Source organism: Natrinema pallidum DSM 3751 (assembly GCF_000337615.1).
GTDB classification, from domain to species: Archaea; Halobacteriota; Halobacteria; order Halobacteriales; family Natrialbaceae; genus Natrinema; species Natrinema pallidum.
The window spans coordinates 1-54452 of sequence record NZ_AOII01000037.1; the positions used below are offsets into that span (position 1 = coordinate 1).

A 54452-nucleotide genomic window follows, 5' to 3' on the forward strand; every position below is an offset into this window, starting at 1 on the left:
ATGTGTATAAGAGACAGGTCCTCGAGAATCCGGTCGAACTCGCGTAGCGTCATCTCGACGCCGTCCCGGAGGCTCTCGGCGTCGCCGCTGTCCTCCTCGAGAGCGCGTTTGAGGTTGTCGCGGACGCCGATGAGTCGCTCGACGAGGTCCTCGGCGGCGCGGTCTTTGATCTGTTGTTGGCGCTTTTTCGCGCGTTTCTTGTAATTCTGGAAATCCGCCTGCTTGCGCTTGAGCCGACTTTCGAGGTCCTCGATCTCCTCGCTGTACTCCTCGAGTCGCTCGTCGCGCTCGTTGACGGCCTGCTCGTACTCGTCCAGTTCGTCCTGAAGGTCGCCGATGGTTTCGGCCTGTGACTCGATGCGCTCCGTGAGGTCCTCGAGTTCCTCGCGCTGGTCGTTGACGGTCCCGTTGAGATTACGGGCCTCCTCGACGATGGAGCCGACCTTGCGGGCGAGTTCGTCGTCGTACTCCGTGACCCGATCGAGCACGTGCTGGATGTCATCGCTCGTTTCGGGCGCGTCGTCGGCCTCTCCAGCCGTCTCGGTATCCTGTTCCGCGTCGACCGTTCCGTCGGGCGTATCGGCGTCCGCGCTCGTGGCTGCCGATTCCGAGTCGGCCGCCTCGGGAGTCGGTTCCGATTCCCCATCCGTCGACGCCGCGGGACCCACGTCGGTCGGCTCGCCGTCGTCGGAGTCCGTCGCGGACGGGACACCCTGGGCTGACGTGTCCGTGCCCTCGTCTTCGCTCATATGCCAGTCAACGAACAGCGGTAATAAAAGGGTTGAGGTACCCGGATCACGGTGGCCGAGCGAGAACACGGCGTTGCCGTGCGGGGATGGTAACCGCGATCACCGGTTCGACGGTCGATACTGATAGGGCGCTGCGTCGACGGAAAACATCATAACCATTGTGTCCGTTCTAGGAGTATGAGTCAAGATGACAGGGAAATCGTCGCAGACGTAATGTCAACGCCGCTGGAGACGATTTCGGGAGATGAGACGGTAATGGAGGCGACGAAACGGATGCGCGAGACGGAGATCAACGCGTTGGTCGTTCGAACCTCGCCGCGGGCGATCATCAGCAGTACGGATGTCCTCGACGCCGTCGCTGCCGGCCGAGACGTTTCGGAGTTGACCGTGTCCGACGTGATGACGACCGACGTCGAGACCGCCACCCCGGACCTCTACATGGAAGAGGTCGCCGCGATGATGACCACCTACGGTATCAAACACCTCCCGGTCGTCGACGACGACTACGTCGGGATGGTCTCCTCGACCGACGTCACCGCCCATCTTTCGTAAGGTCGAGCGCGGAGGCAGTTCGCTGCTCTCGATATCACTGACACCGGACAGTATTTGTACGCCCTGCCCCGACTGTGGCCCGTGACGAGGGCAGCGAGCGGCACCGGGACCGTGATCGAACTCCGGTACGAGGACGGGACGATCCGCATCGACGGCCTCGAGGAGTCGTCGGTCTCGCCGTCGACGCTCCGACCGTCGGTCCCCGCCCTCGAGGCGGACTCACGAACGGACGGCTGGCGGGTTCCCGCCGGCAGCTACGCCGATTTACGGGCCGCCATAGCGGAGACGGCCCTCGCGGTCGACGATCGCGTCCTCGACCTCGCGTCCGTTCCGGCGCTCCGGTCGGCGTACGAACTCCGCGACTATCAGACGACGGCGCTCGAGACCTGGCTTGCGACCGACCGCTGGGCCGACGGCCCCGCTCTCGAGTCCGTCGGGCGAGCGCCCGCCGGCGTCCTCGAACTCCCGACCGGCAGCGGGAAGACGGTCATCGCGCTGCAGGCGATCGAACGGCTCTCGGTCCCGACGCTCGTCGTCGTCCCGACGATTGACCTCCTCGAGCAGTGGGAACGCGAACTCGACCGCGAGTTCGACGTTCCGATCGGTCGCTTCGGCGGCGGGGAACAGCGCCTCGAACCGATCACCGTCTCGACGTACGATTCGGCGTATCTCAAGGCGGATTCGGTCGGCGACCGGTTCGGTTGCGTCGTCTTCGACGAGGTCCACCACCTCGGCGGCGAGGGGTATCGCGAAATCCCCCGGCTGCTCGCCGCGCCGGCACGGCTCGGGCTGACCGCGACGTTCGAGCGGCCCGACGGTGCCCACGAGGTGATCGAAGAGATCGTCGGCCCGCTGGTCCATCGGGTCGACGTGGACGAACTCGCGGGGGACCACCTCGCGAACTACGACGTCAAGCGACTCGCGGTCTCGCTCACCCCTGCAGAGCGCGCGGAGTACGACCGGATGCAGGGGATTTTCACGGAGTACCTCGCGAAGTCGGGTATCGACATGCGGAGCGGATCGGACTATCAGGAACTCGTCAAGCGCTCCGGCACCGATCCCGAGGCTCGCGAGGCGCTGCTCGCTCGCCAGCGCGCGCGGGAACTCATGCTCGGGAGCGAGAACAAACTCGAGACGCTGGCGGGGATTCTCGACGACCACCGCAGCGAGCGGACGATCGTCTTTACCGCCCACAACGACCTCGCATACGACGTCAGCGAGCGGTTTCTGATCCCGACGATCACCCACCAGACCGGTGCCGCGGAGCGCCGGGAGATCTTGGAGCGCTTTCGCGAGGGGACCTATACCCGGATCGCGACCTCGAACGTGCTCGACGAGGGCGTCGACGTGCCCGATGCAACCGTCGCTGTCGTGCTCTCCGGCAGCGGCAGCGAGCGCGAGTTCACGCAGCGACTCGGGCGAATCCTGCGACCGACCGCCGACGGCGGACGCGCGCTGCTCTACGAGGTCGTCAGCGAGGAGACCGGGGAGGAGCGCGTCGCCGATAGACGCCGGTAACGATTTCCCTCCCGGGCTTCCGGTAGCCGTTCGGTTGACGGTTCGGTCGGCATCGATCTCCGTCGACGCGGCCGGTCGTCCCGCGACCGACGCGGCGCTGCTCGCATCGCTGGACACCGACCGCACTCGAGACGGCGTCGCTGACGGCGATGGGAGCGACACGCGAACGGGTATCCGTAGTCGTCCGTTCGGCGTCTCAGTCCGAGATCGGCTGCACCTCGACTTGATCGGAGCGGGAGGCAACGTAGCGGGCGACTTCGATGTGGGTATGGGTTTCGACGAGGTGACCCTCGAGCGTCCGGTCGAGTTCGAGTACGTCGCGGCAGATCGGACACTCGACCGGCGGTTTGAATACCATCTGTTCGTCACTCTCCGCCCGGTCGAGGGAAATCGATACAGCATGCATATGCCCGCGGATCCGTAATCGGGGTCGGCCGGGACGGACTCGAGCATCCCCGCGGTCGACGCGTCGCGGGCGTCCTGCTGCCGAAACGTCAATCACTAGTGTCCGCTGGACGGGCAGATGCACAGCACTGAGACGGCGCGAAACGCCGACCGCCGGGACGGCGGTGTTTCGGCCAGGACGGGAGGAGACGCAGCGAAAAGGCGTTTCCTCGAGCGGGGCGTATTCCGACGGGATGACCGAAGACCCGCCGACCGACTGGCAATTCGAGACGGTGTTTGCAGACGCGCTCGAGGCGGTTCCGGACGAGCAGTTCGACCGCGACCGATTCGTTCCGGGTGTCGGGCCGCTGTCGGCGGCCGTCGCGCTCGTTGGTGAGGCACCGGGGAAGCAGGAGGTCACGCAGGGCGAACCCTTCGTCGGGCAGGCGGGGCAGCAACTGGACCGCGCGCTCGAGGCGATCGGCTCCGACCGGCGGGACCTGTACGTGACCAACCTAGTGAAGGTGCGGCCGCCGGCGAACCGCGACCCCCACGTCGACGAGATCGAGGCCTGGCGGCCGGTGCTCGAAGCCGAACTCGAGCGCGTCGATCCGGCCGTGCTCGTCCCGCTGGGGAGTTTCGCGACGGCCGAACTCCTCGGGACCGATGCGACGATCACCGACCTGCACGGGCGAGCGTTCGAGCGCGGGGGGCGGACCGTTGTCCCGGCGTTTCACCCGGCCGCGGCGCTGTACGATCGCAGCAAGGTCGACGCCGTCGAATCGGATCTCGAGACCGCTCTCGAGGCGGTGTAGTGTCCCGGCGTTCGGTTCACCGGTGGTGGTGCGCTTTCGTCCCTGCAGCAGCACCGCACCGGTTCGCTCGTTACGTCCATTGATGGCGTTCCCGCACGTACTGTCCCCCGATGACCGATGCGTAAGTCCCATATCGCGGTTCTCGACCGTCTCGTCGACGGCGAGACGGCCGTCCTGCTGCTCGAGGCCGAGGGGGACGTGGTCGACGAGCGAACCGTCGCCGTCGAGACGCTGCCCGAAACCGGCCGACACGAGGGTGCCGTCTTCGAGGTGACCGTCGCGGAGGACGCGCTGCTCGAGGCCACGTACCGGGCGGATATCGAACGCGAGCGCCGGGAATCGACGCGGGAGCGGTTCGATCGGCTATCGGAACGGCTGTCGGACGCCGATCGCGGCGAGGAGTAGCACCACTCGGCCGGACGCGGAATCGAACGGGAGGAGGCCGAACCGGGATGGTTCGGGGGGATGACAGACGGCGACTGCCGTCCGTGTGGACCGCAGTGTGCCGCCAGCGCCATCTTTCACGGGGGGTGCATTAGCAATGGTGCCAAACTGTATCGGTGGGGAGACTCGTTCGTCTCCGTTCGGTGCGTGCCCTCCTTCGCTCGACCGAGATACGGATCCGCCGGATGCGATCGGAACGGATCCGATGGGTAGCTTCAAGACGGTTCTCGAGACAGGAACGGCTATGTTACGATCGTTCGACGGGACGGAACCGCAGGTAGCCGACTCCGCATACGTCGATGACGCCGCGGTCGTCATCGGCGATGTCGTCATCGAGGCGGATGCCAGCGTCTGGCCGAACACGACGCTGCGCGGCGATCACGGGACGATCGTCGTCGGCGAGGGGGCCAACGTTCAGGACAACGCCGTCCTCCACGAGACGGCCGAACTCGCACCCTACTCGACGGTCGGCCACAGTGCGATCGTCCACGACGCAACCGTCGCCGAGCGCGCGCTGGTCGGCATGAACGCGGTCGTCCTCGACGGTGCACACGTCGGCGAGGGAGCCGTCGTCGCCGCCGGCAGCGTCGTCACCGAAGGCACCGAGATCCCGGCATCGACGCTCGTCGCCGGGTCGCCCGCGGAACCGAAAACGGAGATCGAGGACGCCCACCTGCAGGCGACGGCCGACCGGTACGTCGACCTCTCGACGGAGCACGCGGAGACGTCCGAACGACTCGACTGACAGCGGCTGAAGCCGGCGTTAGCGTGTGGCCTCGTCGTCCACACCGAAGATGACCTCGCGAACGTCGTCGACGCCAGCCCGGCGAACCACGGCCCGGACCGGATCGCGCGCGCCGGCGAGGTTGTCCGAGTCACCGTCGAGGACCAGCAAGCGGGCCTCCCGTCCGGGTTCGACCAGCCCGTACTCGAGACCGGCGATCTCGGCCCCGTTGATCGTCGCCATCCGGAGGATTTCGGCGGCCGGCAGTGCGGAAAGCTTCGCCAGGAACTCCATCTCGCGGAACATCGACGGCGAGTTGAGCATCACGTTGTCCGTCCCCAGCGCGAGCGTCGTCCGCTCGTGTAGCTCCGCGTAGGGCGACAGCCCCACGTCGGTCACGAGGTTCGAGCGCGGGCAGACGACGATCGGTATCTCGCTGTCCGCGATCCGCTCCAGATGCACCCGTTCGGGGTGAACCATGTGTACCAGGAAGTCAGGATCGAGATCCAGCGCCGGGTTGATGTCGCTCTCGTCGACTTCCCCGGCGTGGATGCCGAACGGCTTGCCCGCCTCGCGCGTCGCCGTCCGTTCCCGATCGAAGCTGTCGTCGTTGGCCCCGCTCGCGCCGAACCCGTCGCCGGCGTGCATCGCGTCGATCGACCCGCGTGCGAACGACAGCGCGTCGATCGCGAGGTCGCTCGCGGCGTCCTCGAGCATGCGGACGCCGTCGACGCCCCCCTCCCGGAAGTCCAGACAGGCGGCCGTCCCAGCATCCCGCATGCACCGCAGCGATCGTTCCATCGCGGTCACGAGTTCGTCCCGGTCGGCGTCCCGGAGCAGCCGGTGTTTCAGGCCGTCGGGCGGCGCGACCAGTTCCTCGAGCGAGAGCCCGCCGCCGGCCTCCTTGGCGATCGAGTCGCCGATGTGGGTGTGGGCGTTGACGAACGCTGGCAGGATGATATCGTCGCTCTCGACGGACTCCTCCTCGATAGCCTCGATGCGGCCGTCGTCATCGATGACGACCCGTCCCTCGACGGGTTCGAACTCGCGGCCGCGGAGGATCGTTCCCGTTCGTTCCATACGCGTCAGTTCTCGGTCAGCGCCTTCAACGGTTCGGGGTGGGATCGACGCGCGGACTCGTCTCTCGGTCTCGATCGATGCGGACGGGGTGGCGAGCGATTCGACCGGCCCCGAAGGGGGAGACGCGAGCCTGAATCGGCTCCCCTGCCGCCCCGTCAGGGACGGCGGCCGTCATAGCCGTCTGGTCCCGCTACTCGACGAACTGGTCCAGGGTCGCGTCCATCCCGTCCCGGACCTCGCTGACCAGCGCCCCGTCGATATCCAGTCCGAGTACGTCCACCGCTGCCCGACCGACTCGGTCGCGCAGATCGCTCGGCGAGTAGACCCCGAGTCGCCACTGGGAGAACTGGGCCGCCCGGAGCGCCTCCACGAGCGGCGACTGCTGGCCGAGTTGTCGGATCTCGCCGTTGACCATCACGCGGGTCGTCGATTCGGTCATCGATGGGCGACTCGGCACGTCGAGGATGACGCGTGCCGGATCGACCCCCGCCCGATCGCTGATCTCGCGCTCGAACTCGCGGATCGTTCCGTGATCCGACTCGATAATCCCTCCGGGGACGTCGTTCATCTCGGCCCACACCGCCCGCTTGAACAGGTCTCGCTGGTCCAATCGCCGGGAGAACTCGCTCGTCGCCGCACACGAGCGTAGGGCCGCGATCAGATCGTGATCGTCCATCCGCTGGAGGCTCTCGGCGTCGATGTCCGGCCCGGACGCCTCGAGCAGCCGTTCCGTCGCCCGGCGGAGCATCGCCTTGCTGATTCGGGCGACGCTGTGGCTGTAGACGGTCGGGTTCATCAGCGCCCGCGCGACCAGCAGGCTCTCGGCGGTCTGGACGTTGCCCTCGTCGAGGACGAGTTCGCCGTCGACGAAGGTTAGCTCCCGGACCAGTCGGCCGTGATCGATCGTCCCGTAGGGAACGCCGGTGTGATGCGCGTCGCGCACCAGGTAGTCCATCCGATCCACGTCGAGTTCGCCCGAGACGAGCTGGCCGAACCGGCCCTCGCCGGCGACCAATCCCGCGACCGCCTCGGGGTCGAGGTCGTGCTCCCGAAGCACGTCCCCGACGGCCCCGTCGGCGAGCAGGTCGTCGACGTCGTCGTGGTAGCGCCCCGTTCGGCGGTAGGTCAGCGACTCGAGGTTGTGACTGAACGGGCCATGACCGACGTCGTGGAGCAGGGCGGCGGCGTGAACTCGGCGGGCTTGTCGCCCTTCGATCCCGAGTCGCTCGAGGGCTTCGCAGGCGAGATGATAGACGCCGAGGCTGTGTTCGAAGCGAGTGTGGTTGGCCGAGGGGTAGACCAGGGAGACGGTGCCGAGTTGGCTGATGTGTCGCAGCCGCTGTACCGCCGGCGTATCCAGTAGATCACGGGCGACGCCGTCGACCTGGATGTGGTCGTGGACGCTATCCTTGATGATCTTCATTGGTTGCAGTTGGGCCCGTTCGTACAAAAACTGTCGTCTCCTAGTGTCGATCGCGTCGGCTGCGTTGCCGTCGTGTCCGACGGACCGATTACGGCGACACCCACTCCCCGCGGTCGTCGCTGCGCTCGATCGCGTCGAGTACTTGCTGCGCGGCGAGACCGTCGTCGAAGTTCGGTTCGAACGCGTGTCCGTTTGCGACCGCACTGAGGAACTCGTAGTTCTCGTGGACGAAGGTGTGTTCCCAGCCCAGCACGTGGCCCGGCGGCCACCAGTGGTCGACGTAGGGGTCGTTCTCGTCAGTGACCAGGATCGTCTCGTAGCCGCGGTCGCCCTCGCGGAGCACCTCGAGTTCGTTCAGGCGCTCGAGGGAGAACCGCAGGCTTCCGTTCGAGCCGTGGATCTCGATCGTGTGGTCGTTCTTGTGGCCCGTCGCGAACCGCGAGGCTTCGATCGTCCCCATCGCACCGTTTTCGAACTCGAGGTGCGCGGAGTAGGCGTCATCGACCGTCACCGGTCTCGTTTCACCGTCGTCGTCCTCGACCGGCCGCTCGTCGACGAACGTCTGCAGGTGACCGCTGACCCGTTCGATCCCGCCGGCGAGATCGTCCGAGCCGACGAGAAAGCGGAGCAGATCGACCGTATGCGCGCCGAGATCACCCAGCGCACCCGATCCCGCGAGTTCCGCGTCGTTGCGCCACGACCACGGGGCGTCGGGGTCGACCAGCCAGTCCTGCAGGTAGCGGCCGCGGACGTGACGGAGTTCGCCGAGGTCGCCGTCCTCGAGCAGCCGCTTTGCGTACCTGATCGCGGGCACGAACCGGTAATTGAACGCACAGCCGGCGGGCACGTCGTCGCCCGCCGCGCGCGCCGTCTCGGCCATCACGCCGGCCTCCTCGAGCGTCGGCGCGAGCGGCTTCTCGCAGAAGACCGGCGTTCCAGCCTCGAGCGCGGCGACCGACGGCTCGCGGTGGACGTGATTGGGGCCGAGATTGTAGAAGACGTCCACGTCGTCGACGACCTCGACCCAGTCCGTCGAGATCGATGCGAACCCGAGACGGGCGGCGGCCTCGGTAAGCGCGTCCTCGTCGCGACCGACGAGCACGCTGCGTTCGATCTCGGGCGCGTCCGGGAAGAACATCGGCAGTCGCGCCATCGCGTTCGCGTGTGCCTTGCCCATGAACCGATAGCCGAGCACGCCGACCTCGAGTGTCATGAGCGGTCGTTCATCGGCCCCGTAGTTAGCGCTTTGCCGTGTATCGACGGCACCGAGCCGTCGGTCGAGTCGATGACGTGCGCCCCGACGGGACCCATCGACGGCCGCCGCAACCGTACGTTCGGAGTGACGGGACCGAACGCGAGCGGGCGTGGCTTACTCGAAGCCGCCGCGGTGGAGCGTTTCGGCGAGCGGCTTGCGATCGCTCGGCTGCTCGCGTTCCTGTAACTCCTCCGGGAGCGTTTCGGGGGGTGCGCGATCGCCGATCGCGACCATCGCCTCGACCGCGTACTCGTCGGGGACGTCGAGCACGTCGGCCGCCTGCTCGTAATCGAACCCGGCCATCCCGTGGACTGCCAGCCCGCGGCGTGCGCCCTCGAGCGCGAGGTTCTCCCAGGCCGCACCGGTGTCGAAGGAGTGGACGGGGGCCGGTTCGCCGTTGTGGTCGAAGGTCGTCTTCGAGACGATGACCGCGAGGACGGCGGCGTCGCTCGCCCACGTTCGGTTGTTTTCCGAAAGGAGATCGAGGAACGTCTCCCACTCGTCGTCTTCGCGGCTCGCGTAGATGAACCGCCAGTGCTGGTTGTTGAACGCGGAGGGGGCCCAGCGGGCCGCCTCGAACAGCGGGAGGTACTCCGCCGCGTCGAGCGAGTCGCCGGTCATCGCGCGCGGCGACCAGCGGTTGACGAACAGCGGATCGATATCGTGGTCGGGTTCGCGGTGCTCGGCGACTTCGTCACTGAGTTCGCGTCCAGTCTCGAAAGAGTCTTGCATCGACCGTTTATTTGTGCCCCACCTATGTATATATTATCGGACAAACAGGTTACCAGGTAACACTCGTGTCCGGTTCATGATGTTTGGTTTACCAGTTCCGTCGCCGACACGGTGTGTGGTAACTCGAGAAAGTAGCGGCCCCGGCGACAATCTCGGCAGGCGAGCACCCGCCGGCCGAACGTAGTGAGGGGACGATCGGTCAGTCGTCGGCCGGTGTCGGCGCACCGCGCTCGATGTCGATCTCGCCTGCATCGAGATCGGCTTCGACGTTGCGGGCCGCCTGCACCATGTTCGCCATCTTGCCGTAGGCGACGTCGCGGGGCAGTAGTTTCACGCCGCAGTCCGGCGAGATGACCAGCTGCTCGGGGGGGACGACCTCCAGCCCCTTCTTGATGTTTTCCTCGATCCGCTCGACGGACTCGACCTCGGCGACGTGAGCGTCGCAGACGCCGAGGGCGAGGTCCTTGGAGAACGCGGGGTCTTTGAAGACGTCCAGCTGATCGTAGTCGCCGTTGGCGAGCTCGAGGTCGAACTCGTCGACCGGGAACTCCAGAATCTCGGGGTAGATCCGGGAGTAGTCGCCGTAACAGACGTGGAGCCCGATGCGGACGTCGTCGGGAATGTCCGCGACGATGTGCTCGAGCGCTTCGCCGACGATGGCGTGGTCGTCGGGCGTGGTCGCGAGCGCAGGCTCGTCGATCTGGATGTATCGCGCGCCGGCGTCGACGAGTTTCTCGATTTCCTCGTTGACGAGGTCGGCCAGCTCCAAGGTGAGTTCGTCGTCGTCCTCGTAGGCCTCGTTGAACGACCAGTTCGCGAGGGTGTACGGCCCCGTGATCGGGACTTTGACCGGGCGGTCGCTCGCGTCGGCGGTGAACTCGTACTCGTCGACCAGCCACGACTCGTCGTACTCGACCTCGCTGACGACGCTTGGTTTGTCGAAGTAGTTGTGGCCCCAGACCTTGACGGGGCCGTTGAACTCGTAGCCCTCGATGCGGTGGGCGAAGAACTCGACCATCTCGTTGCGCCGCATCTCGCCGTCGACGACGACGTCGAGGCCGGCGCGCTCGTGTTCGTCCGTAATCAGGCGGGCCGCGTCGTCTTTCGCTTCCTGCCAGTTGTCCTCGTCGAAGTCGCTGTCCTCGTCCTCGTACAGATCCTTCGCCCGATTGAGCCACTTGGGCTTGGGGTAGGAGCCGACGACGGTCGTCAGCAGGAAGTGGTCGTGCTCGTGGTCGGGCTGTCGGAACTGATCCTTGTTCTCGTTCGTGCTCATGCTGCTTTCACCTCCGCGAGGTCCGCGGCTTCGGCAAGGACCTCGAGTTTCGCCACGTACTTGCCGTAGGGCAGGTAGAACGTCTCGGTGTTCGTCGTCAAATACACCGTCTCGAACTCGGTGACGCCGAGTTGGCCTTCGACCCACTCGGTTCGGTCGCGGATCGCCTCGGGGTCCTCGACGAGGGTGTTCTGGCCGTCCGCGAGGCCGAGCGCGACGTCGTCCGTCGTGCCGTACTCCTGGATGTTGTAGAGGTTGTCGTCCTGGTTCGCGACGAAGTCGAAGCCGACCGCGTCGATGTCGGCATCGAGCAGGTGTGCGTAGACCTTCTCTTCGAGTGCGCCCCAGTAGGGCTGGACCACGACATCGGCGTCGGTCGCGTTCGCGACCCGATCGATCGCCTCGCTTGCACGCGCGTCTTCCCCGTCCGCGGGTGGGTTCTCGACCAGCGACGGCTCGAGCAGGAACAGCGTCTCGTGGGCCGGGAAGGCGTCGACCTCGGCTTCGAGAAACGCCGCGATCGCCGCGAGGAAGTCGCCGTCGTCGCCGTAGTACTCGTCAGTCGCGAGATCGTAAAGCGAGTACGGGCCGGGGAGGACGGCCTGGAGATCGTCGCTACCAACCCGCTCCACCGTCGCCTCGAGTTCCGATGCGATGTCACCGGTCGGCTCGAGGTCGTCGGTGACGACCGGCTCCCGATAGAAGTTGTTGTTGTCGTAGTAGCGGACGATGCCGCGGGTTTCGACGGCGTCGGCGACGGCCAGCGGGTGAGCGAGCATGTCGTCCCAGCGCAGTTGGCCCTCCACGATGCGGTCGAGGCCGGCGTCTTGCTGGACGCCGATCACTTCTTCGCGGGCCTCCTCGTAGGCGGCGGTGATTTCCTCGCCTTCGTCGCCGCTGACGAGGTCGTGTTTCTGGTGGCCCTTGAGATCGGAGAGGTCGTCTTTCGCCCAGTCCGGAAGCGGATACAGCCCCGGCGTGGTCGAAACGTACTCAGTCATCGTAGACTCGGATAGGATATACCGATGCTTAATATTTTTCATCCAGTCCAATAACTCTAAGTTATTTTAGTTGCGACGGGTTCCAGAGATCTTCCTACCGGACATCGGTGGCGAAAAACGGGCTGAACCGCTCGAAAATTCGTGATCGCTTACCGAAGCAACTCGAGCACCGTCAGCGTCTCGAAGGGGAACGACTCGTCGGCGACGGCCACGGCACTGAACCCGTGGTCGCCGGCCTCTTCGACCACCCCGTCGACCCCCGTCAGGCTACTCACGAGCAGGTAGACGACGCCGTCAGGTGTGAGCACGCGGCCGACACGCTCGAGGAAGGGATCGATGACGGCCCGACCGTCCTCGCCCCCCGAGAGCGCGTGCTCCATCCAGTCGTCCCACTCGTTTTCGGGATCGGTCGGCAGATACGGCGGATTGAATGCGACCGCGTCGAACGCCCCGTCTCGAAACGGCGAGACGAGATCCGCCCGGACCGTCTCGACGCCCTCGGTGCGAGCCTGGCGGACGGCGTGTGGGTTCAGGTCCGACGCGACGACCCGAGCGGCCGTCTCGTCGGCGATCCGTGCGGCGATATAGCCCGAACCGGTGCCCACCTCGAGCACCGTCTCGCTCCCCGCGAGGCGCTCGCAGGCTGCCTCGGCCAGCAGCTTGGAGTCCTCGGCGGGCTGGTAGACGTCCGGTTGGTCGTCGCGTCGTTCCTCGAGCGTCATTCGTTCTCCTCCAGTGTCGTCATACGGTGTTCTCGTCCTGTCTCGTCGCGTCCGTCGGATGCCGATCTCTCGTCTGCGATCCGGAACCCACCGCTCTCGGCTCGCCCGGAGAGTTCGCGCTGCGGGAACGGGATCTTGATGTCTTCGCCTTCGAAGGTCCGCTTGATCGCATCGATCGCGGCGGTTCGAGCCATCCAGTAGCGTCTGGCGCTCGGCTTGTCGATCCAGAACCGCACGCCGAGCACCACCGCGGAGTCACCGAAGGACTTCCCCACGACCTGCGGCGACGGCGCGGACAGCACCTCGTCTATGTCGGCGACCGCGTCCTCGGCGAGGTCGGCGGCCCGTTCCACGTCCGTCCCGTAGTCGACGCCGACCTCGACCTCGAGTCGCAGACGGCCCCGCTTCGAGCGATTCGTCACCATACTCGAGGCGATCACGTCGTTGGGGATCATGATGTACTCGCCGTCGAACGACCGGACGCGGGTGTTGACGATCGAGATGTCGGTGACGATCCCCTCGTCGTCTTCGATCTCGATCCAGTCACCGATCTCGAAGGGGCGAGCGAACATCAACACGAACCCCGCGAGCACGGTGCCGAGCGTCTGTCTGGCGGCCATCCCGAGGACGATCCCGAGGAAGCCGGCCCCGACGAGCAGGCTCCCGAGGTCTTCGATCCAGATGCCCAGGATCACGACGAGCGAGACCGACCAGATGATCACCTGCGAGAGGCGGTGGGTGACCTGTCGCTGGTGCTCGGTGACGGCCGCCGTCGAGTCCATTACCTCCTCGATCACCCGGCGGACGAACCGCGTCACGATGACCGTCAATACGAGCAAAATGAACGAAAAGACAGCACGCGGAACGGCGTCTCCGCCCGGATCGAGTTCCGTATAGAGCCGTTGGATTTCGTCGCCGCGACCCCACACGCCCGTGACGACGGCGGTGCTGACCGCACACGCGCTGATGAGCAGCGCCATCGCGACGATGTCGGCGTACAGCGGCCGCGCTCGCTCGGCCACCCACGCGTGAATCCGCTGATAGGCGAGCAACATGGCGACGACGAGGCCGACCGCTCCGACCGACACCGCGATTTTGAGGGTCGTCGTCGGAAACAGGTCCGACAACCAGTCGAACCCCGTCACTAATCCGAGCATGCGTTCGTCTCTCGAGTTCGTCGGCAGCGCAGCTTTGTGTATCCGTTGGTTGGTTCGTTCCGTTCACGGCCCCAACGAGCGGTCCCTCTCGGAGCCGCGGGAGACTTACTCGTCAGCGGGCTCGCCGACGTCTCTCGCGAGTTGGGCCAGCGCGGCGAACTCGGCGGGAGCCATCGCCCCGGCTCGCTTTCCCAACACGTCCTCGTCGGCCGCATCGACGACCGCCTCCGGCTCCGCGAGCCCGGAAATGTGTGCCGTGTTCCGGATGGCGTTGCGGATCGTCTTCCGTCGCTGGGTGAACAGCGCCTTGACGAACCGCAGGAAGAACGCCTCGTTTTCGACCGCGTAGTCGGGGTCGCGCGGAACCGCCCGAACCACCGCGCTCTGAACCGCCGGCGGCGGCGAGAACGCCTCCTTCGGGATCGACTCGACGAGTTCGACATCCGCGTAGTGCTGACTCGAGACCGAGAGCCGGCCGTACTCCGAGGTGCCCGGGTCGGCCACCATCCGCTCGGCGAATTCCTGTTGGAACATCATGACGAGCGGCTGCTTCTCGGGGAAGAGTCGAAACGCGATCTCGCTCGAGACGCCGTAGGGAAGGTTCGACACCGATGCGGTAAAGTCGGGCAGGTCGACCTCGAGGGCGTCACCCTCGATGACGGTCAGTTCCCCGGCGTCGATCTCCCCGGCGAACTCCTCGCGCAGAAAGGCGGCGAGGTCGCGGTCCCGCTCGACGACGGTGACCTCGTCGCCGATCGCGAGCAGTCGATCCGTCAGCGCGCCCGTTCCGCCGCCGATCTCGAGCAGGTGGCTCGTATCGGCGTCGGTTTCGTCGAGATAGGTCGGCAGGCGGTCCAGCACCCGGTCGTCGACGAGGAAGTGTTGATCGCGGTCCGGATCGCCGCGGACGCCGGCCCGGGCGATCAGTCCGTCTGGATCTCTCATTGCCGACGCTTCGGCCGGGCCCGGTGTAAACGCACCGTCTCAGACGTCTCGGTCCGTCAGGGCACCCGTGCCCGGCGGCTGTTCGAGTCGCCTGCGAAAGCCACGCTAACGGTTGCCGTCGGTTCCGGGCTCGTCCCGCTGCCGTTCCGCGGGCTTGGAATCGCGTTACTGATTCTGCTCCTGCTCGCGTCGCCCCACGAACGTCTGGTACTTCAGATCGTCGTCGCGAAGCTCCTCGAGAATGCGATCGACGAGGATCTCGTCGGGATCGTGCAGTCCCGAGACGCGCTCGGACAACTCGTCGAAACTCTCGAAGGGCTTGCGCTTTCGTTCGTCGAGGATGCCGTTGCGGAGTTTCTTCCCGATCCCTGGCAGCAGGTTCAGCTGGTGGAGTCGCAGCGTGATCGGTTGGGCGTCGTTGTAGAAGTCGACGAACCGCTCCTCGTTCTCCTCGACGAGGTCGGCGACGACGTACTCGAGTTCCGATTGGGCCCCCGACGAGAGGTCGTCGTACTCGACGCGGTGGCACTCGGTGACGACCCCCCGCTCGGCGGGCGGTTCGACGACGACTTCGCTACCGATCGTGAGCCGCTCGTCCTCGTCGAACGCGACCTGATAGAGCTGGAAGTCCTCGATCCCGACAGCGTAGCCCGCCGGTGACTTCGCGTACTGCGGTCGGCCATCGTCCGACAGCCCGTGTGCCAGATAGTCCAACACGACCGCGCGCCGAACGTCCGTCTCGTCGCCATCGGCTTCGCTCATTGGTTTACGCTACGGCGACGGCGTACTTAAAGAGTCGGCTCGCTTTCAGACGACCGAACATCGAAGGGTTCCGTCGCGTCCGCCCTCGAACCGTCGATCGGTTTCGACTGGCGGTCGTCTCAGGCGTATTTGGCGACGACGTTGAGAATCTCGTCGAGTTCCTCCCCCGACAGCGAGTACCGCTGCTGTGCGTACACCGATCGGAGCTCGTCCCGATCCCGCGGCAGCAGGTTGGCGATCTTGTAGGCCGTCGGTTCGTCGACCTTTTCGATGTCCTGCAGGTCGTCGACGAGCGCCTGGGCCTCCTCGGGCTCGAGGACGGCGAATCGGTTCGCGTGTTCGATCGCTCGCGCGAGCTCGTAGCGCAGCTCGCGATCCTCGTCCATCGCGCGTTCGGCTTCGATGTCGGCGAGCAGCTCCTTCGTTTCCGAGACCGTCAGGAACTCCTCGTCGACGATCTCTTTGAAGATCGTCATCCTGCGGTTAGATCCGGCTCTTTTCCTGGTTCTGTGCGCGCATGTGGGCGGCGGTCACGAGCAGCGTTTTCTCCTTCCCGCCGTCGACGATCTCGACCTTGAAGGCGTCGCCCTGTTTCCCGACGACCTCACCGGTGCGACCGTCGAATCGCGGGTGGAAGCGACCGTCCGGGGTGCTCGGATCGATCTTCAGGTGGACTTTCTCCCCTTCCTCGTACTCCTGAATCGCACGCTGTGGCGGCGAGGTACCGCGGTCTCGAGGATCGTTCGCGAGCTTTCTCCGGGTTCCCTGACGAGGGCCATTAGATTTCGGCATAGTCGTACGACCGCTTTGTCCGGTGACGGTTATAAAACACACGTATTCCACCCACCGGATTCCGTCGGGGGCTGGGCGTACGCCGCTCGCACGATATCGGGAGGGGCAGTCGGAGTATCGCCTCCTGAACGTCCGGGTCCGGGACGCTCACGCGTGGAGGAAACTCATCGCGTAGAACAGCGACCGCTCGTAGACATCCGGTTCGATCGAGAACCCCAGATGCGAGCCGATGTAGGCGTTGTTGAAGTGGGCGTGCCGCGGTCCCTTCAGGATTCGCAGCGTCAGCCGGGGGTCCATCTCCATCCGGACTCGTCGCCGATCGGTTCGCTCCGGGAGCCCGTCGGTGATTTCGTGCTCGCCGCCGTCGGCCGTAAACCGCAGGTAGCGGTCGTCGACCAGCGAGAGGACGACCTCGGTCTCCGACTCGAACCCGATCTCGCGGCGCTTCGCGTCGAAGTTCTCGTAGGCCGCGGGCACGTACTCCCGGAACTCCGCCGGCGTCGGCATCGGATCCGACTCGTAGGTGAACTCCCGGTCCGCCAGTTCGGTGTCGATGTACTCCCGGCGCGCGTCGGGATCGACGGGCTCGTAGGGGTCGGATTGCTCGCCGGCGGCGACATCGAACCAGTCGCCGCTGTTGAGGAGCACGCACTCGGCGTCGTCGTCGACCCGGTCCTCCTCCGCGAAGTAGTCCCGCGCCTGCGTTCGCGTCGACCGCGCGACGTACTCGTTCAGGTCCGCGAGGTCGCCCGCGAGCGTGTAACTCCCCGCGAAGGGCATGTAGTAGTCGGGCTCGAGCAGTTCGAGGAAGCCGACGGCGTTGTCCAGCGACTGGAGCCGGCGCTCCTCGCGTTCGGCGAGCAGTTTCTCGTGGGAGTAGTCGATCCGGCCCTGCGGATAGCCGCCGGCGAAGGTGTACTGCAGCATCGCGAGATCGATCTCGCCGTACTGCTGTTTCACGCGGCCGGCGGCGTGTCGGGACATCGGCCAGCGACAGTCGTTCAGATTGAGGACGGTGTGCTCGCCGTCGTCGAAGACCGCCATGGAGTCGATCTGCGTCGAGCCGTCGATCCCCTGCGTGCTCGCGTCCTCGGCCATCCACGGACAGGCAAAGTGGTTCCCACAAACCTCGGGGTCGCAGTCGTCCGACGCGAGCACGTTCACGTACAGGTCCCCGCCGAGGTGAACCCGCTCGTCGTGTGGGAGTTCGCGGACGCCGAACCCGGCCGCTTCGACGTTGTGTTTGAGGAAGTCCCAGTTGTAGTCGTGTATCAGAACCGGAATGTCGGAGTCGAGGCGCTCGAGCGTCGCCCGATGACAGTGATCCGGATGAATGTGCGAGATGTAGATGTAATCGACGTGATTGAGGTCTTCGGGGTCGAGTTCGACTGGCGGATAGTGTGCCCAGGCACCGTAGAACGCGCCGTCGACGATCCAGGGGTCACAGAGGACTGCCGTGTCTTCCGATTCGACGAGAACGGTTGACGATTTGATGTGCCGAACGCGCATATGGCTTGAAATGACAATCGGACGGATATACGCTCGCAGGAGCTACACAGTCTGAGAACGAATCCGCCGTCGAGAACGAACGGAGTCGAGCCGCCGGCGGGACCGTCGATGCCTCGGCCGAGAGAGCAAGAGTAACCCCGCTCGATTTCGTTGGGGTCGGTATGGACGACGACTCCGACCGACGAATCGAGACCAGATCGATCCACGCCGGCCAGAACCCGGACGAGGAAACCGGCGCGCTGATGACCCCGATCCACGCCAACTCGACCTATAAACAGGACGCCCCTGGCGCACATCGTGGCTACGAGTACTCCCGGACCGGCAACCCGACCCGAACGGACCTCGAGGCGAACCTCGCGAGCCTGGAACACGCCGAGTACGGCCGGGCGTTCGCCAGCGGGATGGCCGCGATCAACACCGTCCTCAATCTGCTCGAGGCCGGCGACCACGTCATCACCGGCAACGACGTCTACGGCGGCACCCACCGCATCTTCACACAGGTCTACGAGGACTACGATATCGAGTTCTCGTTCGTCGATATGACCGACCTCGACGAGATCGACGCGGCGTTTCGCGAGGAGACGGCACTGCTCTGGCTCGAGACGCCGACGAACCCGCTCATGTCGATCGTCGATATCGCGGGCGCGGCCGAGATCGCCCACGACAACGACGCGCTCTGTGCGATCGACAACACCTTCGCGACGCCGTATCTCCAGCGGCCGCTCGACCTCGGGGCGGACATCGTCTCCCACTCGCTGACCAAGTACCTCGGGGGCCACTCGGACGTGGTCGGCGGCGCGCTCCTGACGAACGACGAGGAGTTAGACGAACGGTTCGGCTTCTACCAGAATTCCGTCGGCGCGACGCCCGGCCCATTCGAATCCTTCCTCGTCCTCCGAGGCACCAAGACCCTGCCCGTCCGCATGGACCGCCACTGCGAGAACGCCCGCGCGATCGCCGAGTGGCTCGACGATCATCCCGACGTCGAGCGGGTCTACTACCCGGGCCTCGAGTCCCACCCCGGCCACGAGATCGCCGCCGAACAGATGGACGACTTCGGCGGCATGTTGAGTTTCGAACTCGACGCGACCCTTGAGGAAGCGAGCGAGGTCGTCTCGAACACCGAGGTGTTCACGCTCGCGGAGAGCCTCGGCGGGGTCGAGAGCCTGATCGAACAGCCCGCACCGATGACCCACGCCGCGATTCCCCGCGAGGAGCGCATCGAGGCCGGACTCACGGACAGCCTGATCCGTGCGAGCGTCGGCATCGAGCACGTCGACGACCTGATCGCCGACCTCGAAAGCGCGATCGACGCCGTTCTGGCGTAACCGAGCGACCGACGCCGGCCATCTCCGGGGTCCCGACGGCCGAAATCCAGCCGCGTGCCCGTCCAAACGGCCAGTGAACTTTACATGGTTGACCTTCGAGTTTATCCATGGTCCTCGGGACGGGAATCGACCTCATTCAGGCAATCTACGCGATCGTCGCCGTCAATAGCCTCGTGCTCGCCGCCGTCCTCTACCGACACCGCGAGCGGATCGGCGCGATCCCGTTACTCGTGAACGTCCTGGCGACGGGGCTGTGGGCCGCATCGCTGTTGGCCAGAACGGCCGTCGACCCGGAGAGCGCCCTCGCCCACGCACTGTTGGTGAGCCTCTTTCTCGGCGTCGGACTGTATCTGCTGACACTGCTCGTGTTCACGCTCGAGTATACCGGACGGGAACAGTTTGTCAGGCCGTCGACGATCGCGATACTCTCGATCGAGCCGCTACTGGTACTCGCCTTCATCGCCGTGAATCCCGGACAGCGGTTCTTCACCGTGGTCGACGGCACCGTCGAGTGGGGGATCGTGTTCTGGGCACACGTGGTCTACGCCTACGCGATTCTGACCGTCGCCACGGTGTTGATCGTCGGCCTCCTCTATCGTTCGCAGTCCCTCTACCGGGGCCAGACCGCCACGCTGGTCGTCGGGACGGTCGCGGCCTGGGCCGCGAACGCCCTCTACGTCTTCGGCCCCGTCGATGTCGAGGTCTCGCCGGTCGGGTTCCTCGTGACCGGGGCCCTGTACGCGGTCGCGATCACGCGCTACCGGCTGACCGATATCGTCCCGATCGCTCGCGACCGCGTGCTGGCGACCGTTTCGGACGCCGTCTTCGTCGTCGACGAGCAGGAACGGTTGATCGATCTGAACCCCGTCGGCCGGGACCTGCTCGAGGACATCGACTCGTCCCCGATCGGGGCGGACATCGACGCGCTGCTGGCCGATCGTCCCGAACTCAGGGAGGGCTACCGGGACCTGACCGCCACGCCGACGCGGGGCGACCGCGAGTTCGAACTCAGTGACGGGCACTATCACGTCCGGACGACGCCGATCGAGGACGGCCGCGACCGTCAGGTCGGCTGGCTCGTTATGATCCGAGACATTACGGACCGCAAGCGTCGGGAAGCACAACTCGAGCGACAGAACGAGCGCCTCGAGCAGTTCGCCGACCTGGTCTCCCACGATCTTCGCAATCCCTTGAACGTCGCGAACGGCTACCTCGACCTCGCTCGGGAAGCCGACGACGACGCGGCGTATCTGGCGGAAATCGAGCAGTCCCACGACCGGATGGAAACCATCATCGAGGACGTCCTCACGCTCGCTCGCGAGGGGGCAGACGTGACCGATCCGGAGCCGGTCGCGCTGGCTGCCATCGCCGGCCGGGCGTGGAGCGGCGTCGATACCGGCGCGACGTCGATCACGATCGACGCCGACGTCACGGTTCTTGCCGATCCCGAGCGGACCACGCGACTGCTCGAGAACCTGTTTCGCAATGCGATCGAGCACGGAAGCGAGCGTGGAGACAGTGCCGACCTCGAAATCACGGTGGGAACGCTCGCAGACGCGCCCGGCGGCTCGGTCACGGGGTTTTACGTCGCGGACGACGGCGTCGGGATTCCACCAGCCAAGCGCGAGCACGTCTTCGAGGGGGGCTACACGACCGACGAGGACGGAACGGGGCTCGGGCTCTCGATCGTCTCCGAGATCGCGACGGCCCACGAGTGGACCGCATCCGTCACCGAAAGCGAGACCGGCGGTGCCCGATTCGAGTTCCGCGGCGTCGAGACGACCGCGGACGCGCCGGCCTCGAACGGCGGTTCGGAACCCGACCTCGAGTCCGACTCGGTAGAGCCCTAACCGGTCGCGGACTCGCTGGATTCCTCACGAAGCGGAGTCGGTTCCGTCACTCGTCGCGGGTGCCACCGTCCAGATAGTACTGAATCCGGTCTCGGCTCGATTCGGCCACTTTCACGAACGCGACGACGCGCTCGTCGTCCTCGCGGCGGTCGAACCGACGGTCGATCGTCAGCGACTGGTCGTCTAGGTGCTCGAACAGCGCGTCGATCGCGTCGGGGTCGCCCCTGACGGTATGGCGTTCCCCGACCTGATCGCCGTCTCGAACGTCGCGAATGGTCGAGACCATCGGGTGGAGGATCGATTCGCCGAGGTCTCGCGCTCGCTCACGGAGTCGGTCGTCGGAGTCGCCCGATTCGACGGCCTGAAACGCGTCACGAACGATCCGGGAGAAGACGAAGTCCCGGCCGTGTTCGAAGGGGAGCGAGAACGCGTAGGCGAGTTCCGCGTGATGGTGGGACTCCGTCGTGTACTTGATCATCGACTCGCCGTCCGCCGATTTGACGACGACGCCCTCCCGTCCCGCCGCATCGAGTTCGTCGATGGCGTCTCGCACCGTCTCCACGGCGGCGGACGGCTCCGAGCGCCCGAACCACCGCGGCTGGCCGACGCTGTACTCCGCACAGAGGGTCCGTCGGTCGGCCACGGGAACGGGATCGCCGGACTCCCGGTCCCGAACGTCGAACACCCGAAACTCGTGGGAGTCGATGTCCTCGTAGTCGTGGCTCGTGTAGGGCGTCTCCGGCCCGATCAGCTCGGTACAGAGGACTTTCGTCGGATGCTCCGCGAAGAAAGCAGCCAACGGAAGCCGGTCGCGCGCTCGTGCCGTCGTATACGGACAGACGTAGCCGCCCCTAGTGAACGCAAGGGGAGCATCACCGTCGTCTCCGGCGACCGCGATGCGGACGTTGAACCCGTCCAATTTCTCCTCGATGGCGACGCTATCGGTCCCCTGGAAGAACGAGGGGATACCGGGCTCGAGCACGAGGACCCGCGGAATGCTTGGATAGCCGCGGACGACGGCGTCGCTCTCCTCGACGATGACCGTTCCGCGCTCGACGCCGTGGCGGGCGGCGGTCAGCACGTGGTGGGTCCGACCGCCCACCGACCGCTGCTCGAAGTGTTCGAAGAGGTCAGCGGGCTCGTCGGTGGTGGCCCCGAGCCGCTCGAGGTAGTCCTCGCGGTCCATGCGTCGTTCGACCACGTTCCCGGTAAAAAACACCGGGCCGGGTGTCGATCGGTTGCGGAGACGATCGGTCACACCGGCCGAGAGCCGGTCGCCGGGACGAGACCTATGTAGCGCCCCGTGCAACGTCCGACCATGCCCGGGGAACTGCCGCGCCAACAGTTCGTCCTCGACACGTCGCTGTTCATCACCGAGGAGATCCGGCGGGACGACGACTCGCTCGAGGACGCCGTCGTCCGGTTACTCGAACGTATCGCGACCGCGCGGCTCGAACTCAACATCTCCTGTTACGTGCCGCCGTCGATTCACGACGAACTCGCGACGATGTTACGCGAACGCGCCGTCGACGAGGCGGTGTTCTCGCGGCTCGACACGTGGGTCGTCCGCAAGAGCCCGGACCGGTACGGCGTCACGATCCCGGCGGACATCGTCTACGACTTCATCGACGAGATGAGCGATCGGGTCGACCGCGGTCTCCGCGTCTCGGAGAAGGCGATCCGCGAGGTCGAACAACTCGATCCCGAGGCGCTCGCCGGCGGGTCGAACGACGACGGCCGCGAGGAGTACATGACCGACGCCGACCGCATCCTCTCGGATATGCGTGACAAGTACCGCAGCGCGCTCCGCCAGGGCGTCCTCGACTCCCGTGAGGACTTCGACCTCCTGATCCTCGCTCGCGAACTCGACGCCGGCGTCGTCACTGAGGATCGGGGGATCATCTCCTGGGCCGACGAGTTCGGCCTGCGCTACGTCCGGGGCGGGCAGTTCCCGACGCTGCTCGAGGAGTACCTGCGCGCGGCCGGCGTCGAGGACGAGGCGTGAGTTATATTTCCACGAGCGACGACCCCGCGCCACGTGGCGGGTGCGGGCCGTCGTGGTCGGCCGGAACGCCTCGCTGTCCCCTCTCCGTCTTGACGCTCGAGGGTCGCTGCTGTCCCGATTCCCGGCCGTCGCCGACGCTGCCGTCCGCAGCGACAATATTGGGTAGGGGGTCGTTCCCTCTACGGGTAACTCAGCGGAGCAACCGACAGTCTTCGTGAGACCCGGCGATAAAAAGGCGCGATCAACTGGCTCGTCGCTGTTGCCGGCGAGCTACTCGAAGTGGTCGAGGCAGGTCTGGTACTCCTCTTCGGCCTTCTCCCAGTTGACGACGTCGAAGAAGGCGTCGATGAAGTCCCCGCGGTCCGGACCGTAATCGTAGTAGTAGGAGTGCTCCCAGACGTCCAGCGCGAGCACTGGATGTGCGCCCCAGAGCGCGCCCTGGTCGTGCTTGTCGACCGCGACGTTGCGAAGTTGCTTCGAAACCGGATCGTACACCAGCAGTGCCCAGCCACCGGCGGCACCGGCAGCGGCCTCGAACTCGCCCTTCCAGCCCTCGTAGGACCCGAAGTCCTCTTCGATGCGGTCGGCGAGGTCGCCGTCCGGCTCGCCGCCGCCGTTGGGGGACATGTTCTCCCAGAACAGCGTGTGGAGATAGTGACCACAGCCGTTGTGAGTGACGTTTTTGAGGGCTCCGGGCGTCGAGCCGAAGTCATTCTCCTCGCGGTTCTCCGCGAGCGTCTCCTCGGCGGCGTTGAGGCCGTTGACGTAGCCCTGGTGGTGCGTATCGTGATGCCAGGTCAGTACCTGTTCGGACAGTGCCGGTTCGAGCGCATCGTAATCGTACGGGAGTGGTGGAAGTTCGTGATCAGTCATAGTATGCACCTCACGTTCCGTATCGGTATCTCGCCTGTTAAGTTTTGAGGAGTGAGACGATATCACACCCCATAAATGCATGGCCGTCCTGTCTCGTGGGTTCCCGACACTTCAGTGAACCCACTACGAACTGCGTATTAAACCTTTCAGCAACGACCTCATACTGTGCTTCCGTCGCGCAAGCGTGCGTAACAGTTCCGTCCCCGACTCACTCGAACTCCTTGTGGTGGGCGTGCTCGAGCCACTCTTCCAGCGACGGTTGGGTCCAGTACCGAACCGTCTCGCTCCGTCGGTCGTGTTCGAGGACCCCCGCGTCCTCGAGTTTCGGCAGGTGGACGTGCTGGAGTTCCAGTTGCACTCCCGTTCGCTGATCCGTCGCATCCGAGTCGGCCGTCGAACCCGTGGTCGACTCCCCATCGGCGGTGTCACATGCCGTCGCCTCCTCGAGGGCGATGACGTTTTCGGTGAGGTTTTCGATCGTTGCGACGCCGTCCGGCCGGTCGTTGAGGTCGTAGAGGACGTATCGCCGCCGACTGTTCGAAAGCAAGTCGAAAACGAGGTCCAGCGACGGCGGTACGGCCGCCGTCAACGCGGTCGCTCCCTCCTGTTCACGCATCCACGAACCACCTACCGTGTGTTACCATTCGAAACCACCATGAGTGGTTTCAATAGCCGACACATTAGGCCTTACGTCTCCCTAGAAAAATACCTGTGTTCTATTCGTGCGCAATAGTTTAGATTATAACTCCCAGGTCGCTCCGCTCTCGTCTTCGAACGACCGGCGCTGAAGGCCGTTGCGGCGGTAATGCCCCGTTCGATTGGGGTTGTCGAGCCGTTGTTTCATCCGACCGCCGCACTGACGCGGCCCGGAACGCCGGCATCCGACCGGCCGTTCGCAGATGGCGCTGCGGCTCCGAACGCGAGACGAGCGCAGACACCCGACCGAGAGAGGCGACTGTACGTTCTGTTGGCACTCTCGAAGTGAGTCGATAAAGACGGACCGATAAACCGACTCGGCCTCGTCGTCCCGCGGGCGGGTTGCCGCTCGAGCGGGGAGGCCGCTACTGCGGCGGCGTTACTCGTAGAGCCACTCGGCGTCGTGCTGCTCGTAGTCGATCAGCTCGTCGTCGTCGAAGTGGATCGCGATTTCGCGTTCGTTCGCGCCCTCGTCCTCGTGGTCGGCCGCGTGCACGACGTTCCGGCCGAGATCGAGCGCGTAATCGCCCCGGATCGTTCCGGGGGCAGCCTCGAGCGGGTCGGTCTCGCCGATCATCTGGCGGACCTGGCGGGTCGCGTCCTGACCCTCCCAGACCATCGGGACGACTGGTCCCGAGGTGATGAAGTCCACGAGGTCGTCGTAAAACGGCTTGTCCTCGTGTTCGCCGTAGTGTTCTTCCGCCCGTTCCCGGGGCATGTTCTCGACTTTGATGCCGACGAGCTTGAGCCCGCGGTCCTCGAGTCGAGAGACGACTTCGCCCACGAGTCCGCGCGCGAAGGCGTCGGGCTTGACCATCACGAAGGTGCGTTCGTGATCGCTCATGCCTCTTCAGCCTCGGTTTCGGCGTCTTCGGTTTCGTCGGTCTCGTCGACCGTCTCGTCACCGGCGGGCGTCTCTTCCTCGTCGTCGGCCGCGTCGGCCTCCGTCTCGAGGTCCTCGTCCTCGTCGGCAGGCGTGTCCGCCTGTGCGGGACCCTTGCCGCGACGACCCTCTTCGGTCCACTCGAGATCGCGCGGTTCGCGCCCGAGCTTGTAGTTTTTCTCCGCTTTGGAGTCGACGAAGTGGAGCACGGTGCCGTCGTTTTTGACGTACATGATGCCCGTGCCGGGTTCGATCTCTTCGCCCGTGTAGTCGCAGGTTCGTTTCTCGACCATTATTGTCCTCCGATGGAGTCGGCCTCGCGGGCGGTCTCGCGAAGTTGGAGTACGTCCCCTTCGCGGACCGGCCCGAGGCAGTTACGGGTAATGATGCGTCCCTGGTTCTCGCCCTCCTTGATTCGGCATTTGACCTGCATGGCTTCGCCGTGCATGCCGGTCTTGCCGACGACCTCGATGACCTCGGCGGGCGTAGAGCCGCTTTCTTCCTCTTCAGCACTCATCTCTGATCACCTCAGTCGAGATCCTCGACCTTGTCGGCGATGTCCTCGACGTCGTCTGCTGCCTCACCGGCGTCGACGACCGCCGCGGCGGCCGAGCCGACCTCGAGGCCGGCGGCGTGGCCGACGTCGTCCTGGGTCTCGATGAAAACGACGGGAATGCCTTTCTCCTCGGCGAGTTCGGGGAGATGCATGACGATCTCCTCGGGGGAGACGTCCTCGGCGACGTAGACGAGCTCGGCGTTGCCGCGCTCGATCGCCTTCGTGGTTTCGTTCGTTCCTTTCTTTACTCGTCCGGTGTCTCGTGCGACCTCGAGCGCCTCAAGCGCGTCGTCGGCGAGGTCGGCTGGGATGTCGGTGGTTACGTAAACTGACATTGGTTGTTCACCTCTCCTACACGTGGGCTCGCGCTCCCCTGCCGTCCGGGCACTGGGTACCCGTGCCGGGCCGATCCCGGCGGAAGTCCTGTGAAGCTAGGAGCATCATCAACCCCGCGTAGGGTGTACACTCGAATAGCGCTGCCCCCCTTAAAAGCGTGTTCAAACGGCTGGCGAAGTGAGAGACATCCGCACGGACAGGACCCGTTCGGATCGGCGTACTGTTCCGGGAACTGACAGGATTCGGTCGGTCGTGTTCGATCGATCCAGCCGAAACGGTTCCGCGCCGACGACGCTGCCGGCGAGCGATCGGCCTGCAGTGACTATCTGAACGCGGCTTTCGCGGCTTCGACGAGGACGTCGGGTTCGTACTGATGCGTGCTCACCGGCGGAACCTTCCGGTCGACGTCCAGCAGGTCGTAGACGGCAGTCATCGCGGACCGCACCGAATACTCGACGGTGAACACCACGTCCCGGGGCTGCTCGGCGAACTGGCCGATAAACGCCAGGTTGTTCGATCCCGGCGGGACGACGTCCGGCCGGTCGCCGGCGGTCCGCGGCATGAACTGGCTCGTAATAAACGGCATATTGCAGGGGATACAGTTCGCGTCCTCGAGAACGGACGGGAGTTCGTCGAGGTAGCCGAGGTGATAACAGAGTTCCTCGAGTATCTCCTCGCCGGTACAGTGCTCCATCTTTTTCTCGACGTGATTCCCTTTCTCCTCGGGGAACAGTCCGTAGCCCCAGAAGACCTTCACGTCGTCGGGCTGGTCCGCGAAGTGGGGCTGGGCCGCGACGACGATGGACATCAACCAGTTCGACTCGGTGAAGGTGATCAATCCGTTTCCGGGCGCTTCGCCGGTGACCTCGACGATGTGCTCGAGCAGGTCGGGCTCGTGGAGCGTGACGGTATACGACGGCCACTTCGTCTCCGGAACGTTGTCGGCAAACGCCGACGGTGTCCCGAACTCGGGGTTGTCCTCGACGATGGTCTTCCACAGTTCGAACGACGCCCCCGTCGTGTTCAGTTCGGGCGCTTCGGTCATCGATCCGAGATCCGAGCCGTCGGTCATCGAGCCGTTAGTCACGAAGACGAGATCGGTCGGGTCGACGTCGATCGTCTCGGTGGCCCCATCCGTCTCGTAGTGGATCGTTTCGACGGTCTTGCCCTTGCGGCCGGGCACGATATCCATGTCAGTCACTTCACAGCCGCCCCGGAATTCGACGCCGTGGTCTTCCAGCCACCGCCGAATGGGTCGGACCATCGAGTCGTACTGGTTGTACTTGGTCCGATGGATTCCCCCCATGGTGTTCAGCCGGGGGAACTCGTGCAGGAACCGGTGCATGTACCGGCGCATCTCCGCGACGCTGTGCCAGGGCTGGAAGGCGAACGTCGTGGCCCAGATGTACCAGAACGGCGTCTCGAAGAACGAGTCCGAAAACCACTCTTCGATCCGCGTGTCACCCAGTTGCGCCTCGGGTGTCAACGCCAGCTGGAGTAGCGAGAGTCGATGGTCCATTTCGAACCCGTACGACGAGACGTCGAGCACCTCCTGGTCGTCGCCCAGCAATCGCGCGACCGCGTACGTCTGGTTCGCTTCGTTAAACTCGTCCATCACGTCTTTGACCGACCGTTCCCGGTCCTCGAGCGACGGGATCGACTCCAGCAGATCCCACGTACACTCGTACGTCGGGAAGTTGAACATCCGGCCGCCGCGAACGACGTACCCGTCCTCCGGCGAGCCGGCTCCGTCGAGTGCCCCGCCCATCACGTCCAGTTTCTCCAGTACGTGGACGTTCTCGCCCGGCAGTTCGCTGTCGCGAACGAGGAACGCGGCCCCGGCGAGGGACGCAATCCCGCCGCCGACGAAGTACGCCTCCCGGTCGGAGCCGGCCTGCCGTCGGGTCCCGTCGTTACTCATGCGACTTGCCCTCCGTGCTCTCGACCGTCGGCTCGGTGTGTCTGTATGGCCAGTACGCTTCCGTATTGGTGTCCATTGCGAATCACATTCAACGAGTTGATACGAACGGTATTGAACACGGACAGTGATTCTCACGTTCCGGAAATCATAAATCAATTATATGTTTTCGGACTTGACTGTCCTAGCCGGCGGCGTCTCTATCGATAAGCAAGGCGAGTGCCTCGAGGTCAAGTCCCGAGGCGGCTCACGTAACGTTTCACCGGCTCGGTGGTCGACACGTCGGCCGTCGACGGCCCCGACGGCGGGAGTCCCACAGACGAGAGTAATTATATGCGAGCACACAAAGCGACCCTATGAACGCGGATGCGGACGCCGTTTCACTCGCGCGAGCGCTCCAGGCCGAAGCCGATCGTGCCAACGAGCGACGGGTGCTGGTTCTTGCAGGGAGCCGGCACCGCGGCTACGACCGTCTCGAGTCGATCCTCGACGCCCTCCCGGTTCCGATCACCGGCACGACGCTCGTCGGTCCCGAGGACCGACTCCGGTGTGAACAGTGCCGACAGGTCGACGCGAGCGACCTTCTCGGGACTACGCGGGACGTCATCGCCGTCGACAGTCACGACGAACTCCAGCCGAACGCGCTCGGCAAAGTCACCGGCGCGGTCGACGGCGGCGGCCTCCTCGTCCTGCTGACGCCGCCGCTCGAGGCGTGGCCGGAGCGCCGCGGTGCGTTCGCCGACTCGCTTGCCGTCCCCCCGTTCGAACTGGACGACGTTACGGGTCGATTCAAACGCCGTCTCGTCCGGACGCTGCGGGCCCACCGTGGCATCGCGATCGTCGACCTCGAACGGGACCGATGCGAGGCCGACGGACTCACCGATCCGGCCCCGCGGCTGGCGACGGAGCCCCCGACTCCGCCCTCGGACCACCGGTTTCCGACCGCCGCCTACGAGGCGTGTCTCACGGCCGATCAGGTCGCCGCCGTCGCCGCCTTCGAGTCGCTTCACGGGACCGAGCGGGCCGTCGTGCTCGAGGCCGATCGCGGCCGCGGGAAGTCGAGCGCCGCGGGACTGGCCGCGGGAGCGCTCGCCCTCGACGGCGAGGACGTGCTGGTAACCGCTCCTGCCGTCCGGAACGCCGCGGAACTGTTCGATCGCGCGGGAGCGCTCTGTGAGCGACTCGAGGGTGACGCCGCGACCGTCGATTCCCGTCGGATCGAGACGGCCGCCGGCGGTTCGATCGAATTCCGCGAGCCGACCGCAGCCGTCGACATCCTCGAGTCGGCCGACATCGTCATCGTCGACGAGGCCGCGGCACTGCCGGTCGCGACGCTCGAGTCGCTGCTCGCGGCCGACCGGATCGCCTTCGCGACGACGATCCACGGCTACGAGGGCGCGGGACGGGGCTTCTCCGTCCGGTTCCGGGATCGACTCGCCGAGAGCGAGCACGCGGTGACCGACCGTACGCTGGTCGAGCCGATCCGGTACGCGGCGGGCGATCCCGTCGAAGCGTGGGCCTTCCGCGCACTGTTGCTCGACGCCCGGCCGCCGGTCGACCAGCTCGTGACCGACGCGACGCCCGAGACGGTCGAGTACCGACGGCTCGAGCCGGACGCGCTGCTCGCGGATGAGCGGCTGCTCCGGGAGGCCTTCGGCCTGCTCGTCCTCGCCCACTACCGGACCGAGCCGAACGACCTCGCGCGCCTGCTCGACGCCCCCAACCTCGCTGCGCGCGCGTTACTCCACGACGGCCACGTCGTCAGTGTCGCCCTGCTCGCTCGTGAGGGTGGCCTGTCCCCGGACACTCGCGCGATGATGTACGAGGGCGGCCGCGTCCGCGGCAATATGCTCCCGGACGTGCTGACGAGCCAGTTGCGCGACGAGGCGGCGAGCGAACCCGTCGGCCGTCGCGTCGTCCGGATCGCAACCCACCACGCGGCTCGCTCGCGTGGGCTCGGCTCGCACCTGCTCGAGCGCATCCGCGCGGAGTTCGCCGCCGGGAGCGATGACGGCGACGGCCCTGCCGGCGTCGACTGGCTAGGGACCGGCTTCGGCACGACGCCCGGCCTCCTCGAGTTCTGGCGCGAGAACGACTATCGGACGGTCCACGTCTCGACGACGCGTAACGACGCCAGCGGCGAGTACTCCGCGCTCATGCTCGCGCCGACCAGCGACGAGGGCGGGGCACTCCACGACCGGCACGCCGACTGGTTCGTCCGCCGGTTCGCTGCACTCAGTTCGGACGCGCTCGACGATCTCGCGCCGGACGTCGCTCGAGCGCTCCTCCGAAGCGCCGATGCCGACGCCGGCCCGTCGCTCTCGATGACGGCCCACGAGTGGCGGGTCATCGCGGGTGCCGCCTACGGCCCGGGACTGTTCGACGTCGATCCCGGGCCGTTCAGGGACCTCGTCGTCCGCTACCTCGTCGACGATCCCGACACCGTCGACCTGACCGACCGCGAGGAGCGGTTGCTCGTCCTGCGTGCCCTCCAGGGCCACGGCTGGGAGACGGTCGCGGATCGCCTCGAGTACCACTCGCCGGGCCAGTGTATGCGAGCGCTGGGCGACGCGTTCTGCCCGCTGGTCGACCGCTACGGATCGGACGCAGCGCTCGAGGTGCGAGCGCGCTTCGTCGACGAGTAAGCAGCCACGGCCGTCCCGACTGGAACACGGCACGCGGTGGCACACGCTGGGCTGTGGTGAGCCGCTGGCCCCATATCGAGCGGCGACTCAGAACAGTCGTCGAAGCAGCCACTCCGGAGCGAAGTCCACGAGCCACGCGATGGCCCGCCATCGTCGCGTCACGTAGGCGTGTTGCTGTGCAGTACGAATCGCTCGAGCGATCTGCTCGGCCGCCGTCTCGGGCGAACACTCCCAGAATCCGCCCAGCGAGAGCTTGGTGTCGACGAACCCCGGCTCGATGGTCGTGATCGTCACGTCGGCGTCCCGATCGGCCCCTCGATAGCGAAGCCCTTCGAGATACCTCGAGACGTAGGCCTTGGAGGCGTTGTACGCCGGCGCGTCGCCGTTACCGACGTGGGCTGCGACCGACGGCATCGCCTCGGCCAGTTCGACAAAGCGGTCTCGAGCCTCCGCGGAGTCGGTGACGTCCATCGCCGCGACGTATGATTTGGTCGGCAGGTCCGCGCCGATCTCCCGTAGTCGCTCCACTCGCCGCGCCGCCAGGCCGATCTCGTAGCCGTCCGCCGCGAGTCGCCGGGCCAGCGCTTCCCCGATGCCCGACGACGCGCCGATGATGATCGCTCCGCGACCAGTTGTCATTGCCACATGTTTGGGGAAGCCATCTAATGCTACTGAAGGCGGTACGCCTTTGCCGCGGTCAGTCGTCCCCCCGATATGGTCGATGCCGTTCTCGTCGTCGCCATCGCGTTGCTCGTGGGTGCAATCGTCGGCGCGGCCGTCCCGATGGTGCCAAGCGGCCTGCTCTCGCTGGCCGGTCTCGGCGTCTACTGGTGGGGGGCCGGACTCGCGGCCCTGAGCGCGCTCACCTTCGCCGTCCTCGTCTTTATCGCCGTCGTCACTGCACTCGTCGAGTTTTTCGGCGGCTCGATCGCCGCCCGGGCCGGCGGCGCGTCCTGGCTGACCACCGCCGTCGCCGCCGTCGTCGGAATCGTCCTCATGCTCGCCACCGGCCCGTTGGGACTGCTTGCTGGCCTCTTCGGGACCGTGTTCGCCCTCGAGTTCATTCGAAACGGAGAACTCGAGGGCAGTGCGCGCTCGGCGGGTTACACGACCGTCGGGGTCCTCGCGTCGACGGCGATCCAGGTCCTGTTGACGGCGTCGATCCTGCTCGGATTCGTCGTCGCTGTTTTCCTGCTCTGAACACCGGAACGACTGAATCCGTGGGCGGCGTTTATACGACCGAATGGAGTGTTCCGAATCCGACTGCGAGCGTCCCGCCGCGGTCGAGTTACACGTGCCCTGGGCCGAGAACCGGTTCGTCTGTGCTGCCCACGCCCGCGTGCTGGGTCAACGGGACGGTATCGTCGCGGACCCGCTTCCCGACCGGAGCGAGGACTTACTCGAGTGAGGTCGCGTCGCCGGGCGCGGCTACTGGCGGCGGACGACAGCCAGCGCCGCGAGCCCGCCGACGACGACCGCGAACCAGTAGGTGGTCAGCCGATAGAGGAGCGCGACCGCGTAGGCGTTCGCCGAGGACAGGCCGACGAGTGCGACGAGGAGCGCAGTCAGCGCGACCTCGATGCTCCCGAGCCCGCCCGGCGAGGGGACGTATCCGGCGAGCATGCTCGCCGAGACGGCAAACGAGACGACGACGGGGTCAACGGCCAGCCCGAGCGCGCGCCCGGCGAGGAACAGCGGCAGGACGAACAGCGTCCAGCCGAGCACGGAGAACGCGAACGCCCGCCCGAGCGCTCGAGGGTCGGCGGCGAGCCGATCGAACGCCGCCCGTAGTTCGCCCAGCCGCTCTCGAACCCCGTCGACCGTCAGCTTGGGGACCAGTCGGCCGATCGGTGCCACCAGTTTCGTCAGCGACCGCTCAACGGTCGTCCGGAACCGAATCGCGACCGTCGCGACCGCCAGTACGCTCGCGGCCGCGACGACCAGCCCGCCAGCGATCGGGGCGAGCGCGGTCGGGAGTTCGGACCGCCAGACGAGGACGCCCAGGCTGAGAAGCGCCATCCCGATCGACGCGATCAGGTTCAGCAGATCCGCGGTGACGACGCTCGCGAGACTTTCCTCGTAGCTCGCCTCCGTCTCCCGGGAGAGCACGTACGCGATGAACGGCTCGCCGCCCGCCTGTCCCATCGGCGTGACGTAGTTGGCGAACGTCGCCGCCGCGTAGGTCACGAGCAGCGTCCGATACGACTCGTCGACGCCGGTAACGCCGAGAATGACCTGCCAACTGCGTGTCCAGAGACAGAGACACAGACACATCGAGCAACAGGCCGCGAGGAGCCAGCCGGGACTGGCCGTCGCGAGCGCCCCTCGCACTTCGTCGACGCCGACGCCGGCGGCGATGACTGCCAGCAGCACGCCCGCGACGGCGAATCCGGCGGCGATCCGTCCCACCTGCGACCGGGACACGCCGCTCGGGGTCTCCTCGGTCGCCGTCACGGGTCGCGGGTGGTCGCGTCCTGGGATCGGTTCGATCGGCGGGGCCGGGCGACCTCGAGACCGCGCCGTGTTGATGCGAGCGAACGCCCCGTGTATCCGGCGGCGATGCCGTCGCTGGTCGATCTCTCGCAGCCGACTATCTGCGGCCGTGACATGTTCTACTACTCGAGACTGAGGGTGGCAGTACGGTTCTTTCGGTGCACGTCCGGCGGCGCGGACGGGGCGTCAGGGGTGTGCGTAGTACGCGACCGTCTCCGCGTCTTCGCCATCCCCGTGTCGGTCGATCCGTGCGAACCCGACCCGCTCGAACTGGACCATGTCGTCGGCCGCGAGATCGCCGACGCCGGGTTCGGCGTACCCCGTCACGTCGCCGTCCATCGTTCGCATTCGGACCGGAACGCTCCCGTCGGCGGGCACCCAGTGGACGACGTCGACGCCGCCCTCCCGGACCACGTCGATGTCGTCGGCAGTGTATCGGAGGACGCCGTCGTCGAACCGGAAACAGCCGAACCCTTTCAGCCAGATGCGCTGCTCCCCGTTCTCGTCCGCATCGGGAATGTCCCCGACCTCGAGCATGACGGCATCGCCGACGGGGATCTCGCGAACCCCGCGGTCCTCGTGGTTGGGGTGCAGCGGCGGGCTCGCTTCGGCAGGCGGGTCCCCAGCGAGGGGAACCTGATTGCCGTCGCGGACGAAAAAGCGGCGGTCGGTCTCCTCGTCGATCAGATCCCGGTTGTTCGCGTAGATCGAACTCATCGCGAGGTCGACGTCGGTGGTCGAGGTCCCGAGGCCGGTCATCGCTTCGACGATCGCCTCGCCACGGATGCCGCGTCGGCGCAGACTCCCGAGCGTCGGGGCTCGCGGATCGTCCCAGCCGTCGAGTTGCCCCTCGTCGATCAGTTCCGAGATGGTCGACGTGCTCATCTTTACGTCGTAGTCGTCGAGCTGAACGTGGCCCCAGTGAATGACTTCGGGGTAGTCCCAGTCGAAGTAATCGTAGACGAACTGCTGGCGCTTCGCGGAGTCCTGTAGGTCGATGCCGCGGATGATGTGCGTAATCCCAATCAGGTGGTCGTCGATCCCCGACTGGAAGTCGAGCATCGGCCAGCAGCGGTACTCGCTGGCCTCCTCGCGGGGGTGTGGCGTGTCGATCATTCGGAAGGCGACCCAGTCGCGCAGCGCCGGGTTCTTGTGTTCGATGTCGGTCTTGACCCGCAGCACCATCTCGCCGCTACTGTACTCCCCAGCGATCATGGCCTCGAACTCCTCCGTAACGGTCTCTACGTCTTTGTCACGGTGCGGGCAGGGCTCGCCCGAATTCTTCAGGTCCGAGAACGCCTCACCCGAACACGAGCAGGTGTAGGCTCCGCCCATCTCGATCAGATCGCGGGCGTGGTCGTAGTAGGTCTCGAGTCGGTCACTTGCCTTGTAGGTCGCGTCGGGCTCGAAGCCGAGGTAGTCGAGATCGTCGAGGATCGCGTCGTAGGCCTCGAGATCGGGGCGCTTGGTCTCGGGGTCGGTGTCGTCGAAACGCACGCAGAACCAACCGTCGTAGCGTTCGCGGTAGGTGCCGATGACGGCGGGCATCCGGGCGTGGCCGACGTGCCACGGGCCGTTGGGATTCGGGGCACACCGCATTCGAATCTCGTCGTACTCGTCGGCGTTCGGCAGGTCCGGCAGATCGTGTTCGTCCTCTTCCTCCTCGGCCTCGATCTCGGCGAGTTCCTCGGGTGCGAGGTCCTCGAGGCGGGCTCGTTTCTCCTCGTAGTCGAGATCGTTGACGCGACTCACGACACCGCCGACGACGCCGGGGACGGCGTCAGAGTGCTCTCGAAAGTCCGGGTTATCGCCCATCAGCGGCCCCATGACGGCACCGACCGCGGCGTCGCTCTCGTGTTTGACGGCGTTCAACAGCGCGTGCTTTTCTGCCTCGCGCTCGACGCGCTCGCGTAACTCGTCGTTCATTACGTTGCGGTATTCGTGCCCGGACCAAAACCTCCGCGATGTCGCTCTGTTGGTGGATCGGCTCTGATTGGTCCGTCAGCGGGTCACTGTGGCCGCTGACCAATGCCGTCTCCGCCACCGATGCCACTCCGATCCTCGACGTGATCGGTCACAGATCGGTCACGGACAGAGTGAGTCGGCGGCGGGCGGTCTCGAAACCGAGCTTCTCGTAGAAGGCGACGGCGCGGTCGTTATCGACATCGACATCGAGCACGAGTTCGGTGCAGCCAGCCACCCGCGCTCGCTCCGCGGCTCGCCCGACCAACTCGCGTGCCAGACTCGTGCCTCGATGCGGGTCGCGGACGTAGAGATCACCGATTCGCAACCGGTCCGGTCGGTCGAAGACGGACGGCGACCTGTCGATCTCGGTCGTAACGAAACCGGCGAGGTCGGCGTTTGGCTCGACGAGAGGGTTGTCACCCGATAACCGTCACTCGGAATCTGCATTGACGGCGATCCATGCACGATACGCCGGCTCCTCGAGTTGCGCGAGACGGAATTGGACCTCCTCGGCAACGAGATCGACATCGTCGGCGAGTGTATGGGTGTCGACGCTCGCCTCGAGCTCGTGGTGGTACGGCAGCCACAACTCTTCGACGTAGCGACGGACCGCGTCCTCGTCGGCCGAGAGCGGGCGAATTTCCATACGCATATCTGACGGCGAACTGACTTACGTACGCTCTCAGTACGGAGGCGACGATAGCGGCGACCCCACGTCATCGATGGTGTACCAAGCGGATCGCCGATCGAGCGCCGGAAACCAAGCGACTCAGTAGCCGCGCTGGATCAGGTAATCCGCGAGTTCACAGAGCAGTTCGCGGGCCTCGTTGTCCGGCACCACCTCGAGGCGATTCTTCCCCTGCTCAACCAGGTCTCGGGCCGTCTCGTTGGCGTAAGAAATCGAGCCCGCCGCCTCGAGTTCGGCGACCGCGTCGTCGATTTCGGCCTCGGTGACCGCGTCGACGTCGTCGGTATCGACCAGGCCGTCGACGTCGACACCCTGCTCGCGGGCGTGCACCGTGATCAGCGTCTGCTTGTTCTCGACCAGGTCGCTGCCGCGCTGTTTGCCGAGTTGCTCGCTTGGGACCGTCAGATCGAGGACGTCGTCCTGGATCTGGAACGCGCGGCCGATGTCGAGCCCGTAGCCGTAGAGCGCGTCGATCGTCTCGTCGTCGGCTCCCAGCAGGATCGCGGGGAGACACGCCGATGCGGCGTAGAGGACGGCCGTTTTCTGCTCGACCATCTCCAGGTACTCGTCGGGCGAGACGTCGATGCGTTCCTCGAAGGTGACGTCAAGCGACTGTCCCTCGCAGATCTTCGTACAGGTCGTCGCGAGAACGTCCAGCGCCTCGACGATGCGATCCGGTTCGGCGCCCGTCTCGAGCATGATCTCGAAGGCCTTCGAGTAGAGCGTGTCGCCGGCCAGAATCGCCGTCTCGAGGTCGTACTCCTCGTGGACGGCGGGGACCCCGCGCCGGAGGTCGTCGTCGTCCATGATGTCGTCGTGAATCAGGGTAAACGACTGGATGACCTCGACGCTGACGGCGGCCGCCATCACGTCGATCGGCCCGCTGTCGTCGAGCGCGGGGAACGAACGGTAGCCCGCCGACAGCGGCTCGACATCTGCCAGCGCTTCCGCCGTCGTCAGGAGGACCGCCGGCCGCAGTCGCTTGCCGCCCGCGTCCAGCAGGTATCGGGACGCCTCGTAGAGCCGTTCGGGTCGCTTGATCGGCAACTCCTCCGGAATCGCGTCGTTGACCAGCTCGCGGCGCTTCCGGACCGCCTCGAGCACCGCCTCTTCGCGTGCCTCGGGGCTCGTCATATCAGTCGACTAGCTGGATGAGGTTCCCGTTGCGCGTGACGTGAAGGTCTCGGCCCATCTTGTACCCCTCGCTCTCACAGAGGTTGACGTAGCTCGAGTACCCGCTCATGTCCTGGTGGGCCGGAATGATGTGCTGGGGTTGCAGCGCATCGAGCATCTCGTAGTGGCCCTCCTGGTTGAGGTGGCCGGAGACGTGGATGTCGTCGTAGACGCGCGCGCCCTGCATGCCGAGCAACTTCTCGGCCTGGTAGCGCTGGCCCTCGTTGGTCGGCTCCGGAATGACTCGCGCGGAGAAGACGACCTTGTCGCCGTCGTCCAGTTCGTACGGCGTCTCGCCGCGGGCCATCCGGGTGAGCATCGCGCGGGGCTCGCCCTGGTGGCCGGTGACGATCGGCAGGTAGTTCTCCTTGCCCTCGTTCATGATCCGCTTGAACGTCCGATCGACGGACTTGCGGTGGCCGAACATCCCCAGGTCCGAGGGGAAGTCGACGAAGTCCAGTCGCTCCGCAGTGCCGGAGTATTTCTCCATCGACCGCCCCAGCAGGACCGGCTGCCGGCCGATATCGTCGGCGAACTCGACGAGCGACTTGACGCGGGCGATGTGACTCGAGAAGGTCGTGGCGACGATACCGCCGTCGTAGTCCTCGATGCTGTAGAGGACGTCGCGGAGGTGTTCACGGGCGACCTTCTCGGAGGGCGTACGCCCTTTCTTGTTCGCGTTCGTACAGTCCTCGATGTAACAGAGGACGCCGTTGCCCTCGCGACCGATCTCGCGGAACCGCTCCATGTCGATCGGATCGCCGATGACGGGCGTGTGGTCCATCCGTTTGTCGAGCCCGTAGACGACCGCGCCTTCGGGGGTGTGGAGAACGGGGTTGATCGCGTCGATGATCGAGTGCGTGACGTTGACGAACTCGAGGTCGACTGCGCCGGAGTCGCCGATCGACATCGTCTCGCCGGCCTCCATCTTGACGAGGTCGTTCTCGACGCCGAACTTCTGCTCGCCCTCGATCTGCTGTTTGACGAGTTCGATCGTAAACGGCGTCGCGACGACCGGCGCGTCGTAGCGGTGCGCCAACTTCGAGATGGCACCGATGTGGTCCAGGTGACCGTGGGTCGGCACGATGGCCTTGACGTCGCCCTCGAGGTCGCTCATGACCCGGTCGTCCGGGATGGCTCCCATATCGATCAGGTCGAGGCTGTGCATCCGCTCGGTTTCGACGTTGTCGTGGATCAGGACCTGCGAGAGGTTCAGACCCATGTCGAAGATGACGACGTCGTCGCCGGCACGAACGGCAGTCATCTGCCGTCCGACTTCTTCGTAGCCGCCAATGGTTGCGATTTCGATTTCCATGATTCGTAGCACTGAAAGCCGCTGCGTGGACTCTCATCGAAACGGTCCGCGGACGCCTAGTCGTACGGCCCCGGCGTCTTGCAGCGCGTCGGCCATCCCGCTATGCGTTCGGTACGACGGCGGTCCCGTCTTCGATAGCTTGCGACATCGCAAGCCCCGAACGCACTTGCCCGCGGGTTTCGCTAGTGCCCTGTACACGCCCGGGTGTTAAAAACGCAGTGGGTTGGATCGTCGGCCGAGACACCGGCCGTCTCGGCGGTTTCCGGCCGTTTGGACGCCGATCGGCGACCGCTCTCTGACACCGCAATTCATTTGCCGGTTGCCCCGAAACGGGTGTCAATAACGATGCTTTCGGAGGGACCGTCGTGTACGTAATTATCGTCGGTGCTGGCGAGGTCGGCCGTTCGATCGCCGCGAACCTCGAGGGAGCCCACGACGTGGTCGTGGTCGACCGCGACGCCGACGTAGTCGAGGAACTCACCTACTCGCTCGATGTGCTTACGATTCACGGCGACGGAACCGATCTCGACACCCTGCGGGAAGCCGCCCTCGAGCAGGCGGACCTGGTGATCGCCTGTACGGACAACGACGAGACCAACGCGGTCGTCTGTGGCGCGGCAAAGGCCGCCACAAACGCGTTCACCGTCGCACGGGTCCGCCGACGGACGCTGCTCGAGACGTGGCAGGAATCACAGGGGGCGTTCGGCGTCGACTTCATGGTCTGTACCGATCTGCTGACCGCGCGAACGATCTTCCGGATCTCCGGACTGCCGAGCGCACACGACGTCGATACGTTCGCGAGCGGGCTCATCCGCATGGCCGAGTTCGATATTCCGGCGGCCAGCCCGCTCGCGGACCGAACCGTCAGTGAGGCTGACTGTTACGATTCGCTCACCTTCGCCGCGATCTTCCGGGACGACGAAATGGTCGTCACCCGGGGCGACACTGTCATCCGGGGTGGCGATCGGGTCGTCGTCATCGGGAGCCCGGACTCGATCAACGACTTCGCCGACGAGGTCGCGACGATGCCCGAGGAGGCCGAAGAGGTCGTCATCGTCGGTGCCAGCGAGATCGGGTTCCAGACCGCCCGCGAGTTCGAGGATCACGGCTTCCGCCCGCGTTTGATCGAGCGGGACCCCGACCGGGCCCGCGAGGTTGCCGAAGCGCTGCCGAACACGATGGTCATGGAGAGCGACGCGACCAACGCCGAGTTCCTCGCCCGCGAACACGTCGGCGAGGCCGATGTCGTGATCGCCGCCCTCGACAGCGACGAGAAGAACCTGCTCGTTTCCCTGCTTGCCGACCGGATCGGCGTCGACCGCACCGTTGCGATCATCGAAACGCCCGAGTACGCCGACCTCTTCGAGACCGTCGGCGTCGATGTCGCCGTCAACCCTCGCGAGGAGACCGCCGAGGAGATCATCCGCTTTACCCGGACCGACCACACCGAGAAAGTGGCGATGCTCGAGCACGACCGCGCGGAGGTCATCGAAATCGAAGTCGGTCCCGAGAGCGTCCTCGTCGGGCGGGAAATCGCCGACGCGACCGACGACTTGCCGCCGGGCGTCGTCATCGGTGCGATCTCGCGAGCGGGCGACCACATCACGCCCCGTGGCTCGACGGTCGTCCAGCCCGAGGACCACGTGATCGTCTTCGTCGATGCGGCCGTCCTCGACGATGTCGTCGACCTCATTTAGGCCGAGACGGCCGGTCGCTGCTGTCGCGTTGGGCCGAGTGGAACCGCCCCGTCAGTTACTGATGCCGCGATAGCCGACGTACGCGACGAAAAACAGGACGTACGCGATCGCGATACCGGTCGTGACGGTTGACCGGCCGACGATGGCGATACCCGCGATGAGAACCGGCCCGATGAGCAAGAGCGAATCGAAGACCCGGTCGTTGGCACCCGATTCGAACACTTCTTCGACGATCGGGAGTTCGCTCAGCTTCATTGATAGATCCCTCCGCGGCGGAAGACCGCACGTAACGTAACCAACACCGGAATGATCTCGAGGCGGCCGATCCACATGTTGAACAGGAACATGAGTTTGCCCAGCGTCGGCAGCGACTCGGGGCCGGTGATCCCTGCGGAGAGGCCGACGTTGCCCTGTGCGCTCGCGACCTCGAAGATGACGTTCTCGAGCGTGTATTCGCCCTGCGGGAGGATCATGAGGAGGACGAAGATCCCGATCGCGAGGAAGGCCCCCCACAGCATCGTGATGATCGCCGCTTCCTCGAACTCCTGACGGATCTCCCGTTCGTTGAGACGGCGACCGTTGATGTTCAGCCGCCGGACGGCCGTCTCGGGGTAGAAGACGTCCGAGATGCGATGCCGAACGCCTTTCAAGAGCGTAAGCGCCCGAATCAGTTTAATTCCGCCGACCGTCGACCCGGCCGCGCCACCGATGACCATGCCGAAGGTAACGGTGAGTTGGGCCTGGGCCGACCACCGTCCCAGCGCGACGTTGGTCGTGTCGACAGCGGTCTGGAAGCCGGCACAGGTCGCCGCCGAGACGAACTGGAACGAACCGTATCGGAACGCGGTAAACAGCGAGTCGTACGTGTCGCCGACGTAGACGAGCGTGGTCAGCACGAACGTTCCGAGGCTCATGTAGATGAACACCCACCGAGTCTGCAAGTCCGCATAGAGGTTCCGCAGGTCGCCCTGTAGGATGAGATAGTGGACCGGGAACGCGATGCTACCCAACAGCATGATCGGGAGGAGCGCGAAGTCGATGGCGGCGCTGTCGTAGGTCGCGATCGAGTTATCCGTAATCGAGAACCCGCCGGTCGAGAGCCCCGTCATGGCGTGATTGATCGCCCCCCAGAGCGGCATGCCGACGATCCAGAGGAGGAGGATCGAGACGAACGTAAAGAGGATGAAGATCCACCAGATGGTCTGGACCGTCGAGACGATACTCGGATGGATGCGCTCCGAGCGGGCCTCGCTCTTGTAGAGGGTCAGCGAGCCACTCCCGGGGCGTGCCAGAATCGCCGTCGTGAGGACGATCACGCCCACGCCGCCGGTCCACTCGATGAACGAGCGCCACCACTGGAGGGTCCGCGGCAGGACTTCCTCGTTGTCCGTCATCGTCAGCCCGGTGCCGGTAAAGCCGCTCATGCTCTCGAACAGCGCGTTGATCGGCTGTGTAAACGCTGCGAGCGTCGACGTCTGCGACGGATCGCCGAGGATCGGCGGCGCGAGTTCGACCGTCCACGCGATGAGAAAGAACGGCAGCGAGCCGAAAATCGCGACGCAGAACCATCCCAGCGCGGCGATGATCATCCCGTGGAGTTTGCCGGGTTTGGCCGCCTCCCGAAACCGCGAGGTCAGGAGACGACCGATCGCAAACGGGAGCACTCCGGAGACGACCAGGGCCGGAATCGCGTAGTACTCCCCCCAGATAAGCGGGATGAGGACGGAGACGAACAGGAGCCCGGCCAGCGCCTGAAACATGCGCCCCAGGTCCCGCCCGATCGTTTTCGTCGCCTCGTTCATTCGTCACCCTCCGTCCGAGACGCGTCCAGGGACATTTCGACGGACCGATCCCGTACTCGAGACGGAATACCCGACGGCGACCCTCGGAGCCGCGCTCCACGTCGTCCGATCATCATTGAACCCGGTCTTCCGAGTGGCCGAACACGTCCGTGAGCTTGGGTTCCGCTCCGAACGCCGAATAGACGGTGAGAAGATCGTCGGCCTCGATCGTCGTGTTCCCGCGCGGCGTGATCGGGGGGTCCTCCCCTTCGCGCTCGATCGCGACGATGAGGACGTCCTCGGGGAGGAGTCCTTCCTCGGCGGCCTCCGTGAGCGATTTCCCGTCGATCGGTGCGCCTTCAGTGACCACGATTTCGAACACCTCCGCCGTCTCCCCGATTCGCATGTAGTCGACGATCGCGGGGCGGGCGACCGCTCGATAGAGGTATTCGGCGATGAGTTCCTGCGGGTTTTCCATCGTGTTGACGCCGATCTGGCGAAACACGTTCATGTGTTCCGGGTCGTGGACAACCGACACGATGTTGGGGACCTCGTGTTCTTGGGCGAGCAGACAGACCATGATATTGGTCGCGTCACGGTCGGTCGTGCTGATCATCGCATCGGCGGTCTCGATTCCGGCGTCCAGCAGCGCATCGTGAGCCGTCGCATCGTCGTTGAGTACTAGACAGTCGTATTCACCGGCAACTCGGTCCGCCCGCTCGGGGTCGTTCTCGATGACGACGACTTCGTTTCCCGACCGGGTTGCGATATCGATGAGCGGCATTCCGATATCGCCCGCACCGACGATGACGATATACATTGCGTCGGTGTTGCTGCGTGATCGTTGAAAATATATCGTTTTAGTGATCTCAACCACGCCGTCCCGACTCGAGCAGTCACCGGCGAGAGCCCGCCCTCGAGCGACCGTGACGGACGACGATCCGCGCTATCGCGACGGACTCACTTCCAGGGTCGGTTCCGTTGCTGTTGCCGTCTCGCTCGTTCTTTGGACTCGCCGAGGATTCGTTCGATCGCCCAGCCGGCCCACAGGAAAACGACCGTCATGAAGACGGCCGTCTCGAGCCGGACGATCGACCCGTACCGGACGGCGAGGACGAGGGCCATGATCGCCACTGCGGCGGCAACGACGCCGAAGACGTCGTAAAACGAGTGCGGGTGGCGAACGCTTGGTAATCGAACGCTCATAGCGCATGCTACGCACGGTTCGTATATAGAACCTCGTCTCGGGGCCGGGGAGCGACGGGTGTGACGTGACCTCGGCCGGACCCGTGACACGTTTCCAGTCGCCCTATGACCGAGACGCCGACGATGGAGGCTCGCTTACGATGGATTAATACGACTTACACCAAATGCCGTTAATACCGTGTCTAGACGCAGCCCTTTCAGCGGGGTGTTTCTATGAGGATCCGCGCCGACTGGCGCGCCAGTTTCGCGCTCGTCGGAACCGTACTCAAGTACCTCTCCGTCCCGCTCGTGATCCCTCTCGTCGTGGCGCTCATCTATACCGAACCCGTGTTTCCGTTCCTCGCGACGATCGCGATCACGGTCGCCGTCGGTCACGGCCTCGAGCAGCTGTGCCCGGACCCGGACTTGCAGGTCCGGGAGGCCATGCTCTTCGTCGCCATATCGTGGTTAGCCGTCGCGATGGTCGGTGCAGTCCCCTACGTGATCGCGGGCTGGGGGACGGAATCGACGCTCGCCCATCCCGTCAACGCCCTGTTCGAGTCGATGTCCGGGTTCACCACGACCGGGGCGACGGTCCTCGGCAAGATCTCAGTTGAGGATCACTCACACGCGATCATGATGTGGCGACAGCTCACCCAGTGGCTCGGTGGGATGGGGATCATCGTGTTGATGGTCGCGATCCTCCCCGAGCTGGCGGTCAGCGGTGCACAACTCGTCGAGTCGGAAGCGCCGGGGCCGCAGTTACAGAAACTCACGCCGCGAATCGCCGAGACGGCACGTATCCTCTGGCTCGTCTACTTCGCGTTCACTGTTCTCTACATCGCCATTCTCTACGGACTCCACCAGGCGGGGATGGCTGACAACATGACGCTCTACAATTCCATCGCTCATGGATTCACCACCCTTCCGACGGGCGGGTTTTCGCCGGAGGCCGACAGCGTCGCGAAATTCTCCGCGATCGTCCAGTGGACTGCCATCCCGTTCATGATCATCGCCGGGACCAACTTCGCTCTGTTCTGGCACGTCTTCAGCGGCGATGGCCATCGCTTCGTTCGCAACTCCGAGTTTCGGGCTTATATCGGCGCGATTGCCGGTTTAACCGTCTTGCTCGCAGGCATCCTCTATACTGGTGCCGCACCGCCACTCGGGGACCTCGGCGGCGTGACGGCGGGTGTGTTCGAGAACTCGTTACGACAGAGCGCCTTCCAGATCGTGTCGCTGTTGACCTCGACCGGCTACGCGACCAGCGATTTCGCCGACTGGAGCTCGACGGGCCAAATCGTGCTCCTCTTTGCAATGCTCGTCGGCGGCTGTGCCGGCTCGACCGGTGGTGGTGTCAAGGTCGTCCGATGGCTGATCGTGTTCAAAGTGTTGCGCCGGGAGCTGTTTACGGCCTCCCATCCCGAGGTCGTCCGGCCGATTCGACTCGGTGGAAACATCGTCGACGAAGACGCCATTCGTGGCGTTCTCGGGTTCTCGTTCATGTACCTGGTTATCTTTGCCCTCGCGACGCTGGTTATCGCACTGGATGTCAGCCGCGTCGCCGCCATCGAGGAGTTCACCGCACTCGAGGCCTTCAGTGCCAGTCTCGCGACCATCGGGAACATCGGCCCCGGATTCGGGTTCCTCGGTCCCTTCGGCAATTACAACGATTTCCCGATCCCGTCGAAACTCCTGATGGTCTTCCTGATGTGGATCGGCCGCCTCGAGATCATTCCCGTCCTCGTCATGTTCACCGGCGGCTTCTGGACCCGCTGAAAACGCCTCGCCGTTTCTTCGCCCGATGCTCCGCTCCCGCGCTCAGTCGATCGTCGTCCCCGGGTTCTCGCCGTCGAGGAACGACGCGAGTGACGCGAGATCGAAGACCGACGCCGCGGCCTCGAGATCGAGCAGCGTCCGCACCTTGCCGGCCATTCCGCCGGTTACGTCGGTCGCCTCGCTGGCTCCGAGCACGTCGGCGACCGTCTCGAAGTCGTCGATCCGGTCGATAACCGCGTCCTCGTCGTCCAGTACGCCGGGCACCGTCGAGCAGAGCCCGACCCGATCGGCGTCGAGGGTGCGGGCGAGCGCCGCGACGAGTTCGTCGCCGCTGACGACGGTCGCGCCCGCGCCGGCGTGGGCGATCACGTCGCCGTGGAGGACGGGGACGAACCCCTCCGCGAGCATCGTTTCGACCTGTCCGGTCGGCAGGTCGAGGGTTCCGTCGCCGTCGCGGTGGGCCGTCGAAAAGGGGTGAACCGGCACCGCCTGCACGTCGCGCTCGAGCAGTCGCCCCAAAACGAACCGGTTCAACGTCGTCATCGCACCGTGGATGTCGAGCGCCGCGTTCGCGTCGCGGGTCCCCTCGGTCGTGGTGACGCCGTGTTCGCTGGCGTTGTGATGGCCGAAGCTCCCGCCGCCGTGGACGACGACGAGGTCCGCGCCGCCGTCCGCTCGTGCCGCCGCGATCGCGTCGGCCGCGCGCTCGAGGGCTTCCCCGTCGAGGGTCTCCGCACGATCCTTTTCCGTGATGACGCTGCCGCCGAGTTTCAGCACGATCATTCGAGCCGTTTCACCCCGCTGTCGGCGAGTTCCGCGCGGAAGGCGTCTTCACAGCCCGGGGTAAAGGAGAGAGCCGTCTCGGTCTCCGGCGTCGGGTCCAACGCGGCGATACAGCCGCCCCCGCCGGCCCCAATGAGCTTCGCGCCGTACGCGCCCGCGTCGCGGGCCGCCCAGACCATCGTGTCCAGGGAGCGCGAGGAGACGCCCAGCGCCGATAGCAGCCCGTGATTGAAGTTCATCAGCCGGCCGAGTTCCTCGAGATCGCCGTCGGCAAGCGCCGCCTCGCCGTTACGCACGACATCACCGATCGCAGCGATCGTGTCGGCAGCGAACTCGTACTCGTCGCGCAGGGATCGGACCCCCGCCACTAGTTGCCCAGTATCGCCCGCACCGCCGTCGAACCCGATCACGATCGGCAGGTCCGGTGCCGCGAGCGAGCGACAGTCGTCGCCCTCGACGCGGACCGCGCCGCCGGTCGCCGAACAGAACGTGTCCGCACGCGAGGCCTGCCCGTTCTGGACCTGGTACTCCGTTCGATAGGCTCGCTCGGCGAGTTCGTCGGTCTCGAGGGTGACGCCGAGTTCGCGGGTGGCGGCGTCGATAGCCGCCACGACGACCGCGGCCGACGACCCGAGTCCCGCACCCAGGGGGATGTCGCTCTCGATGGTCACGTCGAACCCGACCTCGTCGTTTCCGGTGACATCCCGGACCTGCTCGATCGCGCCGTCGACGTACCCCATCGCGGCGTCGAGCAGCGATTCCGAGACATCGATGTCCGGCCCCTCGTCGGCCGACCCGTCGTACTCGACCGTGAACCCGTCCAGACTGAGATCTTCGGCGTTGACTCGGAGTTTCCCGTCGTCGCGTCGCTGTACGCCGACCCGCGCCCGCTGTTCGATCGCACACAGGACCGTCGGCTCGCCGTAGACCACCGCGTGCTCCCCGAGTAGATACACTTTGCCGGGAGCGCTCGAAAGTGTCATGCCCGGCCGTTCGTCCGACGATGGTTAATAGCTATCTTTGTCGCCGTCCGATGGTCATCGGGCCACCGCGGTCGAATCGGAGGCGGACTTATATCCCTGCAGTCGAACGTCGGTCGTATGTCGCTGGTCTTGCCGAGCGAACTCGTCGTCGATCGGTTCCTACCGACCGTCCGGGCAATGCTGGCCGTACGCCTCGCGGATCTCGGGCTAACCCAACGGGAGATCGCCACCGAACTCGGCGTCACCCAGGCCGCGGTCAGCAAGTACGTCGGCAGCGACAGCGGCGGCGACGCTCGCTTTCGCGACGATCCAGAGACCGTCGCTACCGTCGACCGCATCGCGAACGGACTGGCGGCCGGCGAGATGGATGGCTACGACGCCCTCGCCGAACTCCTCTCGCTCGTCCGCACCCTCGAGGATCGGGGTCCGATCTGCGAACTCCACGAGGAGGAGATGCCCGAACTGCGCGGACTCGGCTGCGACCTGTGCGTTCGCGGCCTCGATTCCGACGTACGCGCCGAACGGGACGTCCTCGCGAACGTACGGACGGCTGCACGAACCCTCGCCTCGACCCCCGGGATGGCCGACTTCATCCCGAACGTCGGCACGAACGTCGGGATGTGTCTCCCCGATCCCCGCGACGAGACCGATGTCGCCGCGGTTCCCGGCCGGATCTACGCCATGGGTGGGCGGATCGAAATCCCCGCGAATCCGGAGTTCGGCGCGTCGAAACACGTCGCAACGGCGGTCCTCGCTTCGAATTCGGTCGGCTCCGACCGCCGTGCCGCGATCAATATCGCCACCGACGACGACCTGCTCGCGGCCGCGCGGACGCTGGACATCGATCCCCTCGAGTTCGACGCCGACTACGAGGACCGCGGCGCGCACCTCCGACGCCGGTTCGCGGATCGGGGGGCGGTACCGGCCGTCGCCTACCACCGTGGGGCGTTCGGTATCGAACCCGCGACGTACGTCTTCGGTGCGACGGCCGTCGACGCCGCCGAACTGGTCGGGGACTTGCTCGAGGAAGCGTCGTCACCGTGACGACGCCGTGTCACCGGTCTCCCGCACTTCACCTGCTCGCGGTTCGATCGAACGCGCGTCAACCCGCTCCCACCGGTTACGACCGCTCGCTCACGCGAGAGTGAACTGAGTCCCGACCCGACCGCGGCGGGTCGCGCCCCGACTCCCGTGTGAGAGCAGGGGTCGCTAGCGATTCCGTCGCTGCCGCTTATACTGGGGTACGGATGTGATCACCCGTTGTTGTCGCGTCGCTACGCGGTGCAGGGGTACGAGAAAACGAACAGTGTCGACCGCGACCGAATTAGACGCCGCTCTCGAAGTCCTCGAGCGAGTAGGACGGCTCGGCACCGCGTCGATCGAGAACCTCGTTGGCGAGCAGCCAGTAGACGACCGAGAGGGCCTTGCGACCCTTGTTGTTCGTCGGGACGACCAGGTCGACGTTACTGACTTGGTTGTTCGAGTCACACATTGCGATGACCGGAATCCCGACCGTGATGGCCTCCTTGACGGCCTGGGCGTCGCCGATCGGGTCGGTGACGACGAGGACGTCCGGTTCGATGTAGCCGTCGTACTTGGGATTGGTCAGCGTGCCCGGGATGAAACGACCGGTGCGGGCGCGAGCGCCGACTGCCTCGGCGAACTTCTCCGCCGGGAACCGACCGTACTGGCGGCTCGAGGTGACCAGGATCTGCTCGGGGTCGTAGTTGGCGAGGAAGTCCGCGGCCGTGCGGATACGGCCGTCGGTCTTCGAGATGTCGAGCACGTAGAGCCCGTCGGTTCGGACGCGGTGGATAAACCGGTCCATGTCCGAGGTCTTCTGCTGGGTCCCGATGTGGACACCAGCACCGAGGTAGTCCTCGACGGGGATGAGGAGGTCCGCCTCCTCGTCGGGCATGACGTCGTCGTCGAGGGTCGGACCGGCGTCCTCCTCGTCGGCGTCGTCGGCTTGTTCGGCGTCGGCCGCGGGTGCTCCCTCGGCGTCGGCGGACTGTTCGTCTACTGGCTCGACGTCGTCGGCGTCGGCGGCGGGGCCAGCCCCTTCGGCTGGCTCCTCGTCGATCGCCTCCTCGGCGGCGTCGAGCTCTTCCTGGGTTGCGTCGTTCTCTGTCATGTCGCGTCGTCTGCGATTCGAATAAGCTCGTTGAGCTTTGCGGTTCGCTCGCCGCCGACGGCACCCGTCTTGATGAAGGGGGCGTCGGTCGCAACGGCGAGGTGTGCGATCGTCGCGTCTTCGGTCTCGCCCGACCGGTGGGAGACGACCGAGTCGTAGCCGTTCTCCGTCGCGAGTTCGATCGCGTCGAAGGCGTCCGACAGCGTCCCGATCTGGTTTGGCTTGATCAGGATGCTGTTGGCCGCGCCGCGATCGATACCCTCGATGAGCCGATCGGTGTTGGTGACGAACAGGTCGTCGCCACAGATCAGCGTCTGGTCACCGACCTCGTCGGTGAGGTCGGCGAAGGCGTCGTAGTCGTCCTCGTCGAGCGGGTCCTCGACGTAGACGAGGTCGTACTCCTCGACCAGATCCGCGATGTAGGCGATCTGTTCCTCGGTGTCGCGGCTCCGGTCGCTGTACTCGTACGTTTCCGAGTCGGAATCGTACAACTCGGCACCGGCGACGTCCAGCCCGAAGCCGATGTTGAAACCGACCTCGTCCTGAACCATCGAGACCGCCTCGGCGACGATTTCGAAGGCCTCGCCGTCGTCGATCGACGGTGCCCACGCGCCCTCGTCGCCCTTGCCACAGGGAACGTCGCGTTCCTCGAGCAGGTCGGCGACGGCGGCGTGGACGGCTGCGTTTGCGAAGACGGCGTCAGCGACGCTGGGTGCGCCGACGGGTGCGGCCAGGAACTCCTGAATGTCGGTCGCGTCGGCGGCGTGTTCGCCGCCGCCGACGACGTTGCCGAGGGGAATCGGGAAGCCGTCGCCGCGGAACGTCCCGCCGAGGTGCTGGAACAGCGGGGCACCAAGCACGTCGGCACCGGCCTTCGCGGCGGCCATCGAGATCGCGACCGCGCTGTTGGCACCGATCTCCGAGAAGTCGTCGGTTCCGTCGGCGGCGTGGAGCGCGGCGTCGACGTCGCGCTGATTGCCGGCGTAGACCTCGCCGACGAGTCGGGGAACGGCGTGTTCCCGAGCCGCGGCGATAGCCTCGCTCGGCGGCCGCTCGACGGCCTCGTACTCGCCGGTGCTGGCACCGCTGGGTGCCGCGGCGCGACCGAAGCCGCCGCTTTCGGTCACGACATCGGCCTCGACCGTCGGATTCCCTCGCGAGTCGAGGATTCGACGGAGCCGGATGTCGGTGATGAGCGTCATTTCCGGTCGTACCCCCGCTTGACGGTAAACGGCAGCACGCCGGCGTCGTACTCCTCGGCGGCGATGAGGATCGGTTGGGTCTGCTCCGTCTCGATCAACACCGGCGCGCCGTAGGATACCTGCAGCGCTCGCGCGCCGAGGATGCGTGCCTTCTCGTAGCGGTTGTGCTGTTGTTGTTGCATTGTTACTGGTACGGGGAGACGACGTCGACCAGGTCCTTGTGACTGACGAGCATGCGCCGACAGCAGTAGCGGTCGACGCCGAGTTCGTCGAGCACCTCCTCGGGGTCCTCGTCGCCTTCGTTCGCTCGCTCGTCGAACTCCTCCCAGTGTTCGGCGACGACGTTACCACAGGTGAAACACCGGACCGGTACCATCATGCGTGGATCACCTCAGCGGTAGGACTTCTGGTAGCGTGCCCGAGCGCCCGGGCCACCCCATTTCTTCGGTTCGGACTGGCGAACGTCGTTGACCAGCAGCGAGCGGTCGAACTCCATGAACGCGTCGCGGAGTTCGGCGTCGTTCGAGTGCTGGACGATCCCGCGTGCGATCGCGGTCCGAACGGCGTCTGCCTGGCCGCTGATGCCGCCACCCTCGACACGGACATCGATGTCCATCTCGCCGCGCAGGTCATCGCCGACGATGCGGAACGGCTCAAGCATCTTGAGCCGGGACATCTCCGGTTCGACCAACTCGACGGGTTGGGAATTGATTCGAACGCGACCCTCGCCTTCGCGCACCGTGGCGCGAGCGACGGCTGTCTTTTTCTTGCCACTCGTATTGGTTACCATGTGACGTTAGCACCTAACTGTTCGGACACTTCGTGTAGGTGGACGAAGCGGATGTTCGACAGGCGATCCAGCGACGTTCCCTCGAGTACGTCCGACTCGTGGTCGTCGTCGCCCTCGTAGGGGTTGCCGACGTAGACGCGGACGTTGTCGAGTGCCTCGCGGCCACGGGGTTTCTTGTACGGCAGCATCCCGCGAACGGAGCGCTTGAAGATCGTGTCCGGTCGCTTGGGGTAGTACGGTCCGCGGTCCGAACCCAGTTCCAGCCGCGTGCGGTACGTCTCGAAGATGTCTTCTTTGTCGCCGGTGATGACTGCGTCCTCTGCGTTGACGATCGCGACGCGGTCGCCGTCCAGCGCGCGCTGGGCGACCTCGCTTGCGACGCGACCGAGGATACAGTCACCGGCATCGACGACGAGATCTGCGTCGAACTCTGCGAGACTCATCGGATCACCCGGACGTTTGCCCCTTCGGGGTTCTCTTCGAGCGCTTGCTCGAGCGGTACCGGTTCGCCGACCTGATCGATCTTCGTCTCCGCGGACGAAGAGAAGTTGACGGCGGCGACGGTAACGTTCTTCTGTAGTGCGCCGGAGCCCAGCACTTTGCCGGGAACGACGACAGTCTCTTCTTCGCGTGCGTATCGCTCGATGCGGCCCAGGTTTACCTCAGCGTGGGTGCGCCGGGGCTTCTCGAGTCGATCCGCAACGTCTCGCCAGACGTCGGCGTCCGCTTCGCGGGACGTCGACTTCAGCTCGGCGATAAGATCGTTGAGCCTCGGATTAGTCTTGCTACTCATTGGTATCCTCCAACTGCTAACTGATCGGCGACGCGAGGAACCGCGCCGTCGACTGTGGAATCGAAATTGTTGTACTGCCGAACGGGCCGTGTCGTGAACCGGTCGGATACTGCCCGACCGCTTCCTGACTGTCGTTCGGTCGTAGAGAAGTGATGCAGGGAGCAGGATTTGAACCTGCGGACTCCTACGAGACAGCGCCCTGAACGCTGCGCCGTTGGCCTGACTTGGCTATCCCTGCTCGCACTTCCGTCTACCCGTCGCCCCTTCAAACCCCTTTCGATTCCGTCGGACGCGCGATCGCCGGTCTCGTCGTTCACGGCGTCGGCGAGCGGCGCGTCCTGCGTGGGTTTGGGGCGTCGGTTCATATCTACAGCTGTACTGCGTCTTCGAGTTCGGTCGCGCGTTCCGCGATCGTGTCCGCGGCCCGCGTGACGAGTTCCTCAATGGGGAACGAGCCGTCGGTTTCGACGTGGAAGACGAAGGCGTTCGGCACGTCCTCGATCCGGACCTCCTTGCCCGGATACCGGTTCGAGAGGTCGTGATCGAACTCGCTCGTGGACACGAGTTCGCCGTCGTCTTCGATGACGCCGCGGATGATCCGACGCTCCTCGTCCTCGAACTCCGGCAGGTCACCCTCAACCTCCACGCGCTGGAGGTGTCGGTAGCCGACCGCGACCCCGCCCTGATGTTTGGCGTGGTCTTTCCCGCGGTCGATGACGGCGTCGGCCTCGGCCTCGAGACGCTGGCCGTCCTTGAGTTCGATGATCGGGACGTTCTCGTCGGCGGGTTGGACGAGATCGTCGCTGGAAACGAGGTCGCCGGAGTACGCGGTGGCCGGCCCTTCGACGTCGATCGAGAGCGTGACGGTCTCGTCCTCGCCGAACTCGCCGACCGGCGGCGTCGTCAGTGGGACGAGGCCGAGTCGCAAGGCGAGTTGCTCGTCGAACATGACCGACGAGTTCTCGACGAACCGGACGGTATCGATCGCCATCGTCGGTACGTCGGCGACCATCGCTCGACGAATACCGTTGGCGAACCCGGGTGTCACGCCGCGAACGAGGAACCGTGCCTCACGATCCTCGCGTTCGACGAACTCGACGTCGTACTCTGTACTCATGATCTAGTAGCCGCCCTTCCCTTTGGGAGCGCGCGATCCGTCGTGTGGGATCGGCGTGACGTCCTCGATGCGCCCGATCTCGATGCCCGAGCGGGCGAGCGCACGAATCGTCGCCTGTGCGCCCGGACCGGGGGACTTCTGAAGGTTGCCACCGGGGCCGCGCACGTGAACGTGCAGGCCCGTGATGCCGGCCGCTTTGACCTCTTCGGCGACGGACTCGGCCATCTGCATGGCCGCGTACGGCGACGCCTCGTCGCGGTTCTGCTTGACCGCCGTCCCACCGGAGGACTTGGCGATCGTCTCCGCGCCCGTGAGGTCGGTCACGGTCATGACGGTGTTGTTGAACGATGCGTGTACGTGGGCAATGCCCCATTTTTCGTCGTCCTGACTCATGTTACTGACCCTCCGCGCGTTCGGGGTGGAGGTCGTCCGCGAGCGGGCTGTTCTCGTCGAAGGCCACCAGGTCCTCCTCGTCGATGTCGACGACGTAGGAGGGAACGAGGTGGCGCTGCCCGTCGACCACGATGTGGCCGTGCGTGATGAACTGCCGAGCCTGCTGGGCCGTGTTTGCCAGCCCGTTGCGGTAGACGACCGTCTGCAGTCGGCGCTCGAGGATGTCTTCGATCTCGAGCGACAGGATGTCGCCGAGTTCGTCGGTTTCGTCGAGGATGCCGACACGTTTGAGCCGACCGAGGAACTCCTCGGAGCGGCGGACGACGGTGTCGTCGTCCTGGGCCTGGCCGAGCAGTTCGCGGGCCTCGCGCCGGTAGGAGCGAAGCTCGGACTGGGCACGCCAGAGCTCTTCCTTGTTGGAGAGCCCGTAGCGGTCGACGAGGGAGTGTTCGGAGGCAATGCGTTCACCCTGGTAGGGGTGGTTCGGCGTCTCGTATTGCTTGGTGTCAGTGCCGAGTGGCATTATTCACCCTCGCCCTCTTCTTCGGCGGCCTCTTCGGCCTGTTCTTCGCGGATCTCTTCGACATTGACTCCGATGGTGCCCTCCGTACGACCGGTGGACTTGGTTCGCTGACCGCGAACCTTCTGGCCGCGCTTGTGGCGCGTGCCCTTGTAGGAGTCGATCATCTTCATCCGGTTGATGTCGTGCTGTCGAGTCAACTGGAGATCGTTGCCGATCTCGTGGGTCGTTTCGCCGCTGTAGAAGTCGTCCTGACGGTTGTTGAGCCAGTCCGGGACTTCGTCGGCGTAGTTCTCGACGACTTCGATGACGCCATCGATGACGTCGTCGTCGAGCCGGCCGAACGTCGCCGTTCGGTCGACACCCGCTTCCTCGGCGATGAGTCGGGCGGTTCGGCGACCGATCCCGTTCATCTCCGAGAGCGAGCGCTCGACGGACTTCGTCCCATCGAGGTCGGTTTGCCCGATGCGGACGAAGTATCGAAGATCTTCGTCGTCTTCTTGTTCTTGAGGTTCTTCGGCGCTCATGTGTCGTGTATCTGTGTCTGGTCTGCCTGCGTTGCAAATGACTGGCGGGAAAACGCCAGCGAAGTGTCCGACGTTGTGGCGGGGATTCGAACCCCGGAGGCTTGACGCCACATGGTTAGCAACCATGCGCCTTGGGCCGCTTGGCTACCACAACACCGTTCGTCTATCATCGCCCTCCCGGACTCGGGGATCGCTCCCCTGCAC

59 protein-coding genes, 2 tRNA genes and 1 pseudogene are annotated in these 54452 nt (G+C 65.4%); 14 read left to right on the forward strand and 48 right to left on the reverse strand.

From position 1 onward, the window contains the following. A partial coding sequence (gene grpE / locus C487_RS05145; protein ID WP_006184630.1) for a nucleotide exchange factor GrpE occupies positions 1 to 749 on the reverse strand: 749 nt, incomplete at its 3' end. Between the two features lie 177 nt (positions 750 to 926). Here grpE and C487_RS05150 point away from each other — a divergent pair. Then, complete coding sequence (locus C487_RS05150; protein WP_083864505.1) at positions 927 to 1301, forward strand: CBS domain-containing protein; 375 nt, start codon at positions 927 to 929, stop codon at positions 1299 to 1301. Positions 1302 to 1355: 54 nt separating this feature from the next. Then, a complete protein-coding gene (locus C487_RS05155; RefSeq protein ID WP_006184632.1) occupies positions 1356 to 2819 on the forward strand; it encodes a DEAD/DEAH box helicase family protein in 1464 nt (487 codons plus the stop codon). A 196-nt stretch (positions 2820 to 3015) separates the two neighbouring features. Here C487_RS05155 and C487_RS20930 read toward each other — a convergent pair whose 3' ends face one another. Continuing rightward, entirely contained in the window at positions 3016 to 3177 is a 162-nt protein-coding gene (locus C487_RS20930) for a hypothetical protein (protein WP_006184633.1), read from the reverse strand. Between the two features lie 280 nt (positions 3178 to 3457). Between C487_RS20930 and C487_RS05165 the strand changes: the two genes are divergently transcribed. From C487_RS05165 to C487_RS05175, 3 genes are all read left to right on the forward strand, one after another. Beyond that, entirely contained in the window at positions 3458 to 4018 is a 561-nt protein-coding gene (locus C487_RS05165) for a uracil-DNA glycosylase (RefSeq protein WP_006184634.1), read from the forward strand. 117 nt (positions 4019 to 4135) lie between these two features. Beyond that, positions 4136 to 4423 carry a DUF3006 family protein gene (locus C487_RS05170; RefSeq protein ID WP_006184635.1) on the forward strand — a complete coding sequence of 96 codons (288 nt, stop codon included), beginning with the start codon at positions 4136 to 4138 and terminating at the stop codon, positions 4421 to 4423. Positions 4424 to 4667: 244 nt separating this feature from the next. Next, positions 4668 to 5207, forward strand: coding sequence for a gamma carbonic anhydrase family protein (locus C487_RS05175; protein ID WP_006184636.1), 540 nt, complete (start codon positions 4668 to 4670; stop codon positions 5205 to 5207). 18 nt (positions 5208 to 5225) lie between these two features. Here C487_RS05175 and C487_RS05180 read toward each other — a convergent pair whose 3' ends face one another. The 13 genes from C487_RS05180 to C487_RS05240 form a co-directional block, all read right to left on the reverse strand. Next, positions 5226 to 6266 carry an amidohydrolase family protein gene (locus C487_RS05180; RefSeq protein ID WP_006184637.1) on the reverse strand — a complete coding sequence of 347 codons (1041 nt, stop codon included), beginning with the start codon at positions 6264 to 6266 and terminating at the stop codon, positions 5226 to 5228. 190 nt (positions 6267 to 6456) lie between these two features. After that, a complete protein-coding gene (locus tag C487_RS05185) occupies positions 6457 to 7689 on the reverse strand; it encodes an HD domain-containing protein (protein ID WP_006184638.1) in 1233 nt (410 codons plus the stop codon). A gap of 88 nt (positions 7690 to 7777) precedes the next feature. Continuing rightward, positions 7778 to 8902: a Gfo/Idh/MocA family protein gene (locus tag C487_RS05190; protein WP_006184639.1), complete on the reverse strand. Its 1125-nt coding sequence runs from the start codon at positions 8900 to 8902 to the stop codon at positions 7778 to 7780. A gap of 156 nt (positions 8903 to 9058) precedes the next feature. After that, on the reverse strand, positions 9059 to 9676 hold the full coding sequence (locus C487_RS05195) for a nitroreductase family protein (RefSeq protein WP_006184640.1): 618 nt from the start codon (positions 9674 to 9676) through the stop codon (positions 9059 to 9061). Positions 9677 to 9875: 199 nt separating this feature from the next. After that, a complete protein-coding gene (locus C487_RS05200; RefSeq protein WP_006184641.1) occupies positions 9876 to 10952 on the reverse strand; it encodes a methionine synthase in 1077 nt (358 codons plus the stop codon). Then, complete coding sequence (locus tag C487_RS05205) at positions 10949 to 11953, reverse strand: hypothetical protein (protein WP_006184642.1); 1005 nt, start codon at positions 11951 to 11953, stop codon at positions 10949 to 10951. The genes C487_RS05200 and C487_RS05205 overlap by 4 nt, the downstream gene beginning before the upstream one ends. A gap of 149 nt (positions 11954 to 12102) precedes the next feature. Continuing rightward, a complete protein-coding gene (locus tag C487_RS05210) occupies positions 12103 to 12675 on the reverse strand; it encodes a HemK2/MTQ2 family protein methyltransferase (protein WP_006184643.1) in 573 nt (190 codons plus the stop codon). Then, complete coding sequence (locus tag C487_RS05215) at positions 12672 to 13832, reverse strand: mechanosensitive ion channel family protein (protein WP_006184644.1); 1161 nt, start codon at positions 13830 to 13832, stop codon at positions 12672 to 12674. The genes C487_RS05210 and C487_RS05215 overlap by 4 nt, the downstream gene beginning before the upstream one ends. Before the next feature lie 105 nt (positions 13833 to 13937). Next, positions 13938 to 14777, reverse strand: coding sequence for a 16S ribosomal RNA methyltransferase A (locus C487_RS05220; protein ID WP_006184645.1), 840 nt, complete (start codon positions 14775 to 14777; stop codon positions 13938 to 13940). 165 nt (positions 14778 to 14942) lie between these two features. Then, positions 14943 to 15539 carry a DUF655 domain-containing protein gene (locus tag C487_RS05225; RefSeq protein WP_006184646.1) on the reverse strand — a complete coding sequence of 199 codons (597 nt, stop codon included), beginning with the start codon at positions 15537 to 15539 and terminating at the stop codon, positions 14943 to 14945. Between the two features lie 119 nt (positions 15540 to 15658). Beyond that, positions 15659 to 16015: an RNA polymerase Rpb4 family protein gene (locus C487_RS05230; RefSeq protein ID WP_006184647.1), complete on the reverse strand. Its 357-nt coding sequence runs from the start codon at positions 16013 to 16015 to the stop codon at positions 15659 to 15661. 7 nt (positions 16016 to 16022) lie between these two features. Next, entirely contained in the window at positions 16023 to 16331 is a 309-nt protein-coding gene (locus tag C487_RS05235) for a 50S ribosomal protein L21e (protein WP_006184648.1), read from the reverse strand. 147 nt (positions 16332 to 16478) lie between these two features. Beyond that, on the reverse strand, positions 16479 to 17840 hold the full coding sequence (locus C487_RS05240) for an MBL fold metallo-hydrolase (RefSeq protein WP_006184649.1): 1362 nt from the start codon (positions 17838 to 17840) through the stop codon (positions 16479 to 16481). A 161-nt stretch (positions 17841 to 18001) separates the two neighbouring features. Here C487_RS05240 and C487_RS05245 point away from each other — a divergent pair, with 161 nt between their 5' ends. Further along, positions 18002 to 19168, forward strand: a complete 1167-nt coding sequence (locus C487_RS05245; protein ID WP_006184650.1) for a cystathionine gamma-synthase — start codon at positions 18002 to 18004, stop codon at positions 19166 to 19168. Positions 19169 to 19275: 107 nt separating this feature from the next. Continuing rightward, complete coding sequence (locus C487_RS05250; RefSeq protein ID WP_006184651.1) at positions 19276 to 21018, forward strand: histidine kinase N-terminal 7TM domain-containing protein; 1743 nt, start codon at positions 19276 to 19278, stop codon at positions 21016 to 21018. A gap of 46 nt (positions 21019 to 21064) precedes the next feature. Here C487_RS05250 and C487_RS05255 read toward each other — a convergent pair whose 3' ends face one another. Next, a complete protein-coding gene (locus tag C487_RS05255) occupies positions 21065 to 22204 on the reverse strand; it encodes an RNA ligase (RefSeq protein ID WP_006184652.1) in 1140 nt (379 codons plus the stop codon). A gap of 132 nt (positions 22205 to 22336) precedes the next feature. Between C487_RS05255 and C487_RS05260 the strand changes: the two genes are divergently transcribed. Then, positions 22337 to 23023: an RNA ligase partner protein gene (locus C487_RS05260; RefSeq protein ID WP_006184653.1), complete on the forward strand. Its 687-nt coding sequence runs from the start codon at positions 22337 to 22339 to the stop codon at positions 23021 to 23023. Positions 23024 to 23293: 270 nt separating this feature from the next. Here C487_RS05260 and sod read toward each other — a convergent pair whose 3' ends face one another. From sod to C487_RS05295, 7 genes are all read right to left on the reverse strand, one after another. Then, positions 23294 to 23896 (reverse strand): superoxide dismutase, encoded by a 603-nt coding sequence (gene sod, locus C487_RS05265; protein ID WP_006184654.1) that lies wholly within the window; start codon positions 23894 to 23896, stop codon positions 23294 to 23296. A gap of 208 nt (positions 23897 to 24104) precedes the next feature. Further along, complete coding sequence (locus tag C487_RS05270) at positions 24105 to 24512, reverse strand: DUF7344 domain-containing protein (RefSeq protein WP_006184655.1); 408 nt, start codon at positions 24510 to 24512, stop codon at positions 24105 to 24107. 459 nt (positions 24513 to 24971) lie between these two features. Then, the gene (ndk, locus tag C487_RS05275; protein WP_006184656.1) at positions 24972 to 25436 is read right to left on the reverse strand and encodes a nucleoside-diphosphate kinase; all 465 of its coding nucleotides are present in this window, start codon (positions 25434 to 25436) and stop codon (positions 24972 to 24974) included. After that, positions 25433 to 25768 (reverse strand): 50S ribosomal protein L24e, encoded by a 336-nt coding sequence (locus tag C487_RS05280; protein ID WP_006184657.1) that lies wholly within the window; start codon positions 25766 to 25768, stop codon positions 25433 to 25435. The genes ndk and C487_RS05280 overlap by 4 nt, the downstream gene beginning before the upstream one ends. Continuing rightward, positions 25768 to 25992, reverse strand: a complete 225-nt coding sequence (locus tag C487_RS05285) for a 30S ribosomal protein S28e (RefSeq protein ID WP_006184658.1) — start codon at positions 25990 to 25992, stop codon at positions 25768 to 25770. Before C487_RS05285 ends, C487_RS05280 begins: the two co-directional genes overlap by 1 nt. 11 nt (positions 25993 to 26003) lie before the next feature. Then, entirely contained in the window at positions 26004 to 26366 is a 363-nt protein-coding gene (rpl7ae, locus tag C487_RS05290) for a 50S ribosomal protein L7Ae (protein WP_006184659.1), read from the reverse strand. Between the two features lie 323 nt (positions 26367 to 26689). Continuing rightward, positions 26690 to 28288 carry an oleate hydratase gene (locus C487_RS05295; protein WP_006184660.1) on the reverse strand — a complete coding sequence of 533 codons (1599 nt, stop codon included), beginning with the start codon at positions 28286 to 28288 and terminating at the stop codon, positions 26690 to 26692. 353 nt (positions 28289 to 28641) lie between these two features. Between C487_RS05295 and tmcA the strand changes: the two genes are divergently transcribed. Then, positions 28642 to 30930: a tRNA(Met) cytidine acetyltransferase TmcA gene (gene tmcA, locus C487_RS05300; protein WP_006184661.1), complete on the forward strand. Its 2289-nt coding sequence runs from the start codon at positions 28642 to 28644 to the stop codon at positions 30928 to 30930. Between the two features lie 87 nt (positions 30931 to 31017). Here the strand turns inward: tmcA and C487_RS05305 are convergent, their stop codons facing one another. Next, a complete protein-coding gene (locus C487_RS05305; protein ID WP_006184662.1) occupies positions 31018 to 31569 on the reverse strand; it encodes an SDR family NAD(P)-dependent oxidoreductase in 552 nt (183 codons plus the stop codon). A gap of 75 nt (positions 31570 to 31644) precedes the next feature. Between C487_RS05305 and C487_RS05310 the strand changes: the two genes are divergently transcribed. Together C487_RS05310 and C487_RS20935 are read left to right on the forward strand one after the other, a co-directional pair. Beyond that, a complete protein-coding gene (locus C487_RS05310) occupies positions 31645 to 32130 on the forward strand; it encodes a DUF456 domain-containing protein (protein WP_006184663.1) in 486 nt (161 codons plus the stop codon). Between the two features lie 43 nt (positions 32131 to 32173). Continuing rightward, positions 32174 to 32338 carry a hypothetical protein gene (locus C487_RS20935; protein WP_006184664.1) on the forward strand — a complete coding sequence of 55 codons (165 nt, stop codon included), beginning with the start codon at positions 32174 to 32176 and terminating at the stop codon, positions 32336 to 32338. Between the two features lie 20 nt (positions 32339 to 32358). Here C487_RS20935 and C487_RS05315 read toward each other — a convergent pair whose 3' ends face one another. The 5 genes and pseudogenes from C487_RS05315 to C487_RS05335 form a co-directional block, all read right to left on the reverse strand. After that, a complete protein-coding gene (locus tag C487_RS05315) occupies positions 32359 to 33384 on the reverse strand; it encodes a lysylphosphatidylglycerol synthase transmembrane domain-containing protein (protein ID WP_006184665.1) in 1026 nt (341 codons plus the stop codon). Positions 33385 to 33609: 225 nt separating this feature from the next. Beyond that, positions 33610 to 35349: a glutamate--tRNA ligase gene (locus tag C487_RS05320; RefSeq protein WP_006184666.1), complete on the reverse strand. Its 1740-nt coding sequence runs from the start codon at positions 35347 to 35349 to the stop codon at positions 33610 to 33612. A 148-nt stretch (positions 35350 to 35497) separates the two neighbouring features. Next, a pseudogene (locus tag C487_RS21880) lies at positions 35498 to 36034 on the reverse strand (GNAT family N-acetyltransferase). A 123-nt stretch (positions 36035 to 36157) separates the two neighbouring features. Next, on the reverse strand, positions 36158 to 37210 hold the full coding sequence (gene idsA3, locus C487_RS05330; RefSeq protein WP_006184667.1) for a geranylfarnesyl diphosphate synthase: 1053 nt from the start codon (positions 37208 to 37210) through the stop codon (positions 36158 to 36160). 1 nt (position 37211) lies between these two features. Then, positions 37212 to 38564 carry a ribonuclease J gene (locus C487_RS05335; RefSeq protein WP_006184668.1) on the reverse strand — a complete coding sequence of 451 codons (1353 nt, stop codon included), beginning with the start codon at positions 38562 to 38564 and terminating at the stop codon, positions 37212 to 37214. Positions 38565 to 38929: 365 nt separating this feature from the next. Between C487_RS05335 and trkA the strand changes: the two genes are divergently transcribed. Continuing rightward, positions 38930 to 40261, forward strand: a complete 1332-nt coding sequence (gene trkA / locus C487_RS05340; RefSeq protein WP_006184669.1) for a Trk system potassium transporter TrkA — start codon at positions 38930 to 38932, stop codon at positions 40259 to 40261. Between the two features lie 51 nt (positions 40262 to 40312). Here the strand turns inward: trkA and C487_RS05345 are convergent, their stop codons facing one another. The 4 genes from C487_RS05345 to C487_RS05360 form a co-directional block, all read right to left on the reverse strand. Beyond that, positions 40313 to 40516, reverse strand: a complete 204-nt coding sequence (locus C487_RS05345) for a hypothetical protein (RefSeq protein ID WP_006184670.1) — start codon at positions 40514 to 40516, stop codon at positions 40313 to 40315. Beyond that, on the reverse strand, positions 40513 to 42063 hold the full coding sequence (locus C487_RS05350; RefSeq protein WP_006184671.1) for a TrkH family potassium uptake protein: 1551 nt from the start codon (positions 42061 to 42063) through the stop codon (positions 40513 to 40515). Before C487_RS05350 ends, C487_RS05345 begins: the two co-directional genes overlap by 4 nt. Positions 42064 to 42175: 112 nt before the next feature. Beyond that, positions 42176 to 42862, reverse strand: coding sequence for a potassium channel family protein (locus C487_RS05355; protein WP_006184672.1), 687 nt, complete (start codon positions 42860 to 42862; stop codon positions 42176 to 42178). 140 nt (positions 42863 to 43002) lie between these two features. Then, complete coding sequence (locus C487_RS05360; RefSeq protein ID WP_006184673.1) at positions 43003 to 43248, reverse strand: hypothetical protein; 246 nt, start codon at positions 43246 to 43248, stop codon at positions 43003 to 43005. Between the two features lie 213 nt (positions 43249 to 43461). On the opposite strand from C487_RS05360, the gene C487_RS05365 reads away from it, so the two are divergent. Continuing rightward, positions 43462 to 45006, forward strand: a complete 1545-nt coding sequence (locus tag C487_RS05365) for a TrkH family potassium uptake protein (RefSeq protein ID WP_006184674.1) — start codon at positions 43462 to 43464, stop codon at positions 45004 to 45006. Between the two features lie 42 nt (positions 45007 to 45048). On the opposite strand, the gene C487_RS05370 is transcribed toward C487_RS05365, so the two are convergent. Continuing rightward, the gene (locus C487_RS05370) at positions 45049 to 45789 is read right to left on the reverse strand and encodes an isopentenyl phosphate kinase (protein WP_006184675.1); all 741 of its coding nucleotides are present in this window, start codon (positions 45787 to 45789) and stop codon (positions 45049 to 45051) included. Beyond that, a complete protein-coding gene (mvk, locus tag C487_RS05375; RefSeq protein ID WP_006184676.1) occupies positions 45786 to 46772 on the reverse strand; it encodes a mevalonate kinase in 987 nt (328 codons plus the stop codon). The genes C487_RS05370 and mvk overlap by 4 nt, the downstream gene beginning before the upstream one ends. A 117-nt stretch (positions 46773 to 46889) precedes the next feature. On the opposite strand from mvk, the gene C487_RS05380 reads away from it, so the two are divergent. Beyond that, complete coding sequence (locus tag C487_RS05380) at positions 46890 to 47816, forward strand: thiamine-phosphate synthase family protein (protein WP_006184677.1); 927 nt, start codon at positions 46890 to 46892, stop codon at positions 47814 to 47816. 280 nt (positions 47817 to 48096) lie between these two features. Here C487_RS05380 and rpsB read toward each other — a convergent pair whose 3' ends face one another. The 13 genes from rpsB to C487_RS05445 all read right to left on the reverse strand — a co-directional run bounded on the left by rpsB (position 48097) and on the right by C487_RS05445 (position 54402). Continuing rightward, a complete protein-coding gene (gene rpsB / locus C487_RS05385; RefSeq protein WP_006184678.1) occupies positions 48097 to 48906 on the reverse strand; it encodes a 30S ribosomal protein S2 in 810 nt (269 codons plus the stop codon). Next, positions 48903 to 50108, reverse strand: coding sequence for a phosphopyruvate hydratase (gene eno, locus C487_RS05390; RefSeq protein WP_006184679.1), 1206 nt, complete (start codon positions 50106 to 50108; stop codon positions 48903 to 48905). Before eno ends, rpsB begins: the two co-directional genes overlap by 4 nt. After that, the gene (locus C487_RS05395; protein WP_006184680.1) at positions 50105 to 50290 is read right to left on the reverse strand and encodes a DNA-directed RNA polymerase subunit K; all 186 of its coding nucleotides are present in this window, start codon (positions 50288 to 50290) and stop codon (positions 50105 to 50107) included. Before C487_RS05395 ends, eno begins: the two co-directional genes overlap by 4 nt. 2 nt (positions 50291 to 50292) lie before the next feature. After that, the gene (locus C487_RS05400) at positions 50293 to 50487 is read right to left on the reverse strand and encodes a DNA-directed RNA polymerase subunit N (protein WP_006184681.1); all 195 of its coding nucleotides are present in this window, start codon (positions 50485 to 50487) and stop codon (positions 50293 to 50295) included. Positions 50488 to 50499: 12 nt separating this feature from the next. Next, positions 50500 to 50898, reverse strand: a complete 399-nt coding sequence (locus C487_RS05405) for a 30S ribosomal protein S9 (protein ID WP_006184682.1) — start codon at positions 50896 to 50898, stop codon at positions 50500 to 50502. Then, positions 50892 to 51341 (reverse strand): 50S ribosomal protein L13, encoded by a 450-nt coding sequence (locus tag C487_RS05410; RefSeq protein WP_006184683.1) that lies wholly within the window; start codon positions 51339 to 51341, stop codon positions 50892 to 50894. The genes C487_RS05405 and C487_RS05410 overlap by 7 nt, the downstream gene beginning before the upstream one ends. Then, positions 51338 to 51691, reverse strand: a complete 354-nt coding sequence (locus tag C487_RS05415; RefSeq protein ID WP_006184684.1) for a 50S ribosomal protein L18e — start codon at positions 51689 to 51691, stop codon at positions 51338 to 51340. Before C487_RS05415 ends, C487_RS05410 begins: the two co-directional genes overlap by 4 nt. Positions 51692 to 51844: 153 nt before the next feature. Beyond that, positions 51845 to 51929: transfer RNA gene (locus C487_RS05420), tRNA-Leu, on the reverse strand. Positions 51930 to 52058: 129 nt separating this feature from the next. After that, positions 52059 to 52808, reverse strand: a complete 750-nt coding sequence (locus tag C487_RS05425; protein WP_006184685.1) for a DNA-directed RNA polymerase subunit D — start codon at positions 52806 to 52808, stop codon at positions 52059 to 52061. A 3-nt stretch (positions 52809 to 52811) separates the two neighbouring features. Further along, positions 52812 to 53201: a 30S ribosomal protein S11 gene (locus C487_RS05430; protein ID WP_006184686.1), complete on the reverse strand. Its 390-nt coding sequence runs from the start codon at positions 53199 to 53201 to the stop codon at positions 52812 to 52814. A 1-nt stretch (position 53202) separates the two neighbouring features. Continuing rightward, positions 53203 to 53724 (reverse strand): 30S ribosomal protein S4, encoded by a 522-nt coding sequence (locus tag C487_RS05435; protein ID WP_006184687.1) that lies wholly within the window; start codon positions 53722 to 53724, stop codon positions 53203 to 53205. Then, positions 53724 to 54248, reverse strand: coding sequence for a 30S ribosomal protein S13 (locus C487_RS05440; protein WP_006184688.1), 525 nt, complete (start codon positions 54246 to 54248; stop codon positions 53724 to 53726). Before C487_RS05440 ends, C487_RS05435 begins: the two co-directional genes overlap by 1 nt. A 71-nt stretch (positions 54249 to 54319) precedes the next feature. Further along, positions 54320 to 54402 (reverse strand) — tRNA-Ser (locus tag C487_RS05445). Between the last annotated feature and the right edge of the window lie 50 nt (positions 54403 to 54452).

Bases quoted from the DNA above. Each gene is read 5' to 3' on its own strand.
- tmcA (WP_006184661.1), top strand. From the start codon at position 28,642: ATGAACGCGGATGCGGACGCCGTTTCACTCGCGCGAGCGCTCCAGGCC.
- C487_RS05400 (WP_006184681.1), bottom strand. From the start codon at position 50,487: ATGATGGTACCGGTCCGGTGTTTCACCTGTGGTAACGTCGTCGCCGAA.
- C487_RS05335 (WP_006184668.1), bottom strand. From the start codon at position 38,564: ATGGAAATCGAAATCGCAACCATTGGCGGCTACGAAGAAGTCGGACGG.
- C487_RS05280 (WP_006184657.1), bottom strand. From the start codon at position 25,768: ATGGTCGAGAAACGAACCTGCGACTACACGGGCGAAGAGATCGAACCC.
- C487_RS05230 (WP_006184647.1), bottom strand. From the start codon at position 16,015: ATGACGATCTTCAAAGAGATCGTCGACGAGGAGTTCCTGACGGTCTCG.
- C487_RS05355 (WP_006184672.1), bottom strand. From the start codon at position 42,862: ATGTATATCGTCATCGTCGGTGCGGGCGATATCGGAATGCCGCTCATC.
- C487_RS05205 (WP_006184642.1), bottom strand. From the start codon at position 11,953: ATGACTGAGTACGTTTCGACCACGCCGGGGCTGTATCCGCTTCCGGAC.
- C487_RS05415 (WP_006184684.1), bottom strand. From the start codon at position 51,691: ATGAGTAGCAAGACTAATCCGAGGCTCAACGATCTTATCGCCGAGCTG.
- C487_RS05360 (WP_006184673.1), bottom strand. From the start codon at position 43,248: ATGAGCGTTCGATTACCAAGCGTTCGCCACCCGCACTCGTTTTACGAC.
- C487_RS05395 (WP_006184680.1), bottom strand. From the start codon at position 50,290: ATGCAACAACAACAGCACAACCGCTACGAGAAGGCACGCATCCTCGGC.
- C487_RS05165 (WP_006184634.1), top strand. From the start codon at position 3,458: ATGACCGAAGACCCGCCGACCGACTGGCAATTCGAGACGGTGTTTGCA.
- C487_RS05210 (WP_006184643.1), bottom strand. From the start codon at position 12,675: ATGACGCTCGAGGAACGACGCGACGACCAACCGGACGTCTACCAGCCC.
- C487_RS05305 (WP_006184662.1), bottom strand. From the start codon at position 31,569: ATGACAACTGGTCGCGGAGCGATCATCATCGGCGCGTCGTCGGGCATC.
- C487_RS05405 (WP_006184682.1), bottom strand. From the start codon at position 50,898: ATGGTAACCAATACGAGTGGCAAGAAAAAGACAGCCGTCGCTCGCGCC.
- C487_RS05180 (WP_006184637.1), bottom strand. From the start codon at position 6,266: ATGGAACGAACGGGAACGATCCTCCGCGGCCGCGAGTTCGAACCCGTC.
- C487_RS05185 (WP_006184638.1), bottom strand. From the start codon at position 7,689: ATGAAGATCATCAAGGATAGCGTCCACGACCACATCCAGGTCGACGGC.
- C487_RS05240 (WP_006184649.1), bottom strand. From the start codon at position 17,840: ATGCGCGTTCGGCACATCAAATCGTCAACCGTTCTCGTCGAATCGGAA.
- C487_RS05255 (WP_006184652.1), bottom strand. From the start codon at position 22,204: ATGGACCGCGAGGACTACCTCGAGCGGCTCGGGGCCACCACCGACGAG.
- eno (WP_006184679.1), bottom strand. From the start codon at position 50,108: ATGACGCTCATCACCGACATCCGGCTCCGTCGAATCCTCGACTCGCGA.
- C487_RS05440 (WP_006184688.1), bottom strand. From the start codon at position 54,248: ATGAGCGCCGAAGAACCTCAAGAACAAGAAGACGACGAAGATCTTCGA.
- C487_RS05285 (WP_006184658.1), bottom strand. From the start codon at position 25,992: ATGAGTGCTGAAGAGGAAGAAAGCGGCTCTACGCCCGCCGAGGTCATC.
- C487_RS05250 (WP_006184651.1), top strand. From the start codon at position 19,276: ATGGTCCTCGGGACGGGAATCGACCTCATTCAGGCAATCTACGCGATC.
- mvk (WP_006184676.1), bottom strand. From the start codon at position 46,772: ATGACACTTTCGAGCGCTCCCGGCAAAGTGTATCTACTCGGGGAGCAC.
- C487_RS05195 (WP_006184640.1), bottom strand. From the start codon at position 9,676: ATGCAAGACTCTTTCGAGACTGGACGCGAACTCAGTGACGAAGTCGCC.
- C487_RS20930 (WP_006184633.1), bottom strand. From the start codon at position 3,177: ATGGTATTCAAACCGCCGGTCGAGTGTCCGATCTGCCGCGACGTACTC.
- C487_RS05435 (WP_006184687.1), bottom strand. From the start codon at position 53,724: ATGCCACTCGGCACTGACACCAAGCAATACGAGACGCCGAACCACCCC.
- C487_RS05170 (WP_006184635.1), top strand. From the start codon at position 4,136: ATGCGTAAGTCCCATATCGCGGTTCTCGACCGTCTCGTCGACGGCGAG.
- C487_RS05350 (WP_006184671.1), bottom strand. From the start codon at position 42,063: ATGAACGAGGCGACGAAAACGATCGGGCGGGACCTGGGGCGCATGTTT.
- C487_RS05220 (WP_006184645.1), bottom strand. From the start codon at position 14,777: ATGAGAGATCCAGACGGACTGATCGCCCGGGCCGGCGTCCGCGGCGAT.
- C487_RS05175 (WP_006184636.1), top strand. From the start codon at position 4,668: ATGGGTAGCTTCAAGACGGTTCTCGAGACAGGAACGGCTATGTTACGA.
- C487_RS05425 (WP_006184685.1), bottom strand. From the start codon at position 52,808: ATGAGTACAGAGTACGACGTCGAGTTCGTCGAACGCGAGGATCGTGAG.
- ndk (WP_006184656.1), bottom strand. From the start codon at position 25,436: ATGAGCGATCACGAACGCACCTTCGTGATGGTCAAGCCCGACGCCTTC.
- C487_RS05370 (WP_006184675.1), bottom strand. From the start codon at position 45,789: ATGATCGTGCTGAAACTCGGCGGCAGCGTCATCACGGAAAAGGATCGT.
- C487_RS05320 (WP_006184666.1), bottom strand. From the start codon at position 35,349: ATGAACGACGAGTTACGCGAGCGCGTCGAGCGCGAGGCAGAAAAGCAC.
- C487_RS05365 (WP_006184674.1), top strand. From the start codon at position 43,462: ATGAGGATCCGCGCCGACTGGCGCGCCAGTTTCGCGCTCGTCGGAACC.
- idsA3 (WP_006184667.1), bottom strand. From the start codon at position 37,210: ATGACGAGCCCCGAGGCACGCGAAGAGGCGGTGCTCGAGGCGGTCCGG.
- C487_RS05380 (WP_006184677.1), top strand. From the start codon at position 46,890: ATGTCGCTGGTCTTGCCGAGCGAACTCGTCGTCGATCGGTTCCTACCG.
- sod (WP_006184654.1), bottom strand. From the start codon at position 23,896: ATGACTGATCACGAACTTCCACCACTCCCGTACGATTACGATGCGCTC.
- C487_RS05225 (WP_006184646.1), bottom strand. From the start codon at position 15,539: ATGAGCGAAGCCGATGGCGACGAGACGGACGTTCGGCGCGCGGTCGTG.
- C487_RS05215 (WP_006184644.1), bottom strand. From the start codon at position 13,832: ATGCTCGGATTAGTGACGGGGTTCGACTGGTTGTCGGACCTGTTTCCG.
- C487_RS05410 (WP_006184683.1), bottom strand. From the start codon at position 51,341: ATGAGTCTCGCAGAGTTCGACGCAGATCTCGTCGTCGATGCCGGTGAC.
- C487_RS05270 (WP_006184655.1), bottom strand. From the start codon at position 24,512: ATGCGTGAACAGGAGGGAGCGACCGCGTTGACGGCGGCCGTACCGCCG.
- C487_RS05245 (WP_006184650.1), top strand. From the start codon at position 18,002: ATGGACGACGACTCCGACCGACGAATCGAGACCAGATCGATCCACGCC.
- rpl7ae (WP_006184659.1), bottom strand. From the start codon at position 26,366: ATGTCAGTTTACGTAACCACCGACATCCCAGCCGACCTCGCCGACGAC.
- C487_RS05310 (WP_006184663.1), top strand. From the start codon at position 31,645: ATGGTCGATGCCGTTCTCGTCGTCGCCATCGCGTTGCTCGTGGGTGCA.
- C487_RS20935 (WP_006184664.1), top strand. From the start codon at position 32,174: ATGGAGTGTTCCGAATCCGACTGCGAGCGTCCCGCCGCGGTCGAGTTA.
- C487_RS05260 (WP_006184653.1), top strand. From the start codon at position 22,337: ATGCCCGGGGAACTGCCGCGCCAACAGTTCGTCCTCGACACGTCGCTG.
- C487_RS05150 (WP_083864505.1), top strand. From the start codon at position 927: ATGAGTCAAGATGACAGGGAAATCGTCGCAGACGTAATGTCAACGCCG.
- C487_RS05345 (WP_006184670.1), bottom strand. From the start codon at position 40,516: ATGAAGCTGAGCGAACTCCCGATCGTCGAAGAAGTGTTCGAATCGGGT.
- rpsB (WP_006184678.1), bottom strand. From the start codon at position 48,906: ATGACAGAGAACGACGCAACCCAGGAAGAGCTCGACGCCGCCGAGGAG.
- C487_RS05200 (WP_006184641.1), bottom strand. From the start codon at position 10,952: ATGAGCACGAACGAGAACAAGGATCAGTTCCGACAGCCCGACCACGAG.
- C487_RS05235 (WP_006184648.1), bottom strand. From the start codon at position 16,331: ATGCCGAAATCTAATGGCCCTCGTCAGGGAACCCGGAGAAAGCTCGCG.
- C487_RS05430 (WP_006184686.1), bottom strand. From the start codon at position 53,201: ATGAGTCAGGACGACGAAAAATGGGGCATTGCCCACGTACACGCATCG.
- C487_RS05295 (WP_006184660.1), bottom strand. From the start codon at position 28,288: ATGAGTAACGACGGGACCCGACGGCAGGCCGGCTCCGACCGGGAGGCG.
- C487_RS05190 (WP_006184639.1), bottom strand. From the start codon at position 8,902: ATGACACTCGAGGTCGGCGTGCTCGGCTATCGGTTCATGGGCAAGGCA.